The organism is Thiospirochaeta perfilievii (assembly GCF_008329945.1).
Lineage (GTDB): Bacteria > Spirochaetota > Spirochaetia > DSM-2461 > DSM-2461 > Thiospirochaeta > Thiospirochaeta perfilievii.
In genome coordinates, this window is record NZ_CP035807.1 from 2076170 (window position 1) to 2133840 (window position 57671).

The window sequence follows — 57671 nt, forward strand, 5'->3', positions numbered from 1 at the left end:
CTTTAATAGTATTTATTATTATTATTTAGGCCATGGGGATATTTAAACATGTAAAAGAGTTTCTTAGGCAAAACAGGCTTAGGTATTTAATTGGGGTTATTTTATTAGTAGGTGTAGACCTATTACAGCTTATAACACCATTAATTACAGGTAGTTTTGTAGATGCCATTGGATCTGGAAATTTAACAAAAAAATCAATAATAATATATATGGCTTCTGTTATTCTTGTAACTCTGGGTGTTGCCTTAGGGCGTTTTGGATGGAGAATGACAATTATTGGGGTAGCAAAGAAGCTGGAGTATAAACTTAGGGAGATGGTTTTTCATAAGTTAACAGATCTGGATCAAATATATTATAATTCCCATAAAACAGGGGATATTATGGCTAGATGTACCAATGATATTTCAACTGTTCGTCAGGCCTTTGGGCAAGGAACTATTTTAGTTGTAGACTCATTTTTTATGGCAATAATGGCTATAACAATAATGGTAACAAGGGTAAGTCCAACCCTTACTATAATTGCTTTAATTCCCCTACCAATTGTAGCAATAGTTATGACTATTATTACAAAAACAATCGGTAAAAAATTTAAGAGGGTTCAGGAGGCTTTTTCCAATATAAGTGATAGAGCCCAGGAGTCCTTTTCTGGTATTAGAATAATTAAGTCCTTTGTTCAAGAGAAGATTAACCTTCACTTTTTTAATGAGGCTAATAAAGAGAATTTAAACAGATCCTTGGATTTGGTTAAGGTTCAAGGTGTTTTACATCCCTTTGTTGCAACTATAGCTTCGGTATCACTTATAGTAACAATTTTTTATGGTGGGAATTTAGTAATAGATCAGGTTATCACTCTTGGTGAGTTGGTTAGCTTTATTGCTCTAATAGGTATGATGACCTGGCCTATGATGGCATTGGGCTTTATGTTTACACTAATTCAGAGAGGTAAAGTTTCTCTTAACAGAATTAATGAGATTTTAGACTCTAAAAGCAGTGTGGATATGGAAGTTGATGGTCTGGATCTGCTTAACTCCTCATTAGAGGTTAAAAATCTATCATTTAAGTATCCAGGTACAAATAACTATGTTCTTAAGAACATCTCTTTTAAGATAGATTCAGGTTCATCCCTAGCAATTGTAGGGCATACGGGAGCCGGTAAATCAACTTTAGTTGAACTCTTATTAAAAACTTATACAGTACCAAATGGAACAATTTTTATTGGAGGGGTGGATATTAATTATCTCTCTGTAGATAAATTAAGAAGTCGAATAGGTTATGTGCCCCAAAGTAGTTTTCTTTTTTCAAAATCAATTAAACAAAATATAGGCTTTAATACCCATGATATTAATGAGGAACGAGTTAAAGAGATGTCAAAGGTCTCTATGGTATATGATGAGATTGAATCCCTGGATAAAAAATTTGAGACAGAGTTAGGGGAGAGGGGGGTAAACCTCTCTGGGGGGCAAAAACAGCGAATAGCAATTGCCCGAGCTTTTTACAAGTCTCCTGGGATTATTATATTAGATGACTCTTTATCAGCAGTTGATACAAAGACTGAGGAGAGGATCTTGCATCATGTAAGGGAAGAGTTAATGGATAAGACTGCTGTTTTAATATCCCATAGGATTTCAACTGTAAAGGATGTCGATCACATTGTGGTTCTTAAGGATGGTTATATTATTGAAGAGGGAAGCCACCAAAAGCTTATTACATTAAATGGTTACTACAACGGTTTATATGAGAAACAGCAACTAGAAGAGAAGATATTGGAAGAGTAATGGGAATAAAAAAAGAAGAAAAGATAGAAAGATCTGCAGATATAAACATAATAAAAAGACTCTACCCCTATATTAAAAAACAAGCACTAGTATTTGTAACATGCCTTTTTCTTATAGGTGCTATTACTGGAATAGACCTACTTGTTCCCTATTTAACAAAAGTAGCAATAGATCAGAGTATTGGGGCATTTGACTCCCCAATTGTTAAAGTTGATGGAAGATTTGTAAAACTAGGTCTAGACGAAGAACTTGGAGATAGAGAGGTTTATAGGTTAGAAAAAGATGGTGATGGAATTTATTTAGTTTCTAATGAGTATAGGAAAATTCTAGATTTTAAAGAGTATCTTGATTTAAGGGCTAATGATAAGAGCCAATTAAAAAAGATAGCAGTTATAATGTTTACTCTTTTTATTGTTAACTTTATCTTTAACTTTGCAAATGTCTACTTGCTTAACTTTGCTAGCCAAAAAATAATATATGTATTAAGGAGTGATCTATATAGTCATATATTAAAACTCTCACTTAGCTTTTTTGATAAAAATCCTGTTGGGCGCCTGGTAACAAGGGTTACCAGTGATATGGATAACATATCCAAACTATTTACAGATGTTTTAATCTCAGTAATTAAAGATATTTTCCTAATTGTAGGAACAGTTATTGTTATGTTAACATTAAATTGGCGTTTAGGATTGGTGGCTATGATCTCCCTTCCTCTAGTTATTTTTATATCCTTCGTTTTTAGGCATTATGCAAGGATAATCCAGAGAGAGGTAAAGGTTAAACTAGCTAAAATAAACGCCTACCTTGCCGAGAGTATCAATGGTATGAAGGTTATTCAGATTTTTAATAGGGAAGATCTAACAATTAAAGAGTTTGATGAACAAAATGTTGATTATTTTAACTCTTCAATTGATGAAACCCGGGTTTATGCCCTCTTTAGGCCTGGAATACACCTAATGTCTGGAATATCCCTAGGTTTTATTCTTTTATATGGTGGATTCTCTTCTTTGGAAGGCAGTCTAGAAATTGGTGTCCTAGTTGCTTTTTTCCAATATATTAATCACCTTTTTAGGCCTATATCTAGTCTTGCCGAAAAGTTTAATATTTTCCAATCCTCCATGGCTTCATGTGAAAGAGTTTTTATATTGATGGATGAGGATATTGAGATTTTAAATAATAAAAAAACTATAAGTCCCTATGATACTAGGGGGGAAATAGTCCTTGAAAATGTCTTTTTCTCATATATTCCTGGGGAACCAGTAATAAAGGGTATAAATCTAGATATTAATCCAGGTGATACTGTCGCTTTAGTTGGTGCAACAGGGTCAGGTAAAACCACAATAACTTCTCTAATTAGTAGGCTCTATGATATAGATTCAGGATCAATAAAGTTAGATGGTGTAGATATTCGCGATATGGATAAACATGAACTTAGAAGAAGAATTGCAGTAGTTTTACAGGATGTATTTTTATTTTCTGGAGATATTAAAGGAAACATAAATTTAAATAATAATGAGATAGGTTTCGATCGGGTATTAGAGGCTTCCGAGTATGTAAATGCCCACAAGTTTGTAAAAAAACTTCCTAAAAAGTATGACCATGAGGTTAGGGAGAGGGGAGCTACATTTTCTTCTGGTGAAAAACAATTAATCTCCTTTGCTAGAGCCCTTGCTTTCAATCCAGATATTTTAATTCTAGACGAAGCTACTTCTAGCATCGACACAGAAACTGAAGCTCTAATTCAGGATGCAATAGAGAAGTTAATAAAGGATCGGACTACAATTATAGTTGCCCATAGGCTCTCTACAATTAAACATGCTGATAAGATTGTTGTTTTACATAAGGGTGAAATTAAAGAGGTTGGTAAGCATGACGAGCTTCTTAGAAAAAAGGGGATGTATTACGACCTATATAAATTACAGGTAGAAGCGCTTTAAATAGCTTCTAATTATTCTGTTTTTTACTAAGGTTTAACCCTCTCTTTTATTATTGTCTTCTATATAAATACACGATACAATCATATTATGGCTAAAATTAGGATTCGAACTCAGTTTTTATCACTTTTCATGATTATTGGTTTAATACCACTATTTATTATTTCAGCGCTCTTTTTTTGCAAACATCCGATATTCTTCTAGAAAATTCAAAAGAGCACCTATCTACAATACAGGGGATCAGGATTGATGCCTTAAAGGATGATATTGAACATCGCCTTTCAGAGTTTGATTCTCTGCTCTCAAATAATATAGTAACTGACTTTTTCTCTAATAATCTGATAGATGAAGGCGAAGATTTCTCAACTTATGATGAGTACTTTTCTAAATTTCTATTAACAAATAATTTTTACAATGTATATATTATGGGAACAGAGAAAGAGAGTATTTTATACAGTTTTAAAAATGAGAAGGGTTCTTATAAATCATCAGGGCTTAGTAGAGTTTGGAGTGATGCTATTGGTTCTACAGAGATTGTTATGGAGGATTTTGATAAATTTAATCCTTCTATGGCCATGCAATCCGCTTTTTTAGGAAAGAGTTTTAGGGATGATGATGGTACTATTCTAGGAGTTGTTGTTCTACAAATAACTGAGGACTTTATTAATACTATTTTAAAATCAAGGGAGGGTTTAGGAGATACAGGGGAGTCTTATATTATCTCTTATGATCCTTCAGAGCCTGATAGATATACCTTTAGAAGTAATATGAAAACTATGGGGAATGGAAAGTATGAGATAGGATATACATGGACTCATGCTCCATTAAACTACTGGATAGACGCATTTTCATCAGGAATTACTGGAGATTTTGGAGAGTATGTTGATAGTGAGGGTAAAAAAGTTCTTGCTATTTACAATAAAATAGATGTCCCATGGCTAGAGTGGTATTTAATAACAAAGGTTGATAAGTATGAAGTTTTATCAAGTTTAAATAGTGTTTTACTAAGAACTATCCTTGTATCGTTTTTTATTCTTATCATAATTGCAATACTATCCATATATTTTTCCGCAAAACTTACTGACCCAATAATTAAGGGGGCGGAGTTTGCAAAGGATATCTCCCATGGTAATTATAACTCTAATTTAGATGTTCATAGAAGCGATGAAATTGGGGTATTAGCCCGTGCATTAAAGGATATGGGCCGAAAACTAAAAGAACAGTCCTGGTTAAGGTTAGGGAAAGAGGGATTAGATGATGCCCTACGTGGCGAACACGATGTGCGTAGTATGGGGACAAAATTTATATCATTTATGGTTAAACACTTAGATGCCCAACTTGGAGCTCTCTATCTAGTTGATGAGAGCAATGATAAACAGCTTATCCTTAGCTCTTCATACGCCTTTAGTGATAGGAAAGGGAATTTTAATAAAATAACAATTGGAGAGGGGTTAGTTGGTCAGGCAGCCTTTGAAAAAAATGAGATAGTATATACCCATGTCCCTACAGATTCACCAGAGTTTAACTACGGTGTATCTTCTATGATTCCGACCTGTTATATTGCTACTCCTATTGTCTATGAGGATGAGTTACTTGGTGTCTCTTTAATTGGAGTAACAGTTCCAGTTACAACACTACAGAGAAAGTTTATATCTAATATTAGGGATAGTATTGGAATATTAATAAATAGTGCAAAATCAAGTACAGTAATTCAGGATCTACTGTTAGATGCTCAGATAAAACAGGAAGAGCTAAGGGTAAGTAATGAAGAGTTAGAACAACAGACTGAAGCGCTAAAAGAGTCTGAAAAGGATCTTCAAGCCCAACAAGAGGAGCTAAGGGTTACAAATGAAGAGTTAGAAGAGCGAACTGATGCTCTAGAGAAACAGCGAAAAATAATGAAGGATAAAAATAAAGAACTAGAAATAATTGGGAGAGACTTAGAGAGTAAAGCTCAGGATCTAGAGAGAGCCAGCCAATATAAATCTGAATTTTTAGCAAATATGTCCCATGAGTTAAGAACACCTCTTAATAGTATTCTTATTTTATCCCAACTTATTTCAAATAATAAACAGGGTAATTTAGATGAGAAACAGATAAAGTCTGCAAAGGCTATAAACTCCTCAGGGGAGGATCTATTAAGGCTGATAAATGAGATCTTAGATCTTAGTAAAGTTGAATCTGGGAAAGTTGATATAAATCCTGAATTAATGACATTAGAGTCTTTAAAAGAGGATATGGATAGGGTCTATAATCCTACTGCAGAGCAGAAACAGATCTCCTTTAATATTAATATTGATAAAAACCTCCCACAGACAATTATAACGGACCCTCATAGATTGCAACAAGTTCTAAAGAATCTATTAACAAATGCTTTTAAGTTTACTGAATCCAATGGAACAGTTTCTTTGAATATGAATAAAGATGGGGATAACATAGTCTTTTCTGTAACTGATAACGGAATTGGTATACCTGAGGATAAACAAGATGCAGTTTTTGAAGCATTTAAACAAGCTGATGGAAGTACTAGTCGTAAGTATGGAGGAACAGGATTAGGTCTATCTATATCCAAAGAGTTAGCTAAACTTTTAGGTGGAGATATAACATTAAAAAGCCAGGAGGGTAAGGGTAGTACTTTTAGTATCACTCTGCCTATTAAAGAGGGCTGTAGCTCTCCAGTTATTGTTGATGAGAAAAAAAACACCTTAGTTGAAATACATATAAAAGATGATAGGGAAGGGGTTAACCTAGATACAAAAACTCTTTTAATAATAGAAGATGATGTTAACTTTGCAGCTATATTAAAAGAACAGGCCCATGATAGAGGTTTTAAAGTTCTTATCGCTGAGGATGGGGAGACTGGACTACACTTTGCTGATTATTATAGACCCTGTGGAATAATTTTAGATTTAGGTCTCCCTGGGATCGATGGACTCTCTGTTATGGAGAGATTAAAAAATGATCCAGAATTACGCCACATCCCTGTACATATAATGTCTGGTAATGAAGAGAAAATTCCTGCCTTGCAAATGGGGGCTATAGGTTTTATGTTGAAACCTGTAACCATAGATGGTATTGGTGATGCTTTTAAAAAGATTGAAGATACCATTTCAGCGAAGCTTCATAAACTACTTATTATTGAAGACGATGATATTCAGAGGGATAGTATAAAAGAGTTAATTAGTGGTAGTGATGTTGAGATAACAGGGGTTGGAAGTGGAGAAGAGGCTTATACAATTTTAAAAAATCAAAAATTTGACTGTGTTGTTCTAGATCTTGGATTACAAGATATGTCAGGGTATGAACTCCTTGATAGGATAAATAGGGATAGAGAGATTTCACAAACACCTATTATCATTTATACAGGAAGAGACCTCTCCCCTGAAGAGGAGTTACGATTAAAGAGGTATGCAGAGAGTATTATTATTAAAGGTGTTAAATCCCCCGAGAGATTATTAGAAGAGTCTTCCCTCTTTTTACATAGGGTTAACTCCGACCTGCCTGAAGAACAAAAAGAGATTATGAATAAAAATAGTAGAAGAGAAGAGGTTTTAACTGGTAAAAATATCCTAATAGTGGATGATGATATGAGAAATATCTTTGCATTATCAAACATCTTAGAAGATAAGGATATTAATGTAATAGTTGCTCGAGATGGACTTGAAAGTATCGATAAAATAAATGAAAACCCTACTATTGATTTAGTTCTAATGGATATAATGATGCCAAAGATGGATGGCTATGAAGCTATTAATAGAATAAGAAAAATTAGAAATAGAGAGACTCTTCCGATAATTGCTTTAACAGCTAATGCTATGAAGGGGGATAGAAATAAGTGTATAGATGCTGGTGCTAACGATTATTTAGCAAAACCTGTTGATAACGGTAAACTCCTCTCTATGTTAAGGGTGTGGCTATATTAGTGGAAAGTGATCGAGAGTTAGTTGAAAATGAAGATATTGAAGTTGAGTTAGTTTTAGATGCGTTATTGAAAAAAAGCGATTATGATTATAGAAATTACTCAAGGTCTCATATAAAAAGAAGATTGAGCCATAGGTTAACTGTTAGTGGTTATAATCGATACTCGGATATGATCCCTGATATTATCTATAATCCCCAATTCTTAAATAAGTTACTATCCGATCTGTCAATTAATGTTACTGAGATGTTTAGAGATCCCTCCTTTTTCCTTGAGTTAAAGGATAAAATATTTCCATATATTAAGACTTATCCCTTTGTTAAAATTTGGCATGCAGGGTGTAGTTCTGGTCAAGAAGTATACTCTATGGCTATATTGTTAAGTGAGGATAATCTTTATGAAAAGTCACAAATTTATGCTACGGACTTTAATAGAGAAATTCTAGATGTTGCAAAGAGAGCCATCTATCCTATTGATACTATAAAAAAATATACAAATAACTACCAACAAGGTGGAGGACAAAACTCATTCGCCGATTATTATATAGCCGATTATGACTCTGCAGCAATAATACCCTCTCTTAAAAAAAATGTACTTTTTTCATTTCATAATCTTGTTACTGATGGAATATTTGGCGAGATGCATGTTATTGTTTGTAGAAACGTTCTTATTTATTTTGACAAAGAGCTACAAAACAGTGTTTTAAAACTTTTCTATGAGAGTCTTGTCCCTGGTGGATTTTTATGTCTTGGCTCAAAAGAGTCTATAAGGTTCTCAGAAGTAGAGAAACTATTTGAGGTTGTCTCTTCATCAGAGAAGATTTTTAGAAAAAGAGTTTGTTAAAATGGCAAAATATGACGTTATTGTAGTAGGGGCTTCTGCAGGTGGCCTAAGTGCCTTGGAAAAAATATTAAGTGGTCTAGAAAAGGATTTTTCTATTCCTATTATAATTGTTCAGCATTTAAGTCCAGATAGTGGGGATTCAATTCTTTCACTATTAAAGAAGTACTCTGTTATAGAGCTATCAGAGCCCTGTGATAAAGAGGTTATATTAAATAACCATGTTTATTTGGCTCCTGCAGATTATCACATTATGGTTGAAAAGGATAAGACCTTTAGTTTGATTCTAGGACCTAAGGAGAATTATTGTAGACCAGCAATAGATGTGTTATTTGAAACAGCAGCAGAAGTGTTTTTTGATAAAACATTAGGAATACTATTAACAGGAGCAAATACCGATGGAACAAAGGGTTGTATAGCTATTAAGAAGTTTTCTGGGACGGTTATAGTTCAGGACCCAGAGGAAGCAACTATGGCGGTTATGCCTCTTGGAGCTATTAATGCTAATGCTGCAGATTTTGTACTTTCGCTAAAAGAGATAGTGGAAAAGCTGAATTTTTATATTAAGGAGAGTTAATGAATAATCTAAATATTCTAGTTGTTGATGACAAAGAAGAGAATTTATTTACAATGAAACAACTATTGGAATCAGAAGATTTGAATGTAAGTGTTATTTTGGCTCAATCTGGTTTAGAAGCATTAGAGAAAACACTAACCATCGACTTTTCATTAATACTTTTAGATGTGCAGATGCCCGAGATGAATGGTTATGAGACCGCAGAACTATTAAGAGGAAGTAAAAGGACTAAGTTCATTCCTATCATCTTTGTTACAGCTAATAGTAGGGAAGAGAATAATATTTTTAAGGGGTATGAGAGTGGTGCGGTAGATTACCTCTTTAAACCAATAAACCCAATTGTATTGCTAAGTAAAATTCGTGTTTTTATAGATCTAGGTCTACAAAAAATTGAGTTAGAAGATAAAACTAAAATTTTAGATCAAAAAATTAAAGAGTTAGAATCCCTTAAGAGTGAGTTAGAGCATAAGAATATAGCCCTTGAACAATTAACTATGGAGGATGGGCTTACATCCCTTGGGAATAGAAGATGTTTAGACCTAACTTTAGATTCAGAGTGGCAAAGAGGATTAAGATCTAAACAACCACTATCCCTTGTAATGATAGATATAGACCATTTTAAATTATATAACGATACATATGGACACCAAGAGGGTGATATCTGCCTTAAAAGAGTGGCAAGTGCACTAAAATCTACACTTAAAAGGCAGTGTGATATTGTTGCCCGGTATGGAGGTGAAGAGTTTATCGCTGTACTACCGGATACAGACCTGGAGGGTGCTGTTTTAGTTGCAGAGAGAATGAGGCAGGCTGTAGATAGTTTGGGGATTTCCCATAGTTCTTCCCTCACCCTAGACCATGTAACTGTTAGTCTAGGTGTTTCCACTGTTATTCCTGTTGCCACCTCTATGTCAGGTTTTCTAATTAAAGCTGTAGATAAGGCACTATATAAAGCGAAAGAGAGTGGTCGAAACCAGGTCTCAATAGAGAAGGATGTAACTGTTCTAAGTTAATATCTTCTTTTTTATCATTTTAAACAGTAGAGAGAGTAAATAGGTTGTCCCTGCTATAACAATAATGACTGGTCCAGATGGTGTATCAGTTAGGTAGCTAACACCAATACCAGTTACAGAAAATATTGTAGTTAATATAATTGTTGTTAAAATAATTGGAGCTAACCTTTTATGAAATAGTCCACTAATTGCTGATGGAATTGTTAGTAGTGCAATAACCATAACAATTCCAACAATTGTAGTCATTAAAACCACTGTAATTGCTGTTAGTATTAGTATTAAGAAGTAGTAAAAGTTGGGACTTCCCCCTCTAATAGCAGTATACTCTTCATCAAAACTAGATGCCTGTAACTTATTAAAAAATAGAATTCCAACAATAATTACAATAATATCCAATATGGATACAAGGTATAGGTCCGTATAGGATACAATTAGAATATTTCCAAATAGATAACTCATAGGATCTGTATAACCTGTTGTTTTAGAGATAAAAAGCAGACCCACAGCCATTCCTACAGCCCAAATTGCACCAATAACCGAGTCTTCTCTCTCATTTGCATATATCTTTACTAGGCCAATAATTATAGCTGAGATTATTGCTGCAATAAAGGCACCAAGGGTTGGGTGTAACCAATGCCATGAGTATACCTCCTGGGCATATAAGGCGAATCCTATTCCTGCTAGAACCGAGTGACTAATTGCACCTGCTATATAACTTATTTTACGTATAACAACAAATGTTCCAATTACACCAAAGGAGATGCTTGATAGTACCCCTATTATTAATGCATTTCGCAAAAATGGTAGGGATGGGTTTAAAAGTGCATATATTAATTCAGTCATGTATTTCCTCTACTTTTGTTTGGTGTTTTACTACTTTTACAGCTCTTCCAAAAAGGCTCTCTATGGAGTTTAGTTCTAAATTACCTGTAGGGTGAATTTTAACTTCTTTGTTAACACATATTACCTTTTTAACGTTATCTGAAACAAATGTAAGGTCATGGCTGATTAGAATAATTGTCTTGGTCTTATTTAACTTAAATAGAAGTTCGTATAGCCTATTCTCTGTAGCTGTATCTATATTAGATGTTGGCTCATCTAAAATTAGTACTTTAGGATTAGAAATAATAGCCCTAGCTATTAACACCCTTTGTCTCTGTCCCCCAGATAGTTCTGAGAAGTGTCTGTTTTCGAAGCCCTCTAGCTCAACACTTTTTAGTGCTTCTAGTGCAGCTTTTCTATGTTTGGGTTTGTAAAATAACATTCCTGCTGTTAAAACACCCATTAATACTACATCCATAACGTTTATAGGAAAGTCTAGGTCAAAGTTAGAGTATTGTGGAACATAACCAACGCTTCCCCTGGCCTTTACTGGTGTTTCTCCAAATATTGTTATATATCCCTCTGTTGGTTTTAACAGACCTAAAATAAGTTTAGCCAGGGTTGATTTTCCACCACCATTTGGTCCTACAAAACATGTAAAACTGCCCTTTTCTATATGGAAATGGGCATTCTCTAATACTAGGTCGTTTTTATATTTAAAACTTACGTTTTCTACACGTATTTCATTATTTGCTTTACTGTTACTCAATTTTTATTCCTTTATTATAACTTTAATATAAGACTATTCAGCAGAAAAGGCTATAATGCAAAAGTAAATTGTAAGGAGAATGAAAGTCCACCTCTTATGTAGTTCTCTGCTGATGAACCAGTAATTTCATTTGCTATATTATTTATAGAATCTCTGGAGAAGTCAAAAAATGGAAGAATCTGGTTTAAGTTAGTTTCGATTTCAATATTGTTTTTAAGTTTAATATTATGGGATATTGAAATATTTACTATGTTTAAATGATTATAATTAAAATCATAAGTAGTTAAAGGTGATATATAGAGTGTTTTGGGAAATAGGGAAAAGGACATATTTTTATAAAAATAGTTGAAACCTTTGAAGTTTGTATACAACCTGTTATATTTAAAACTAAAATCAAAGTTACCAATTTTTGTCTGTTTTATGTATTTTGATTTAAAACCACTATTATACAGTGTTATATTAGGTAGATAGGCAAAGATACGTCTATAATATAAAAAACTAGTTTTTTTAATTAGATGTTCTGTACTCATAAATAAATTAACACTATCAAGAGTATAAAAATCCTGGGTTATTCCTAAACTAAGGTTTTTAATACTAGATTCTAACCCTATCTTTGATATGGATATTTTAGAGTCTGTTGTTGTGCCTCCAAAGATCTCTCTATCCATAAAAATATTCTGCTTTTTTATACCAAAGCTATAACTTTCTTGAGTTGCCGACAGGGATAACTTAGTTCTATTAAAATTCAATTGGGTTTTTAATTTTAAAGAATAATCTGAAGTGAGGTTAATGTTAAAACCAATCTCATTGTTACTCTTTTCTGGTTTAAGGATAAGATCCTTTTTTGAAAAGGATAGATTAAAATCAATTTTTTTACCTCTAGTTTTAAAAAAGAATGAAAAACCACTCCATTCAGGGTTAATTAATAAAGTATAACTATCAAAAAGTGAGATCGAATTATTCATTTTACTGTTAATCAAACTTGAGCCAATAGAAATGATATTATTAATTGGGATGTCGATTAAAAATGATAAATCTACTCCCTCGGAATATGACAGACTTATCCATGAATCAAGAAACCTTGCTGTCACCTTTGGTGTTAATTTATTAAATTTAGCCTCTATTGTATCACTATTAATAGTAAAATAATCGAGTTTCTCCACATCCATATTATTAATCTTTCCATTAAAATTATCTTGGAATAGTGTTAGTGACAGTTCAAAGTCTTTATCAATATAATTTGTTGTAGCACTAATAGAGTTCTTGTATATATCTGCCTCAAAATCACTATTTTTTAAAGATAGAATATAGTTGAAATCCTCTTTTAGGGATATAGAACTATCAAATGAGAACACCTTTATAATAAAAATAAAAAAAAATGGAATAATTAAAGATTTTCTGTATAACATCTGCTAATATTATACCATACCGAAATTAAAATATATTCAAAAGGAAGTGTAATGAAAAATTTATTGAAAGTGTTTTGTTTATTGGTTTTCACTGCTATTTTTGTAAGCTGTGAAGATCCTCTAGGTAGTCAAGCTACAAATGACTATTCAACAGAGATCGTTGATGAGTTTATTTCTGAAATAACCGGAAATCGGGCTTTGACAGGTCTTAATATTGCTGATATGAAAGCGGCAATAATTGCAGAGTTAGAGAGTAAGGGCTTAGATACGTCTCAGAATTTAGGTGAGTTAATTCCAGTTATTGCTTCATCAGCCCAAGTTTCCTTAAAAACTGTAGGAACTGAGGAAGATAGAATTATCTATATTAAAAATATCTCAAAATCATCAATTACTGTTATTGGGAAAAAAGCTTCATCCTCAATTTCGGTTACAGATAAAACTAAGATGGTCTCAAATGTTTCTATAGCTATGGTTGAAAAGATATCAGATTCGGGAATTAGTGCAGAAAAGATTGAAGAAACTACAAAGGCAACCATATCCAGTGTTGTAAGCTCTTTAGGTAGTGTTGAACTAGATAATGTTGGTGCATTAACAGCTATCTCTTTAATCACAAAAGGGTCTTCTGTTGCTCTATCAAAGAACTCAGGAATTACTGATGAAATACTTCAAAATACTTTATCAAATATTCCATCAACTGCTACAACTGCTTCAAAATCCATTGAAAATATTGCTCTAAACCCAAAGGATGTTTTAAAAGGATCTTTTAGTTCTGTTACGGAGTCTGTTAAAGAAATTAAAGATAGTGGAAAAACAATAGATGTAGCTGTTACCCTACAAAAGGTCTTAGAGGTTACAACAACATCTTATGCTTCAGATGACTCCATCTCGTTTGACAACATTAAAGATGATTTACTAAAAGATACAATAGCAGCAGCTAAAGAAGATGGTGCGTCTGAAGTTTTAGAAGAGCTTAAAACAGGTTTGACAGAGTCTACAGTAGTTGAAGTTTCTAAAGAGGATATCACTGGAGCTGAAGAGGCTATAGAAGATGACGAGGTAACTGAAAATCCTGATGCAACAACAGCCGAGCTAGAAGTAGCAGGATTTAACCAACTTAAAGCAGGCTCTTTAGATATGGCTTTAGTTAGTTTTGAGAAAGCCAAAAATAGTACAGGTGGTCTATCTGATAAGGGTAAAATGTGGTGGTCAATGTTAACATTAGCTAGTATGAGTATAGATTCAAATGTTACAGATGTAGTTGAAAATCTAGGTATTAATGCATATCCAACCACAATGGAAGGTGTAATAGCTGGTGATATGATAGTTAGTGGCGAATATGAGATTACCAATGACAATTATCATGGCTATGACTATTATTCGATGTTAAGAAAGGTCGATAATGAAGAATTATTTTATTCTATGTTTCAAGTAACTGATAGTGATAAGCGTTCTGTATCTGAGGCTCAGTTTGTCGCTATGTTGTATAATCTAAAAAATAGCTATCCTAATGGTTTAAACAGTATTGTTGACTCACTCATAGCCGCTACATCAAAATTTGATGATGTTGTAGCTATGATGGATACAATAGAGGATGATGCAGCTTTTACTTATACTTATGATATGTTCAATGATGAAGCTTTTGAGGAAGGAAACAGTGAGTGGCCAAGTTATACTAATGATTCAAATGCGCTAGTACCCTTCGATATAACAGCAGGTAAGGCTGAAGTTTATGCTTTAATGTCTACAATTGAACTTATTAAATCTGTAGCCCTTATGGGACAATCTATATCATTAAGTGCCGATCTTGACGGATATTGGGATGTTTTTAACCCACTAGATGGTAACTTATGGGTTATAGCAGATGGTAAAATTACAGGAATTAGTGAGGATTTCGATTTAACAACTTTAAGGAATCCTTTAAGTGACGGTTTCTTACAATCTAGAGAAAATGCTACAACTATTTTAGCAGAGGCTAAAACTCACTTTGTTAACTTTTTTACCTATGTTAAGGGTGCAAGTGACTTAGTGGCAGGTAGGGATGCTAATTCTCCATTCTTCCTATCTCCTGCTACGGCACAATTTACAGAATCATGGACTATGGTTTCTACTATCCAAAAGTTTACATCATTAGTTACTGGAAAAATAATAGACTCCTTAGAAAATAAAACCCCTATCCTGCTTCCTGGGTCAATAATGGGTATAACTTCACCTGATGACTTAAATAACTTAGTTTGGCCTACAGAAGATGCTGATGGAGTAATGTCATTAAATCTTAATGCTCTATTTGCTAAACCAATATTTGCACTAGACTCTCTATTAGATATGACAGGTACAGGTGAATTTGTAATTTATGAAGCTGGTGATACTACGTATCAAGTTGCAACAGCGTTTGATCAAGATAAACAGTACTATGTTAAATTTAATGATTTAACATTTGGTGGTTTAGCCTCTGGTGTTCAAGATATGATCTTGGATTTTGTACCAATGGAGTTAGTATTAGAGGATGATGACTCGATATTTGTACCTCTTCCTCCTATGACCTTAGAAGCTGTAGGACACTCTTTAACAGCAGCTGGTAGCACTTTTACATTAGGTGAGACTTCAATAAAATCAACAGGTTCATTTTTCTACTACCTTGCAGATATGGGTCTTGGTATTATAGGTAGTGAGATTGCAGCTTCTGTTGCTTGGGAAGAAGGATATGAACAAGGATATACTAAAGGAAGTAGTGATAACGCAAGTGACGCGAATTTCAATAATGATACTCTAAGTGATGATGACGACTACATTGAAGGTTATGAAGTAGGTTATTACGATGGTTATTGGGGGGGCCCTAAAATTATCTGAAATAGTATCTAGTTTATATAAGATGCTCTTTTAAGAGGGTCTTATAAATATAACCTGATACGGCTTTGGGGGCACTTTTACCAGGTAGCCCCCTGGCTTTTATTATGTTTAAGCCAAGGGCTTTAGATCTTTTTTTATCAATAGTATAATCACCTGGTGATACATCAACTATTAATACATCTCTATTTAGTTTCTCTAGGCTACTATTTATTGGGTTCGCATCCTTACTTGTATTTATTATAATATTTGAAGAAGTTATTTCCTTCTCTTTAACTATTTTTCCACCAAGGGATTCAATAAGTATAGTTAGTCTATTTTTTACTCTTCCTTCTCCATTTATCAGGACGTTAGAATCAAAAAGTGTAAAATCACTCCTATCTATTACTATTTTTATAATCTCTTCACATGTAGGGATAACTGTCTTATTTGTAAAATCCCTATTCTTGGTAATATCGTAGAATCTCTTATCATCTATATTAAAAGGGCCTCCAATTATTCTTGCATCCTTATCAGCTTTTAATAGTAGTTGGTCTATATGGATGTTCTCCCCAGAGTAGGGGGAGTAGAGTTGAAACCCATCTATTGTAAATGGAATAGGAGCAATAATAGTTTTAAAACCTTTCAAAACAATAGGTTTATTGTTATTTTTGTTATTAAGAAGATGGTTAAAACCCTCTAGTTTCACATCGAAATTATTTTCTAACAATCTTTTATATAGGTAATAATTAGTTAAATCACCTGCCAATACTAAAATACTCATGGCTTATATTAAGTAATTAGCTAACAGGTATCAATAGCTTATCTCATTGTTACTGGTTTATCCAAAATTTCAGACCAGATTACAGCTCTTTTTAATAGTGGTAACTTCTCTATCTTATCTATAGAAGTGGTTATAACTTCTTCCTCATCTCTGCTCTTAAGGGTTAAACCACCGCTTAAATCACTGTTTTTATTAAAAACACTATGCTCTGTCTCTTCTTCGAATACAATTGGGGACTCTTCTTTTATATGGTAAATCTTTTTCTTTTTTTCTGACTCCTTTTTTTTAACAAACCACATAAAAACAATCCCTATAAAAAAGAGGATAGATGTTAAAAACTCCACCTGACTACTCCTTCATATCCTTGCTTATACTATCCCTCATAGATGTATCGGACTGAATATTTTTAAGTCTATAATAATCCATAATTCCTATATTTCCTGATCTAAATGATTCAGCTATTGCTAAAGGTATTTCAGCCTCTGCTAAAACAACCTTTGCACGATTCTCTACTACTAAGGCACTCATCTCCTGCTCCCTAGCTCTAGCTGCAGCCCTTCTCTGCTCTGCAACAGCTTGGAACCTTCTCTTATCCGCTTCTGCCTGATCCGCCTGTAACTTAGCTCCAATATTAGATCCTACATCCACATCTGCTATATCAATGGAGAGAATTTCAAAGGCAGTTCCCGCATCTAAACCCTTTCCTAATACTGTTCTAGAGATATTATCTGGGTTTTCTAAAACATCTTTATATGTAGGGGCAGAACCAATTGTTGTAACAATACCTTCTCCAACCCTTGCAATAATAGTCTCTTCTGTGGCACCACCTACAAGTCGCTCTATATTTGCTCTTACAGTTACTCTAGCCTTTGCTTTTAGTTGGATCCCATCCTTAGCAACTGCGTCTATTGTTGTTCTGCCATGGGCAGGATTGGGGCAGTCGATAACCTTAGGATATACACTAGTTTTTACAGCATCTAAAACGTTTCTTCCTGCTAAATCTATAGCCGCAGCCTGTTTAAAAACCAGGGGAATGTTAGCCTTATTTGCCGCTATTAAAGCCTTGCTTACTTTAATAATATCCCCACCAGCTAAGTAGTGGGTTTCTAGGTCATCAGAGTCTAAAACTAACCCGGCCTTAGTAAGCATAATGTGACTATCTACTATTGTTGTTGCTTTAACTCTACGTATCCACATACCAATCAATCGACTCATTTTTATATGGGCCCCTGAGAGTAGAGCTCTAAACCAAAGGTTAAAAAACTTGAGAAAAAAAGCGACAATTATTAGGGCTAGTATCCCTAAAATAATATACGAAATAAATAAAATCATAAGATCTCCTCTAGGGCTACAACAACTGTCTTACCCTTAATACTAATTACTTTTATATAACTATTTTTATTTATATATTCACCCTGGGTTGTAACATTATATTTCTTGTTATCTAATTGTGCCTCGCCAATTGGCCTAAGATTAGTTAATGCCCTACCAGTTAATCCAAGTAAATTTGAATCCTCTTCTACTGTTGGTATATAACCTTTAGATTTTGAAAAGTTATTATGGAGAATAAGTTTTTTACCAATAGATGATTTAGGGAATAGTTTAAAGTAAAGATAAAAAAGTATAGGCCCAATAACTAGAGAGGAGAATAGAAAAATTGTCCCAGTAATAATACCATAAGTTAAAAATGACCTAACAATACCGGTAACAACTAAACCAAAACCGATAACACCAATTAAACCTGCCGAGGGTACAAAAAACTCAATAATTATTATTAAAAATCCAAGTATAACAAATATAATATTATATAGAAGTATCATTAGATATCTCCTCTACGACGACTCTGTTTCCAGTATGGGATATAACTCTTATAGCTCTGCCTTTCTCTATTAAAGAACCATCACTTTTGGCTTCTAGAATAGTATCATCTATCTTAATTTTACCTATTGGTCTTAATTGAGTTACTGTAATACCCTCTCTGTTCGTAATGTTTAATAAAGGTGTAGGTTCTCCCTTATCAATTTGGGGAGAGAGTATTAATTTCCTAAAGAGAGAGAGTTTTGGAAACAGAACCATAAGTAGTGATATTATAATAATCGATATTATAAAGCTTATAAATATTGTAAATGAATTACTGTTAAACTCTTCCCACTGCCATTCCCATTTAGGAATTATAAACTCCTGTCTACTTAACAGTATTGATACAGCAATTAATAATAATCCAGAGACCCCTGTAAGGCCAAATCCAGGAATAATAAAAACTTCAATTATTAAAAGTGTTATGCCAATTATAAATAGGAGTAACTCAATAGAACTTAGTGTTCCAAGAAGTTGCCCCCCTGCAAAAATTATGGAGAATGATATTAGCCCAATGGCTCCTAATAAACCAAACCCTGGACTTGTAATTTCCATATATAGAGTAATTAAGCCTAAAACTAATAAAAGAGCCAACACAGAGGAACTTGTAATCAGATCAATTACCAAGTCAGGAATAGTTTTTATTATTTTAGTAACGTTTTTTTTATTTTTTCCTAATCTATTAAGAAGATCATCTAAGTCTTTAACTGTTCCCTTTGATATATTATATAACTCCATCTGTTTAGCTGTTAAAGTTAAAAGTTTATCTTTTTTAAGAAACTCTTTACCTTCTTTAAGTTCATCTTCTGAAAGATCCTCTTTAAGTTTTAAGCTTGGGATCCCGTCTATATCTACTTCGTATAGCTCTATATCCTTATCCACCATTGCAAGGGCAACTTCTGCTGGGTAACCATTTTTTTCTGCAATTGAGGCCATCTGAACCCTTAGGGCACTTATAGTTTTCTCTCCTGCATCTTCACTACCCTCTGAAGTTAAATAGATAGGAGATGCAGCACCTATACTTGTCCCTTCTGACATATAAATTTGACTACAAGAGAAGGTTATTAAAGCTCCTGCAGACCAACTAACACCAAGACTCTCTGGATTTGAGGGGATGTAGGCTATTGTTCTGTTTCCTTTAATTGAACCTATTAGTGTTGTTATTTTAAGGGCTGAATCGACTCTGCCTCCAAAAGTATCTATTTCGAATATTATGGTGGACTGATCATCTTTAACTTTCTCTAGACTCTGTCGTATAAAAACAGCTAATGATGGCTCAATATCCCCTTGAATTGGTATTATATAAACTTCTTCTTGGGGATATAGATAGGATGATAATAATAGAAATATAAAAGATAAAATTCTTTTCATTCCGTGCCTCTATCTAAAGAGTAGTCTTTAGGGAGTGAAAGTCAAGAATATCTTAATTAAATGTAATCTGGGTCTATTTGTAAAACAATATCCTTCATAGGAGGTAGTTGGGTGTAGGTTACATTAGCGTTGTCTAACATCAGTTTTGATGCTTTAAAAATATCACTATCCCTATATTTATCTGATAGGTAGAAGATCTCCTTAATACCACTCTGGATAATAGCTTTTGCACACTCATTACAAGGGAAGAGTCCCACATATATTTTTGACCCTTTTAGATCACTTTTTATGGAGTTCAAAATAGCATTTAACTCTGCATGGACAATAAATGGATATTTAGTATTTAAAAAATCACCCTCTTTATCCCACGGAAACGAATCATCGGAACACCCTCTTGGAAGGCCATTATATCCCATACCGATAATCTTGTTATCCTTAACAATGCATGCACCAACTTGTGTATTAGGGTCCTTACTTCTCTTGCTAGATAGTATTGCAATCCCCATAAAATATTCATCCCAAGAAATATAGTTTTCTCTTTTTTTTGTTAAATTTTCCATTGATCCTCCAAATAATAAAAGTATAACCTAAGAGTTAAAGGTAGGGAAGTATTGAGACATTGGGAAGAGTTATCAGCTCTTAGTGATTTAACTGAAGACGAACTGAAACAGATACCTTCAGATAATGTAATATCTTTTCACTCGGCAATTAGTTTTTACAAAAAAAATGGCTGGGATGTAAACCTATTACTTAAAAATACAGACTTAACAGTTAATGATTTTGAAGAGATCTCAAAATGGATAAATCCGATAGAGGGAGAGACTATTGTCAAAAACTTTTTTGCCAATGCACCCTGCTTTTTATCCCATAAAATGACTTTTTTTTGGGGCTTTGATAGGGATAAGAAGATAAAGTTTAGAAATATTTTTAGGTATACCCCTTTTAAAGATATAATGGCCAATGCGGAAAGAACTTCTAGGAAGGTTGAAAATTCCTATAATTTTGAAATAGTTCAAACAGGTAGTTTTTCCTACGGTATGAAAATTATACCAAAAAAGTTTAAATATTCTAGATTAGTTGGGTATGAGTTCTATATCGCTAAAGGTTATTTAAAGAAAATTCATAGTATTAAAAAAGTTAAGATGATAGATGATAAAAACATCTGTTTTTCTGCAGACCTAAGGAAAATAATTAATTTTTTCTATTTTGATCACGGTTTTGTTTTTGAAGGTGATTTCATTCTACATAATAGTAAGATTTTTTCTAAAATGGTTAAAGCTAAGGTTCTACCAAGTTTAGATGGGTTACATCCCTGGTCCGATGATGACCTTGTATATATTATCCTGGAAGACTACATCTATAATGATGAAGTAATATTTAGTAAAGGAGAGGTTTATAACACTCCTTTTTGCTACTTAACATGGAGTGTCAAACCTATAAGTGCTCTTTTGGAGAGAATTAAAAATATCTTTTATATCTATATTAAAAAGAGTATTCCAGAGCTAGAGTTACAATTTGATCAGAATAACTTAAAAGCTAAGGAGATGTTACAAATCTCAGCCCTTTTAAAACAGGAAAAACAGAAAAAAGAGTTACTAATGGCGAATATTGTTCATGAAATAAAATCTCCCTTAGCTAGTATTGTTATGTTATTAGACTCAATAAAGGGTAATGTTGTTAAAGAGTCAGACTTTGTAAAAGAGAGTTTCTCCCATCTAAGTGATAAGAGTAGTAAGTTGATTAACTTTGTGGATAATGTTATGAGTTATTTTAGTTTGGATACAAATAATTTTAACCTTAACTTCGAGATTATTGATATTGCATTTTTAATGAATGATGTTTTAGATAATTTTTCTCACCTATCCCTTAAGAGTGGTAAGGTCTACATTTACAGTAACATTACCCCAGATCAATATATTGTTCGAGGGGATTATTATAGGCTGTTACAGCTTTTTTTAAATATAATAAATAATAGTGTTAAATTTACTTCTGAAGGTATAATTAAAATAGAGTCTTATATTGAAGATAAGAGCGTAGTTGTTTGTGTAAAGGATACCGGTATAGGAATTAAAAAAGAACAATTAGAGTTGATTTTTAATAAATTCAAACTGGTTCAAGATAACCCTTGTAGTAATTATAACGGTTTAGGTCTTGGGTTGTATATCGCACAAAATATTGTAAATAGTCATAATGGTAAGATATTAGTAGAATCTGTTTATGGTGAGGGTTCGGAGTTTAAGGTTGTTCTACCCCTCTATGTTTATGAGTAGATAAAGTCACAAGCTTTATGTATCCAGCTCTCTGTTATATTACTCTTTTCAGTAGACTCTTCAACTAAGGTGTTTTCTAAGGTATCATCAAAACTATAATAACTCCTATTTGGTGCTAACAATACCCTTTTTTCTAATTTATCTAATTTCAGACCCATAGCTATACTGCATCCTAGGGAGTATCCTGTAACTGAAAGTTTATTCTTTGTTAGATTCTCATTTTCTAAAATTATAGGTAGAGCACTTTGTACACTAATAATTGTATCTTCAACTAGTGTCTCTATCTCCCTACTACTTAGGTGAAGAATGTTAAAGTTACTGTCTAATTTCCACTCACCATGTCCATATAGATCAAATGCAATAAAAGCCGAATTCCTTTTTATTGACTCCTTTAGCAGATTACCAAATTTTAAGACAGAGTTAAAGCAGAGCCAGTCCTCTTTCTCTTGCCCCTCCCCATGAATTGCGATATTTACTATTTGATCAGTTCTATGGGGGGAGTAGTATAGGTATGGGATATTTCCAACCTCTGTTTCTAATACACCTTTTTTTAGTTCAAAACCGTTCCATAAAATACTTGTTTTCATTATATTTCCTACTAACTCTCTTTTGACAATTGTAGGTGTGATATATAATGCGGTCAAATGATTTTATTCGTAAGGAGTTAAAAAATGGATTTTTTTGTAATATCCGATATTCATGGTAGTAGTGCCGCTTTAGAAAAAGCGTTAAATATATATAAAAAAGGTAACTTTGAGAGTATTATAATATGTGGAGATATTCTTTATCACGGGGCTCGAAACCCACTACCTGAGGGGTATAATCCAAGGGGAGTCATAGATCTATTAAATGAAGTTAAAGGTGAGATAATAGCTATTCGAGGTAATTGTGAAAGTGAGGTGGACCAGATGGTTTTAGATTTTCCCATAACAGGGGACTACTCATACCTATATAATGGTTCTAGAAAGATATTTATAACCCATGGACATAAATACTCTAAAGAGAGTCTTCCTCCATTAAAAGATGGGTCAATCTTTTTATATGGTCATACTCATATCCCAGATGGCAGTTGTCTGGATGGGATTTATAGTTTAAATCCAGGTTCCATCACCCTTCCAAAGGGGGATTTTCCTGCAAGTTATGCTATTTTAACTTCCACAAAATGGGAAGTTCGGAATTTAATGGATTCCAGTTTAATATTATCCTGTATATTTAACTAAATAAAATAAGATTACTGGATTATTTTGACATTTACTGATAATCTGTTAATAATAAAAATATAATTATTTTCATCAATAGGAGGGGCTGTTTTGCCAAAAATAGTAGATCATGAAGAGAGGAAAAGAGACATTATGGAGATGGCTCTAGCTATCTTTATAGAGGAGGGGTACTCAAATACTAAATTGGCTAATATTGCTGATAAGTGTTGTATTGCGAGAACTACTCTGTATCAATATTTTGGCAATAAAGATGATATTTTCAAGTATGCTATAAAAACTTTTACAGACTCCCTACAGGTAGATTATAAAACCCTAGGACAGAGAGAGGATATCAATCCTGACGAAAAACTAGAGATGATAATTATGGACATTATAGATGTCTGTTTTACAAGAAGAGAACTTCTATTTTTACTTCTTGAGTTTTTAATTCAAGTAAAGAGTGAGGGGCGGCGGTTTGCCAGAAGTCTAAACAGAAGGACTATTAGAATAAGAAAGTTATTCTCTAGAATTATTAGTGATGGAATAAAAATGGATATGTTTAAGGATTTACACATACCGAGTATGACAGATATATTGGTAAGCCAGATAGAGTCTATTGTAGTTCAGTTGTCTCTTACAGAACAATCCACAAGGGAAGAGAATATAATACGTATGAAGTGTGTTATAGACTGTTTTAGAAAATAAGGAAAATTATGTTAAATTTTAACAAAGCCAAGTTTACCACTGCTTTTAGTGCAAAATCAAAACCACCAGAAGATCGGTTTATAGAGGTTGCATTTGCAGGACGATCAAACGCAGGAAAGTCTAGTTCACTAAATACATTAACTGGGCAGAAGAAGTTAGCTCGAACTAGTAGTAAACCAGGAAGAACTCAACAGATAAATTTCTTTGGTATAGACGATAAAAGGTTTCTTGTCGACCTACCAGGATATGGATATGCCGCAGTTTCAAAGAGTTTAAAACAGGAGTGGCAGGGGTTAATGGAGGGCTTTTTACGAAGTCGTCAAAGTCTAAGAGGTGTAGTTATTATTATGGATATTAGACACCCCTTAAAAGAGAATGATATTCAGATGATAGAGTGGTGTGATGAAAGAGCACTTCCAATGCATCTAGTCTTAACAAAGGCTGATAAGCTTAAAAAAAATAAGATCAATCAGACACTATTTTCGGTTCAAAAATCAGTATCAGATATTAAAACTGATATTTCCGTTCAGGTATTCTCTTCGGAGACCCGTCTTGGACTCCCAGAATTAAAGTCAAAAATAAGTAATTGGATGAAAGCATAGTTGATAAAGAGAGTTGTAATTATTCTACTTATTTTTTTTACTCTAAGTTGCCAAAAGCAGTTAATTAGAGTTTCAAATGATAAGGGAATTATTTATATCAACTCTAGTGGTAAAGTCGTAATTGATAAATCCTTTAAAAAGGGTAGTGAGTTTAGTGAGTCCCTCTGTTCTGTGTCATTAGATGGAGAGAGTTGGGGTTACATTAATAAATTGGGGGAAGAGGTTATTCCGTATAGATATCAAGGTGCTTTGGATTTCTCCCAGGGGTTAGCTGCAGTACTTTTAGATAATAAATGGGGTTTCATCAATAAAAATGGTGTATTGGTTATACCATATAAGTTCAGAAGTGCAACATCCTTTAATAATGGAGTATCTAGGGTTGAGTTATTAGATAAAACCCTTTTTATAGATAAGAGGGGGGAAGTTATATACAGTTCTCCCTACAGCTACATTGGACTCTTTAAGGAGGATTTAGCTCCCTTTATGTCAGATAATAAATTTGGTTATGTTAATATTTTAGGGGAAGTAATTATAAGTGCTGAATTTAGTTATGCTGGAGATTTCAGTCAGGGTCTTGCCCCAGTTTTTAAGGGTAAAAGAGCTGGTTATATAGATAAATCAGGAGAGTGGGTAACAGAAGATGTCTATAGCTATGTGACAGGGTTCTCCAATGGATTAGCCTATGTCGAGGGTAATAGTTTAAAGGGTTATATAAACACTAAAGGGGTTATAGTTATTAAAACCGAGTATGACTACTCCTACCCCTTTTTTAATAACCTAGCAAGGGTTGTAGATAATGGTAAGCATGGCTTTATAGATCGATCAGGAAGACTTATAATTAAACCTACCTGGGATTTTGCTAAAGATTTTTCTTTTGGATTAACAACAGTTTATATAGATAATAGACCCATGGTTATTAATACAAAGGGAGAAGTAATATATAATTTAAGTCATGAAAGAGATAACAATAATTAAACCAGATGATTTCCATATACATTTACGACAGGGTGAAGATTTAAAAGCCTATTTAAAAGATAGCGCTAAACAGTTTAAAAGAGGGATTGTTATGCCAAACACCATACCTCCTGTTGTTTCAGTTAAAGATGTTGAAGATTATAGAGAGTTTATTACAGCCCTAGAGCCAGGGTTTGAACCTCTGATGACATTTAAAATACTACCAAATACTAATCCAAATATAATAAAAGAGTTAAAGGATTGTGGGGTTTTGGCAGGAAAATACTACCCTGCTGGTGCTACTACCAACTCTGGGGATGGTTTAACAGATTGGACTGTTATGAGACCTGTTCTTAAAGAGATGGAGAGGACCGGGATGATCCTAAGTATTCATGGGGAGGTTCCAGACTCATTTATTTTAGATAGAGAGAAGGATTTTCTACCTATTATTAAGGATATAAATAGAGAGTTTCCAGATTTAAAGATAATTTTAGAGCATGTATCTTCAGAAGCTGGAATTAATTTTATTAAATCCTGCCCCAATAATATAGCTGGTACAATTTCCCTGCACCATCTACTGTTAACAATTGAAGATGTTGTAAATAATATTAACAACAAGTGTATGCCTATACCAAAACTACCTCAGGATAGGTTAGCAATTCAGAAGGCTGCATTTTCAGGGGAGAAGAAGTTCTTTTTTGGCTCTGACAGTGCCCCACATAAAAGAGTCGATAAAATTACAATCAAGCCTAAAGCTGGAGTATATACTGCCCCTGTTTTACTACCTAAGTTAGTTGAACTATTTAGTAATAATGGAGTTCTAAACCTTCTAGAAAACTTTACATCAAAATTTGGTGCAGAGTTTTATGGACTACCAATAAACAGTGAGACTATAACTTTAATTAATAAAAGTATGGAAGTTCCAGAAGACATAAATGGAGTTGTTCCCTTTTTAGCTGGAGAGAAGATATCCTGGAGTTTAAAATAGCGTGTCTAAAATTGATGAAATTTTTTCTATATTAGAGATAGAAGTAAAAAAATACCAAGTTCCAGTTGTTGACTTGATTAAAGTTCAAACAGGGTCGGCATTTAAGATTTTAGTGGCAACTATACTTTCTGCTCGTACAAATGATAGAACCACTGCAGAAGTATCAAGTAGGCTTTTTAATTTTGTAGATTGTGCCGATGACTTTGATAAATTTAGTCAAGATGAGATTGCAGATTTAATTTACCCTGTAGGATTTTATAAAAATAAAGCCCAATATCTAAAACAACTACCACGTGCTTTAAATACTAACTTTAATGGGATAATCCCTAGAACTATAGATGAACTAATAACTCTACCTGGGGTAGGGCGTAAAACTGCAAATTTAGTTTTAGCCCAAGCTTTTGAGATTCCAGCTATCTGTGTTGATGTTCATGTACATAGAATACTAAATAGAATTGATTATATAAGAACAAAAACTCCCTTTGAAACAGAGATGAGACTTAGGAAAAAACTTCCAAAGAAGTATTGGCTTAGGGTTAACACTATTTTTGTAATGTTTGGCCAATACCTCTGCAGGCCTATTAGCCCAAAATGTGAAATTTGCCCAATATCCCATCTTTGTGCTAGAAGGTCTGTTAAAAAGTAGTGCTATTTTTTTGTTTTAAAGTTTTCCACCTCTTTGTTAAGGTCTCTACTAACATAACCAACATCATTTGAAATTTTTTCTAATCCTGCTATTGAGTTTTGTATCTCTTGGAAGCCAATATTAACCTCTGCCATTGCATCTGTAACTGTATTGGATATATTTGAGACCTCAACCATACTCTCTCTTACAGCCGTTGCACTAGCCTTCACAGATACTGACTGATTATGTACTTCGCTGGAAATATCGCTTAGATTATCCATCGCTTCAAGTATCTGCTTCCCTCCAATATTTAGCTCGGAGGTACTAGAGGATATCTCTAGTAGAGAGTTACTGGCATCCTTAATGTTTCCATAAATGTTTCCAAATGCTTCCCTGGTATTTATACCTGAAATTGAAGCTCTTTCGAATTTTTTAATTATATCCTTTAGGTTTTTAGATATATCATTACTACTTAATGTAGATGCTTCAGATAGCTTTCTAATCTCGTCTGCAACTACTGCAAATCCTTTACCTGCGTCCCCGGCATGGGCGGCCTCTATAGCAGCATTCATAGCCAATAGATTGGTCTGATCTGAGATATTCTGAATTACCTCAGCCATTGCACCAATATTTTGTACAGATGAGTTTATCTCTTCAATAATATCCGTAGTCTCATTTATCTGTGAGTCTCCCTCTTTAGCTGTCTCCTGGAGTCTTTGCATAATATCCTGGTTTTTATCTGTTAAATTTGAAACACTGGAAATAGATGCAATCATCTGGGTTATAGAGGCTGTAGACTCTTCTACCATAGCCATCTGGTCTGAAATATGACTATTTAAGTTGTTTGTAAACTCAGATATCTGGTTAACCTTGTTACTAGATTGAAATATATTGTTATTTAGTGTGATAATTTGTTTCTCTACAGAGTTTATATTAGCAGAGATCTCCTCGGATGAGGATGAAGTCTCTGTAACTGTATTAATTAGCTCATCCTGTATAATCTCATTTTTATGGGAATAATCCTTTATCTTATTTATAGAGTCATTTAAACCATCTTGAAAGGTATTCATCTCTTTACTTAGTGTTGATAGTTCATCCTTGGATTTAACATATATCTCATTTTGTAGGTCACCAGAAGCCATTATAGAGAGGCTTTTATTTATACTACCAATAGATTTTGATATTTTACCCGCTATAAGGGAAGCTATAAAAAAGGAGAAGGCTAAAATAGTAACATAGAGAATAATAGATAGGGTATTCCCTAACCTTTCAAAGGATTTAATCTTACTATCGATAATTGCGTATTGATCATCTATTATATTTACAGAAGTTTGATATCCTATTTCTAAGGCGTATAACTCCCTTTTCATTTTGCTTACATAGAATTTTAATTTTGATATATCTCTTTCTGCAAACCCTCCTGTACTTGTATTGAGTGTATTTAGTACAAATTTATCACTGGATTTCATTATATCTTCTACAACTTTTAATAATTCATCTGTAGCGTTGTTAAACTTTGTAAGCCCGCCATTTTGGTAGTCCTGAAGATTTTTTATATTATCTATAGCTTGGGATACATTTTTATCAATCTTTGAGAGTAGCGTAATATTGTTTACCTGTTCGTAGATTTTTTTCTGTTCTTTAAGGGAGTTTTCAAACTCCTCCCTCTGTTCTTTTATCTCGAAAGCATCTAGTAAAAACCTAAATAACTCGGTATGGGATTTCTTAATGCTGTTTCTATAAAGCTGTAGTATATTTTTTTCTGCATCTATTTTCTTAGTATATAAGTTAAATCCTGCATAAATTCCAGTTGATATTGATGTTGAAACAATCATAATTACAATTAGTGATAGAAGTTTTGTTCTGATTTTCATATAAGTCCTTTAAACTAGCCTTGTTAATGTAGTTTGGACTATTAATTTACACCTCCTTAAAGTATAAATCAAGAATGAATTAAGAATCTTTACATCATTAATGGTAAAAAAATCATAGTTAATAGCGATGCTACTGAAAGTAAACTAATTAGAGATACTACTGTTATTGCTAGATTATTTTTCATAAATCCCTCCGTTCTTATCTTATATAAATATATTAGAATAAGTTTCTGTTACTATCTATGTGCCATTTGGTATATATTCTATTTGACAGTCTAATGTTTTCACGATAAAATTACTCAATTTAAAAGGAGTTTTTATGAAAATAAAGTTAATTGTATCCGTTTTTTTACTTTTTATACTTGCAGGCTGTGTCTCCAATGGAAAGACCATCTTTTCTGATAACCAGTCTTTAGCTGTAATAACTTGTTATTGGACATTTGATCCAAAAATAGAAGACGAACCAGTTTCTGGTCCCTACACACCAATATTAATTGGGTACAGTGATGACTCTATAAACTGGGATGATGAGAGTGTTAGCAGGGTTAAAGTTGCAAATATAAATGATAACAATGTGTGGTTTAAAGAGTCTCTCTGGTTAAGATATCAGATGGAGGGGTGTGGATTTTATGACTCCGACGGTGATGGTATAAATGACTATGTAATTCAGTTAAATGGTACAGATTTTACATATACTGGAGATGATATAAATATAGAGGGACCAGAGGGTTCTACTTATACTCTAAAAAAATCCCAAACAGGAGTAACCCTATATGTTGTTATTCCAATTTCCGAGAGTCCCTGGGGTAAGGCATGGGATGCTCAAAATGAAGTTGAGACAGACTTAGTCCCATGGAACACTATAGCAGTTACAGATAATATTAAAAGTGGTATAGATAGACAGATCTATTTAAAGTTTATGGATGGGTATAATTTTTCAGGGGATTACAAACATAATGGAATGTTCACTCCCCATGATTCATCCTGGTCCTTCTCTATGGAAGATATGCTGTATGAAAAGAATAATGGAGTTGATTATTGGATAGATATCTTTGTAGGAACATATGATAACTATATAGATCTTGAAGAAAACTATGTTATGCCCCTTGTCGAGAGTGGTTCTAAGGATATTTCTACTAAGATGGTTTATAAAAAGATAGATGGAGAATGGAAGGGATCCGAATTATGGGTTGTTCCTATCTCCGGCTCTGGAATTTGATCTGATATAACCTTGTAAAAAAAGGCTTCTGTGGTTACCATGTATATAGTTAATTAAATTCAAATTAGAGGATTCCAAGAATGATCAAAGTAAATAACCAGGAACTCAGTAAAAACGAATTTCAAGGTGCATGTTATAATTATATGTCTCACACTAGAAAAAATGAGTTAACTGCAGAAGATAAGTTAATTGTTGCTAATCAACTTGTAGATACATTTCTACTTTTAACAGAAGGTAAAAAAGGGGATTTTTTACCAACAGATGAAGAAGTTGAAGATAACTTTAAAAAGTTAATATCCCAATTCCCATCAGAAGAGCAGTTTGAAAATACACTTAAAGAGATGGGTGATACAAAGGCCACAGTTAAAGAGAGACTTAGAGATGATATTATTTTAAAATCTTACATCGAAGGTGAATTTTATAGTCAAATAAGTGTTTCAGATGAAGATGTTAAAAACTTTTATACAGAAAATGAGGATAAATTTGTTTCACAAGATCAGGTTAAAGCTTCCCATATTCTTGTAAAAGAAGAGGCTGATATTAATGATATTAGCAATAAGCTTAAATCTGGGGAGTCTTTTGAAGAGATGGCAAAAGAGCACTCAGAGTGCCCTAGTGGTCAAAATGGTGGTGACTTAGGTTTCTTTGGTAAAGGTAAGATGGTTCCTGAATTTGAAACAGCTGCTTTTAGTATGAAGTTAGATGAGGTTTCTGAACCTTTTAAAACTGACTTTGGTTTTCATATATTAAAAGTTACTGGTAAAAATGATGGGGGAAAACAGTCCTTTGAGGATGTATCTGCTGGAATAAGAAGACATTTAGAGCAAGTTCAAGCTCAGGCTAAGATCTCAAAAAAGATCACTGAGTTAAGAGCAGGTGCTAAAATCGAAATAGAGAGTGACTCTTTATAATATATTATAATTTTTTACTGGAAATATTTATAGCCCTCCTAATAATTAAGTTAGGAGGATTTTTTTTATGCATAAAATTCTTATAATTGATGATGATGATGGTGTTAGAAATAGTCTTTTTTATCATTTCGAAGATTGTGGATATAGTGTCTCCCTTGCTATAAGTGGGGAAGAGGCTGTAGAGCTTCTAGAGAATAATTCATTTGATATTATTATTGTAGACTTAAGGCTCCCAAGATTAAGAGGAGATGATTTTATAAAAAAAGTATATAATAAGACAAATAATACAAAGTTTATAATGTTTACAGGTAGCGAAGAGTATACTCTTTGTCATGAGCTTAAAGCCCTACCCCGTGTATGTAATGTTGTATATTACAAACCACTAGTTAATCTTAACCTGCTAAATCAAGAGATCGAGTCCCTTCTAAAATAATTTATTATATAAAAAATATCATACTTACAAATAGTAACCCTAATAGTAATTTAATAATATAGAGTCTAGAACTAAACCATGTGGCAATTTTCTTATTATTACTACCCTTATATATAGTTGCAAATACCAATACAAGTGGAATAATAAAACCTAAATTATATAAGGTAAGGTAGAAATAGGAAGATAAACTAGCTTCAATTTTTATTATGTAGGATATAATTGGTAGGTAGACTTGTCCTGTACAAGTTAATTCAAAAATTGTAACCATTATACCAATTATAATTGTACCTACAACTAAACCTCTATTTCTAGTATTCTTCCTGATTACATTGTGAATCCTTTTTTTTATACCCTTTGGTAGCTGTAATTTCATCTGGTTTACGCTACCTTTTTTTGCGTTATAAGCATCAAAAAAGCTTAATAAACTTAGTATTAGTAGGGCAATAATTAAGATATATTTTATCACTTTTGAAATTATTGGAAAAATAAAGGCGGTTCTTATAACATTAAGTAGACCTAGACCAACTAGGTAGTAGGATAAAAAAATTGTTATAGTGAATATAATACCAACTGTTAAAATCTCTTTACGCCCTCTTCCTACATAAAAGAGGGATGATATTAAAAAGAGAAGAGTGGTAAAAGCGCATGGATTTACTCCATCTAAAAGACCTGCAAAAAATATAGGAAGGGGCTTTAGGTACTCTAGAGTATTTCTGTATTTTTCATTAAGTGTGGTCTCTTGTTTAAAAGATAATATCTTCTTAAATTTTTCAATATTTACTTCTCCTCCCTGTAGAACTCTATCTTTATAGATTAATAGGGGAAACTCTTTAAGTCCTATATCTAATAATTTCAACTTCTTCTCTAGGGAGGTCAGCTCCTCTTTTTCTAAAATATTGTGTTTTTTTATGGTGTATTCAACTCCAGCATCCATAATAAACTCTTCGCATGTAGAGCAACCAGGGGAGTAATAGATATCAGCTATAATCCAACTATCTAATATCTTCTTAGCCCTCTCTTGATCCTCTATAGCCTTCTCCTTCTCTCTGCACTCTGGGCATCCCATAGAGAGGGTCTCTTTAGGAGGATCTGGAAGAGTTACAAATACTTTTGTTGTAGTCTTCTTCCCATTTTTATCAACAAGCATGTGTCTACTCATTACACCATAACCTTCAGGTTCTAGGGTAAGGTTAAAAAGAGATCTCTCTCCTGCACTTATTGTTCTAGACTGGGGATCTATAGACAAACAGTCACAAAGGGAGAGAAAGGTTATTTCTAGATCGGTACTACTACTATTGGTAACGCTAATTTCCTGGGTTATAACCTCCATTGAAAGGGCATTCCCTAGGTTTATTTCCCCGGTCAGCTCTAAAGAAAAGAGTAGACCGGGTATAGCGGTTAGTATTAAAGTAAGGATGTTTTTAATGATTAAGCTCCAAGGTAGGCCTTTCGAACTTCGTCGTTTTTAAGTAGGTTCTCACCTGTATCTGTCATTGTTATTACACCATTTTGCAACACATAACCTCTATCAGATATCTTAAGAGCCTGATTTGCATTTTGCTCAACTAAGAATACTGTGATGTTATAATCCCGATTTACACGTTTTATTTCCTCAAATATCTGAGCTACAATAATTGGTGCTAAACCTAGGGATGGTTCGTCTAATAAAAGTAGTTTTGGTTCCATCATAAGTGCCCTGGAGATAGTTAACATCTGTTGCTCCCCACCAGATAGAGTTCCTCCTAATTGGTTTCTTCTCTCACCTAAAATAGGAAACATTGTATACATAAATTCAATATCTTTCTTAATCTGTTTTTTATCATTTCTAAGAAAGGCTCCTAACTCTAGGTTTTCTAAAACTGTAAGTCCTGGAAAAATTCTTCTACCTTCTGGAGCTTGAGTAATACCCAGGCTTACTATTTTATCTGGAGTCATGCCATTTAGTTCTTTTCCGTCAAATGTTATAGTACCAGACCGAGGTTGCTCCAATCCTGAAATAGAGAGAAGTGTAGTTGACTTTCCTGCTCCGTTTGCTCCAATTAAAGATATTATCTCACCCTGTTGTACTTCTAGAGAGATACCCTTTAATGCATGAATGTGACCATAATATGTGTGGATGTTATCAATTTTTAACATTAAAACTCCTCTCCTAAATATGCTTTTATAACAACTGGATTATTTACTGTCTCTTCAGGTGTCCCCTTTGCTATTAGTTTTCCATAGTCCATTACATAACACATATCGGATAAATTCATAACAAGGTGCATATCATGTTCTATTAAGAGTATTGATAGGTCGTGTTCTGACTTTAGTTTTTCAATAGTTGTAATTAGAGAAATGGTCTCTTGGGGGTTCATTCCTGCGGCCGGCTCATCTAATAGTAGAACTTGAGGGTCCGTTGCCAATGCTCTAGCTATTTCAAGTAGTCTCTGGGCCCCGTAGGGTAGGTTACAGGCAAACTCATTGGCAAATTGATCCAATTCTAGCTTTTTTAATATCTCATAACTGTCATGGATAATTCTTTGCTCTTCCTCTCTTGTTTTTTTACCATTAATAATAGCATTAAAGATATTTGCCTTAGTAACTGTATGTCTCCCAATCATTACATTTTCTAATACTGTCATGTCTTGGAATAGTCTTATATTCTGAAATGTCCTAGCAAGACCAAGTTCTGTTATTTTATTAGGTTTAAGTCCATTTGCTCGCACAATTTTACCGTTAGGTTGGGTTATATTTATGTCCCCGGAGGTTGGCTCGTAAACTCCTGTAACACAGTTAAAAAATGTTGTTTTTCCAGCTCCATTGGGACCTATTAATGCAGTAATTTCTGACTTGTTAACATCCAATGAGACATTGTTTACTGCTTTAAGACCTCCAAACTGCATTAGAAGGTTTTTAATTTCTAAAACTTTATTACTCATTGGTAAGGTCTCCTTCTATTTTATAAACTTTTCGTACATTTTGGATTATTCCTCCTGGCCTGAATACCATCATTACCACTAATAAAAATCCAAAAATTAACATTCTATACTGCTGAAAAGCTCTAAGATATTCTGGTAGAAGTATAATAATTAATGCTCCTAAAATTACTCCACGAACTGAACCCTTTCCTCCTAAAACAACTATACAAAGAATCATTATTGATTCCCAAACAGTAAATGACTGAGGGTTTATAAATGTGTTTTTAGCTGCAAAAAGAACACCAGCTATACCAGCAATTGCGGCACTAATAATGAACAGGGTTAGTTTTGACTTATGTAGATCAATACCCATTGACTCACAGGCTATATCATCCTCTCTCATGGCAACCCATGATCGCCCAACCCTTGAGTTCTCCATTCGCCATACAATAAATATTACTAAAATTACTACAGCTAATGCTATTAGATAGATATATCTTGTAGATCCAAAAGAACCAAATGTATGACCAAAAAAAGAAGGTTTCGGAATTTTTGCAATTCCTGAAGAACCGTTAGTTAAACTATCGAAATTCTCGGTTACTATTCGTGTCATCTCTCCAAAACCTAGTGTTACAATGGCTAAATAGTCACCTTTTAGTCTTAATACAGGAAGACCTACTATAAAACCAAATAGGGCACTAGCTATACCTCCTAGTGGTAGAGCTACCCAAAAGTCTACACCAAAATTCATATTTAATATGGCATAGGTATAAGCTCCTACTCCAAAATATGCGGCATAACCAAGATTTAAAAGCCCTCCGAGACCTACAACAATGTTGAGTCCAAGACCTAATATAATGTAGATTAGAGCAGATGTTATAATCCCAGTAGTATAAGGTGATGTTATAAAAGGTATTGCAGTAATTAATACTAATGCAGTAATCAAAACTGACTTTAAAACTCCTGGTTTTGATATAGTAGTGTGGTATCTTTGTCCAATTTTACTCTCTTTAAACTTAAATGTTACACCTGCTTTTTGTCTCTCAAGCTGTTTTATCCACAGAAAACTTATTAAGAAAACTACAGATCCAACTAGTAGTATCATATACCAACGCCATGTTATCTCTCTGTCTATTGTATTTACTTTAATAACAGTAATAGGGAATGTTAAAAGTACACCCAATAGAGCGTTAATTGCTGATTTTTTTAAAATTTCAATATTACTCATATTACACCTTCTGCTTTTGAGACTTACCTAAAAGTCCATCTGGTTTAAAGGTTAAAATTACAATTAGTACAACAAAGGCAAAAAGATCTTCGTAGTTACTTGAAATGTATCCTGTTCCAAAACTCTCTACTAATCCCAGTACAATACTACCTAACACAGCACCTGCTAGACTTCCAATTCCACCTAAAACAGCAGCAACAAATGCTTTTATACCAACTATAAAACCAATATAAAAGTTGATCTGTCCCATTTGTGAGCTTATTAAAACTCCACCAATAGCAGCAGCGGCAGACCCAATTAAGAAAGTAAAACTAATAACCCTATTTATGTTAATACCTAGAAGTTGGGCCATTTTTGTATCTTGGGATGTTGCCCTCATTGCCTTTCCTGTTTTTGTAAATTTTACAAGTAGGGTAAAGCCTAATAGAAATAGAGCTGTACATATATATATTAATACCTGAGCAGAGCTCAAGTAGTTTTCTACTGGTTTAAGAAATTTAAAATCGGGAATTAAATTTGGGAATGATAAAAAATCTGATGTTTGAAATAATAATACAAAATTTTGTAAAAACATAGAAACACCAATCGCGCTGATTAAAGCGGATAATCTTTGGGATTTCCTTAAAGGTTTATATGCTATTTTTTCAATAGTAACACCATAAGCAGATGAATAGATAATAGCTACAATTGTGGCTACCACTAATGAAAGAACTGGGTTTATACCTGCATAACTCATTAAGCTTGCAATTATAAGTCCTGTAAAAGCCCCTAGCATATATAGTTCACCATGAGCAAAGTTTATCAGTTTTATTATACCGTAAACCATTGTATAACCTAGGGCAATTAGTGCATAAATACTACCCCTAGTCAAACCACTTAAAAGTAGCTTAAAAAAGTATCCAACGTCCATTAAGACTCCTTTAATAAAAATGGGGATAAATAAATATCCCCACTCTATTTCTTATTTTACTTCTACGTATACACCATCTTTTACTTGGAATGGCTTAAACTCTACACCAATAGGGTCTCCAGTCTCACTGAAACCAATATTACCTAAAGTTGTATCAAATCTATTTGTTTGTAGTGCTTTTCTTACAGCTTCATAATCTGTAGTACCTGCAATCTCAATAGCTTTTAATAATGACTCAATTGCTGCACATGCATTTAAGAAGAAAGCACCAGGTTTTTCTCCATACTTCTCTTCATGTAGTTTAATAGCTTCCTGTGCCATTTTATTTGAAGAAGTATCCTCAGGTCCTGTTGCATAAACACCTTCAGCATACTCTCTAGCTACTTGAATAAATGTATTATCTTTTACACCATCATCAGAGATAAATGGTATATCGTTGTTTGATTTTTTCATCTGGGTAACAAGTTTTGAAGCCTCTGGGTGATATCCACCATAAACTACAGCATCTGCATTTGAACCGCTAACTTTATTGATTATTGCAGAGTAGTCCACAGCACCTACAGTTATACCATCAAATAGTACTACCTCTGTTACACCCTCAGCTTCTACTAACTCTTTAACTGCTGTTGCAAAACTTTTTCCATAATCTCCCTTATCGTGGAGTACGGCTATTTTCTTAAGACCTAGATCTTTTACTAAATTTGCAGCTGTTACAGCTTGGAAGCTATCTTTTGCTATTGCTCTAAAGAAGTTTGGATATTCACCATCGGTTAAATCATTACTTGTTGCAGAAGGGGTAATAGCTACAATATTTGCATCTCTATAGATACTCATAGCTGCCTTAGTTGTTCCACTACAGATATGTCCAATTATACCATCAACCTTCATTCCTACTAATTTAGCTGCAACATTTGTTGCTAGCTCAGGTTTACATGACTCATCTTCAGCAAAAAATTCGATTTTACGACCTAAAACACCACCTTTAGCGTTCCACATCTCTGTATAGATCTCTACAGCTCTTACGGTTGGAATCCCGTAGGATGCTAAATCCCCTGACTGGGCACCAGGAACACCTATCTTAATAGGGGCATTAGTAGCCGCTTCCTTAGAACAACTAGCTAACATTATTAGAGTTAGTATAGCGATCATCAAGTTTTTAATTTTCATATTCTCTCCTTAAAAAACGTAAAACAGATATGCTATTAACATATTTACGATAATCGTAAATCTATGAAAATTTCATCTTTTTTACTTTAGTGAATTATCCTGTTATTATACAGAGACGGGCAAAGTTTGAAAAGGAAAAGTTGTATAATTTTCGAATAGGATTTGTTTGTAAGTGGGTTTTGAATGTATTATATTTGCAATATGGCCTATATCTTTTTGAAATATATGGTTGTTTAAGTCGGTATTACATTGAATATGTGTTATGTTTGTATATTATAAGAATTTAGTTCACTTTAATTATAATACGAAAGTGATATTGACATTAGACGTAAGATCACAATGTATTTTATTTGGATGTAGCCAGCATTTATCAAATTATATTTACAAATACTGGCTTGGGTTCTTACTCTTTTTCCGCTAACCACCGCTCTGTTTCTAGGGCTGCCATGCATCCTGTTCCAGCAGCAGTAATTGCTTGTCTATATTTACTATCCATAACATCTCCACATGCAAACACACCTTCGATGTTAGTTTTTGTAGTCCCTTTTTCTGTTAATAGGTAACCGTTCTCGTCGGTATCTAAAAACTCCTTGAAAAGTTCTGTATTTGGCTTATGTCCTACAGCTATAAATAGGCCTTTTACACCAATCTCCCTCTTCTCTCCCGTTTTATTATTTATTACCCTAACATCTTCTAGGGGACCTGTATCTCCACCTAATACCTCATCCAACTCTGTATTCCAGAGAATTTCAACCTTAGGGTTATTTTCAGCTCTTTTTTGCATAGCTTTACTTGCCCTTAGTTCATCTCTTCTGTGCATTAGGTAAACCTTTGAGCAGAAGTTAGTTAGATAGATAGCTTCTTCTACAGCAGTATCTCCACCACCAATTACAGCAACATCCTTACCTTTGAAAAAGAATCCATCACATGTTGCACATGCGGAGACTCCACGACCCTTAAATTTCTCTTCACTCTCATTACCAAGGTATTTAGCTGTAGCTCCTGTGGATATAATTAAGGAATCGCAACTGTATTTTTTCCCATAGGTCTCTAAAATAAAGGGTCTTTTTGAAAGGTCTGCCTTTGTCACTTCATCTTCAATTATTTGTGTATTAAATCTTAATGCTTGCTTTTCCATATCAAGCATAAGTTCATTTCCATCTCTACCTTCAGGAAAACCTGGAAAGTTATCAATCTCTGTAGTAGTTGTAAGTTGCCCACCTTTTTGAAATCCAGATATCATTACTGGACTAAGATTTGCTCTAGCTGCATAGATAGCAGCTGTATAACCTGCTGGACCAGATCCGACAATGATTACTTTGTGGTGTTCAATAGTTGTTTCAGACATATTATATTCTCCCTATATAGATAATATACTAAATATTTTTAATTTTGTTAATTATTCTTTTCAAGTTTTTTGATAATAATTACTAATAAGGCTGAAAAAAGTAGTGTTTGCAAAAGTGTTGGTAGTGGGGCAATCCCGTTGCTTAATAAAAATATTGGTGAAGATGGTAGAGGGGAGTCTGGATAGTTTACTATGTTTATTGCAAATAGATTGTTTGCTAAGTGTACTCCGAAGCTGTACTCTAATCCCCTATATTTAACAGTTATGTAGGAGAATGTAATTGCCATTGTTAGGTAGATTAAAAAGAATGTAAAAGTACTGTTTTTTACTTCTGGATTTTTTAAGTGGGGTAGTGCAAAAAGAAGTGATGAGGCAAGTATAATAAATAGCTTGTTTTTACTAAAACTCCTTAGGAAGTCTATTAAGTAGCCTCTGAATAAAAACTCTTCTGAAGCAACTTGGATAGGTGTAAGGGATATTGAAAGAAGTAAAAATATTAAAAACTTGCTAGGGTTAAAGTTGAAGCTAAGCTGATTTTTAAAAAATATTAGGTTATATATTAGGGTCGTGCTTTGTAGTATGAACCATATAACAAAACCTCTTAAAAACCTTTTTGTATTAATACTATTTTCTCTGTTTATAAAGTTAACTAATTTTCTTTTATGGTAAAATTTAATGATAACTAAAATTGATATTATTAGTGGAAAAAAGGAGAGATTAACACCAATAAAGGAGTTTATATCCTTTATATAGCCTAATCTGCTTATTGGTATTAAAAATATAGGGTTAAGTGATATAAATAGGAGCAGCCCTAAGACTCCTCCTATTAAGTAGTTATACCACATATTTTTAGGCATTAAACTTCTTGTTGTGCCCAATCTGGTTTTTTGATTTTAGCTGAATCTTCAATCTCTTGGAAAAATTTATCAACTTTTAATCTGTTTTTAATATAACTTTTAGTCTCTTCAAAGGGTGCAAAACTCTTATCAGTTCTGTTATCAACTAGGATTAGGTGGTAACCAAACTGGGTTAAAACTGGCTCACTTACTGTGTTTACAGGTATAGAGAAGGCTACAACTTCAAATTCTCCAACCATCTGACCTTTTTGGAAAGAACCTAGTTGTCCACCGTTTGGTCCAGAAGGGCCTTCGGAATACTCTACCGCCGCTTGGGAGAAATCCATACCGCCAGAGATCTTCTCTTTAATATCTTTAATTTTTGTTAAGGCTTCCTCTTCGCTCTTATTGTCAGTTGTTACTAAAATGTGTCTAGCTGTAACAGTTCCCGGTTGGGCAAAAACGCTCTCTTTATTGTCGTTGTAGTAGGTTTCAATCTCTTTGTCACTAACTTCAGTATCAGACTCTACAGCGTATTTACTTAACTCCTGCATTCTATACTGGTATGTAAACTCTTCCCTAAGTTCATCCATTGTAAAACCCTTAGCTTCCACATCTGAAATCATAGCCTCTTCTGAACCATATTGACTTATTAACTGGGAAAATTGCTCATCTATTGCACCCTCTTCCACTTGAATATCTAGGGCGTCTAGTTTTTGTGTATAGACAAATTTTAATATCATGTTATTAAGAATTTGGGCTTCAAACTTTGCCTTCTCTTCTTCTTGCATAACATAGTCCTCGGGAACCATTGCTTTTTTTAATCTTTCAACTTCATTTTCAAACTCTGCTTGAGTTATTTTATGCTTTGAAACTGACGCAATAACTTTGTTTTCTGGTGTTTGACACCCAAATAGAACTGCTGGAATAAGCAGTAGTAATAATTTTTTCATTCTATCCTCATATATTTATAAAAATTTAATACATCTCTTTGCCAAATGCATGGCATAACAACTCAACGGCGAGTTCAGCTGTTTGGTTTTGAATATCTAGTGCTGGATTTACCTCAACTAATTCAAAACTTGAAACTTTGTTACACTTTGATATTGACTCTAGTAGTAGAGCAACCTCTCTATAGTGAAGTCCTCCAGGGACCTGAGTTCCTGTTCCAGGAGCCTCTTTTGGGTCTAAGGAATCGACATCAAAGGAGACATGGACATGATCAACTCCGTCGGATGCAATCTTTATCGCTTCTGATGCAATCTCTACAATACCCTTCTTCATAACATCCATCATTGTAAATACAGTTACATTTGACTCTTTTAAAAGTTTAGCCTCGTTAGGGTCTATCTCCCTTGCTGCAATTATAACACAGTTTTTTTCGGATACAGTAGGTGAGGGGCCTAAGGCTAATAGACTTTTCTCTCCTCTTCCCGTTGCTATGGCCAGTGGCATTCCATGTATGTTCCCAGTTGGAGATGTTTCTGCTGTGTTAAAATCTCCATGGGCATCAATCCATATAACTCCAGTATTTCCCTGGTTCATCTTTTTTAATCCTGCTAGTGTTCCTATGGAAATACTGTGGTCTCCTCCTAATACTAGGGGCATGTAACCAGCGTTTATAATAAGTTCTACCCTATCTTTTAATAGAGAACATGTATCTAATATAATATCTAAGTAGTTTAAACCAAGGTTGTTTGGGTCTCTTGAGTCAAATTGATCAACTGTATAACAATCCACAGTTCCAAAATCTTTTACTTCATGTCCTAGTTTTCTAAGTTTAGCTATAACACCTGCTACTCTTATGGCTCCAGGACCCATGTCTACACCTTTTTTTGACGCTCCAACATCCTGAGGAACCCCAATTAAGCCTATTTTTCTGAAATTCATAAAAAAATAATATCATAAGTGTTGTAAAAGTAGAACTAATATGTGAAAAATGTTAAATTTGTAATGGAGGACAAATGAAAAGATATATTGATTACGGTTTTTTTACAGCTGCGATTTTTACTTTAATTTATATAATAGCCGCTTTAATTACTGGAATTACAATAAATATAATAGCCATCTTAATGTGTGTAGGAGGTGGAATACTTGCAGGTTTTGTTTTATCTATACTGCTAATCTACTTTTCTCCAGGAGAGCCAATCCTTGAAGGGGAAGAGGATAACTATATTAAAAGATAGTTATCTTCCATTGTTATCTTATAAAAGTAGTCAATCTCTTTAGATATATTTTTATCTGATAATAGTGCCCATGTTGCGTTACTCAAAGCCCTAGAAGCTGCTAGGGCGTTAAGCTCAATATAGTTTAGGTGGGAGTGGGTTTCTATCTCCTTATCCTGATCTAAGTTACTTAGGGAGATAGATGCTGCTGCTATAACTTGGTTTGGTGTTCCTCCCATAATCTGGGTCGCTGCTCCACTTGCCATAGCTGTGGCTATTGAGATATCACTAAATAGATTTCCATATAAAATTTCTTTATAGAGAAGTTTTCCAATCATACCCGCTGTAATTAATCCTCTAACTACCCTTACCTCTGAAATTTTATAAACATCCATTAAAGAGTATAAAACCCCAGGAATAATTCCTGAACTTTTGGCAGTAGGGGCTGCTACTATATTTTTCCCAGATGCATTTTCCTCAATTACTGCAAGGGTATATGAAATGGTCTTACTTATCTGTTGGATAAAATCCCTGTTTTTATAGGATCTGGACATAAAAAGCGATGCTCTTCTGTTCTGTTGTTCAAATCCAGGTAATCCTCCCTCAATTTCTAAACCCTTTTCAACAATCTTTTTCATCCTATTCCACTTAATAGATATAAATTCTTCAAGATTAGAGGAGTCTGTTAGTAGAGCGTACTCCCAAATTGATCGGCCGTTATTATAAGTCCATTGTAACATCTCGTCTGTTGTTACTTTCTCTATAGACTCATCATCAAGTTCTGATTCCTCCCCTAGTTTATTAAAATAGTATAACTTTTCTTTAATTAGTGTCTTTTTTTTACCAAAGGCTTCGAACTTTGCAGCTATAACAGAGTTTGGTAGTTCTGATTCTTGATCAATTTCAATACGTGCAACAAAGGGGGATATTGCAGACTTAAGAGCCTGAGCTGTAAAACAGGAGTCTGAATTTGTTATTAGTTGTCCATATAATGTAACTTTTATAGTTGTTGCATCATGACAATCATCTTTAAACTCCTTTGCTACTCTGTAGGGATGCATGGAGAATTGACTACTAGGTCCTGGACCCTCTCTGAATAGATTTTTAATTGATATCATTATTCCACCTTTTTTAATATAAATAATGATATTCTTTAAATTTTCTATTTACAAATATTTTTTTATATAATACCTATTTTTCTTCCAAAAAGTGAAAAAAAACGGTACATTTGTCTATGATGAAAAGATTTTACCTACTTATACCATATATATTTATACTAAATTTTATATTTTCAGTTGATAGTGTGAAATTAACTTTTGCCGGTGACCTAATGGCCCATGATGTAAATTTTAGAACCAAACCCTTAAGTGAAATTTATAAGGGTGTTTTAGATACTTTACAAAATGATGATTTAAGCTTTGTGAACCTAGAATTTCCAATAGATGAAACTAGGGAGCAATCATCCTATCCATCCTTTAATGTATCTCCAACCTATGTTGAGGCGGCGATAGTTGGAGGTTTTGATGTGTTTTCTCTAGGGAATAATCATACTAATGACTTTGGGTTTAATAGTTTAATTAAAACCATAGAGAATATGGAAAAATTTAAAAAGAGTCACTTTATAACCTATTCTGGAGTTTATGGGGATAGTTTAAGCCGGATGGATGTTGAGACAATACAGGTTAAGGATTTAACAATAGGTTATCTCTCCATTACCCAGTTTAGTAATAACTTTTGGAATAAAGAGGGTGCTGCTAAAATCTATACTGTTGATTATAAGAGTGTCGAAAAAGTAAACGAGTTAAAAAGTTTTATCACCAATGAATCTAAAAATTACGACTGCTTTATTCTCTCTTATCATGGGGGAATTGAGTATAGGTCAAATCCTACTAAGGAGAGGATCGATTTTTTTGATCAGCTTATTAAGGCGGGTGTTGATATTCTATGGGCACACCATCCCCACGTATTACAACCTTGGAAGTTTAATTCTACAGATAGTGGAGATAAGTTGATTATGTATTCAATGGGGAACTTTATCTCAGGGCAATTAGCTATAGTAGACCCTAAAGAGCATGATATTAACTTTGCGGCAACTGGATTTTCAGCCCTTTTTAATGCTGAACTGGTTTTAGATGATGGAAAGCTTAGAATATTGAACCCTGGGCCTAAAATGATAGCAAATGTTAGGAATAAGGATAATTATTTTGTAGCAGTTAATAAGGAAGATGCCCTATCGTGGCCTATGAGTGATAGTTGGAAGGAGTTCTATTCCAAGATGTTCCCTGTTGCTGAAAATAGGATTAGGAAGGATTAATGAAAACATTAGTATTAGCAGAGAAACCTTCTGTTGGAAGGGAGATTGCTAGGGTTTTAAAATGTAATAATAAGACTAAGACATATATTGAGGGCAGTGACTATATAGTTACTTGGGCTATGGGACACCTAGTTGAGTTAGCAGGTCCTGAAGTTTATGATGAACAACTTAAAAAATGGAGCCTTGAGACTCTCCCGATGTTACCCTTAAAAATGAAGCATCGGATTATAAAGAAGAGTAGTAATCAGTTTAGATCTATAAAGCAGTTGATGCACCGTAGTGATGTAGGCCATCTTGTTATTGCTACTGATGCGGGAAGAGAGGGAGAGTTAGTTGCTAGGTGGATTATGAGACTAGCTGGCTGGAAGAAAGATTTTTCTAGGCTCTGGATTAGCTCCCAGACTGATGGAGCTATTACTGAGGGGTTTAAAAACCTTAAGCCAGGAAGGGATTATGATAGACTTCTTCTAGCTGCAGAGTGTAGGGCTGAAGCTGATTGGATTGTAGGTTTAAATGTTACTAGGGCATTGACATGTAAATATGATATGAGGTTAAGTGCAGGTCGAGTCCAAACTCCAACCCTAAGCATTATTGTAAATAGGGAGAAGGAGATAGAGGATTTTGAACCAGCACCTTTTTGGAGCATTGAAGCTAATTTTGGTCTGTTTGATGCTAAATGGAGAAGTTGTAAGGGGAATGAGCGTATTAGTGATGAGGCCTTTGCCAACTCTATAGTCGATAAATGTATGGACTCTAAGGCAATAATTACCCAGTTAAGTGAGAAGGAGGTAGTAGAGAAACCTCCATTAGCTTACGACTTAACTACTTTACAGCAGGATGGTGATAGGTTATTAGGCTTCTCTGCAAAAGATACTCTAAGAACCCTTCAGTCCTTATATGAGAGACATAAAATTGTTAGTTACCCACGAACAGATTCTAAGCATATTACTCCAGATATTGTCCCTACTTTAAAAAATAGATTGCTGGCTATTAAGGATTCTCAGTTTTTATCAAAGGTAGAAGGCCTCTTATCTAAGGATATAAAGCCTGGAAAAAGGTTTGTAGATCCATCTAAGGTAGGAGACCATCATGCTATTATCCCAACAGAAGAGAGGGTAAATATTAGTAGTCTCTCTAGGGAAGAGAAGATGTTGTGGGAGTTAATAGTAAAAAGGTTTCTAACAGTACTCTCCCCAGACTCTATTAGTATTAATATAAGTGTAGCCCTAGAGTGTGGCGGTGAATTTTTCTACGTTAAGGGTAAAAAAAATATTAAAAAGGGTTGGAGAAGTATCGAAAATATATATGAAAACTCTTCCCAGAATTTAGCTGGTTTAAAAGTTGGGGATGGAATAGAACTTAAGGGTGTAAAAGCTATTAAGGGTTTTACATCTCCTCCATTAAGATTTACCGAGGGTACTCTTTTAGAAGCAATGAGTAATCCTGTGAAATATATGATGGATAAAACTCTAAAGGAGTCTTTAGGTGCAGGTCTTGGAACCCCTGCAACCAGGGCTGATATAATCGAAAAACTTTTTTCTTCCTATTATGTGGAGAAAAAGGGGAACACTTTACACCCAACAGCCCAAGGAACTGAGTTATTAACAGTGGTTCCTAATATGCTAAAATTCCCAGACTTAACTGCAAAATGGGAGAGTGTTTTTGAAGATATTGCACAGGGAAGGGCTAAAAGCCAACCATTTTTAAAAGAGATTAGAGAGCAGACAACACTCCTTGTAAATGAGATAAAATCTAGTTCCGGTATTTTTGAACCAAGTGGATTAAGCAAAGAGACATGTCCAATGTGTGGTAAAAACCTTTTAAGTGTTAACGATAAAAAGGGTAGACCTAAAAAAGTTTGCAGGTCTATGTCTTGTGGTTACGAAGAGAGTAATGGTCCTAAAAATAGAAAAGACTTTGCAAGAGAAAAATCAATGGGTCGTAAGCTGATAAATCAATATTCAGATAAATCTAGTGATACAATGACTCTTGGTGATATGTTAAAGGCCGCAATGGAGAATCATGGGAAGTAGGGTCGTTTATCTTTTAATTTTATTATTATTTACAACTTCAATCTTCTCTATAGATTTAGGCCTCTCTGGAGGCTTCTCAAGACTTTCCTATGTTGAGGTGGGTATAAATAATAAGGAAGATGAGTATATTTTTAATTCTCTTTTAGGAGGCTTAGAGATAAACTCAACTCTTAATAGTTTTATTGTAAATACCTCAGTTTCAGTTCAAGTACCCTATGATTTACAGTTTAATGATGCTTTAGGAAGAGATGAATTTAACTACCTAAGTGGTCTTTTCTTTTTTGGTGGCAACGTTAATTTAGGTTTGTTATATCCATTTATTATTAATAGTACAACAGACCTACAGATAGGCCCTGTTTTAAGTTATGATATTATCTTTCTTAGGGATAATGTTATAGGTTATTCAGATGAGTATCTCTTTTCTGTATTAGGCTCGGGGTTGGAGTTTAAGTTTATTAAAAATTTGTCTGATTGTTTGGACTTATCAATAAATTTAGATTGGGTTATTAACTTCCTTCCAATTAATAGCAGGAGTGGTGAGTATAAGTGGTCATATAATTTTTTAACTACTATTGGGTTTCTTTATAAAATTTAACTATTTTAAGACCTTGGTTTGTATATTGGAATTTATCCCTTTTAGGTGGAAACAATTGGCTAAATGGGTAGTGAATATTAGTAATAATATGTTAAAGTGGTGTTGTTTAAGGTTATCTAAGTTTAAAATTGGGGGATTTAGTCTATATGAATAAAATTGTTGAAAAAAAACAGTTATCGGATGATGTCTATTTAATGGAGTTAGAAGCTCCATATATAGCGGAAAGTAGAAGGGCAGGTCAGTTTATAATCCTTCAGTTAGATAATAATTTTGGAGAGAGAATCCCTTTAACAATTGCAGATGCAAATGAGTCAAAGGGTACAATAACTATAATATTTCAAGCTGTAGGGAAGACAACAATTCATCTATCAAAACTTGAGGTTGGGGATTATATAGAAAACTTATTAGGTCCTTTAGGTACTCCCACAGAGATTAAAAAAGTTGGAACAGTTGTATGTGTAGGTGGTGGAATTGGTGTAGCGCCAATGCATCCTATTGCACAAGCATATAAGGCTGCAGGAAATAGAGTAATATCCATTATTGGTGCTAGAAACAGAGATCTACTAATTATGGAAGAAGAGATAAAGAAATGTAGTGATGAAGTAATTATCTGTACTGATGATGGCTCCTACGGAAGGAAAGACCTTGTTACAGCTCCTTTAAAAGAGCTATGTGAAAAGGGTATTCCCAACGAAGTTGTTGCAATTGGACCTCCTATAATGATGAAATTTGTATCAGAAACAACTAGACCTTATAATGTTCATACTATGGTTAGTTTAAATACTATTATGGTTGATGGTACAGGTATGTGTGGTGGTTGCAGAGTAACCGTTGGGGGTGAGACAAAGTTTGTTTGTGTGGATGGGCCAGAGTTTGATGGCCATTTAGTAGATTTTGATAATATGATGTTAAGACAGAAAGCTTACAAAACCCAGGAAGATCAAGCTACTCATAAGTGTAGAATTGGTTTAACAGGAGATCATAAATAATGAGTGATATAGACTTAAAAAGCATTTATGCTAACTTAGAAGGTAAAGATAACCAGCTAAAACCTAAAGAGAGGATGACTATCCCTCAGATGGATATGCCGGCTCAAGATCCTGTTCTTAGGAGTAAAAACCAAAAAGAGGTTGCCCTTGGATATACAGAAGAGATGGCAATTATAGAGGCTTCAAGATGTCTTCAGTGTAAAAATGCACCGTGTATAAAGGGGTGTCCTGTTGGGATTAATATCCCTGGCTTTTTAGACGCTGCAGCTAAAGGTAATTTCCAGGAGTCTGTGGATATTATTAAGGAGGCTAGTCTACTTCCTGCAATTTGTGGAAGAGTTTGCCCCCAAGAGACCCAGTGTATGGAGTTTTGTACAGTAGGTAAAACTTTAAAAGATCCAATGAAGTCTGTGGCTATAGGTCGAGTTGAGCGATATGTTGCTGACTTAGAGAGGGAAACAAATAGTATAAAAATCCCTGCAATTAAAGAGTCTACAGGAAACAAGGTTGCGATTATTGGATCTGGACCTGCAGGGTTAGCAGCAGCGGCGGATTTAAGGCAGGATGGTCATGAGGTTGTTGTTTTTGAGGCCTTCCATAAGCCTGGTGGGGTTATGATATACGGTATTCCTGAATTTCGTCTTCCTAAGGCTATTGTTGAAAAAGAGATTGATACATTAAAAGAGATGGGCGTTAAGTTTGAGATGAACTTTCTAGTAGGAAGAACAAGAACTATTGCAGACTTAATAGAGAAGGATAACTTTGATGCCGTATTTATAGGCAGTGGAGCAGGTCTGCCTAAGTTTATGAATATCCCTGGTGAGAATTTAGTTGGTGTTTTTTCCGCTAATGAGTACCTAACAAGATCTAATTTAATGAAGGCATACGACAAAGAGAATGTAGATACTCCTATTTATCAATCAAAAAAAGTTGCTGTTTTAGGTGGTGGTAATGTAGCTATGGATGCTGCTCGAATGGCTTTAAGACTAGGTGCTGAAGAGGTAAATGTTATATACCGAAGAACTAGAAACGAGATGCCTGCAAGGGTTGAAGAGATAGAACATGCCATGGAAGAGGGAATAAAATTCCATTTTTTAACTAACCCTATACGAATTCTTGGGGATGATAATGCCCGAGTTAATGCTATTGAGTGTTTAAAATATGAACTAGGAGAACCTGATGACTCTGGTCGTAGAAGGCCTCTTCCTATCTCTGGTAGTGAATTTATTATGGAGATGGATACAGTTATTCCTGCTCTTGGTAACGGTTCAAACCCATTAATTAAGCAGACAACCCAGGACTTAGAGACTACTAAATGGGGAAATATAGTTGTTAATGAGAACAATAAGTCCTCTATGGATCGGGTTTATGCCGGAGGAGATATTGTTTTAGGAGCTGCAACAGTTATCCTTGCTATGGGGGAGGGTAGGACCGCAGCAAAGGCAATAACGGATGATCTTAAAAACAGATAGGCTTTTATTAAGACCATTTTCTATAGAGGACTCTGCAGATTTTTTTTCCATATCAAGTGACCCTATGGTCACTGAGTTTTTAACATGGGGTCCTCATATCCATATGGAAGAGTCTTTAGAATCTATACAAACAAGATTTATTAACAATACTAATGTTTTTTGTATTGAACATAGGGATGATAATAAGTGTATTGGCTGTATAGATTTAAGATTTGACAATACGAATAAAAAAGTTGGCTTTGGTTATATGTTATCCCAAAGTTATTGGGGGTCTGGTTATATGACAGAGACCCTTAAAGCAGTTTTAGATTATATCTTTTCCTCATTTGATATAAATAAGGTCGAAGCATCCTACTATGTTGGAAATCCAGGATCTGGAAGGGTTATGGAAAAGTGTGGGATGGTATATGAAGGGACTCAAAAAGAGTCCCTGATAATTAAAAATAAGTTTGTAGATGTAGTTAACTATGGGTTAACTAAGAAAGATTTTTTGGACTTCACCCAGCCATTAATTAATAAAAAACCTGAGCAGCTGCTGGATGAAATATTAAGGTAAGACCTTAATAAAAAGTTCATAAACATTAACTTAAAATCTCATCAAGAGTAATATAATCCCCCACATGCCCAGCCATTTTTTCGGCATCAGTATTTACTGGTAGTGTTTTTTTCCCTGGTCTCCAACCTGCGGGACAGACTTCTCCTGTTTTTGTTGCGTGCTGCCATGCTTGAACTTGCCTTAAGAACTCATTCACATTTCGTCCAACAGAATCAGCTTGCACTTCTTGGGCAACACAAATTCCCTCTGGGTTAAATAAAAATCTTCCTCTAAGAGCGACCCCTTCTTCTTCTACTAATACTCCAAAAGCTCTACTAACTTCTTGGTTTGTATCTGCGCCTATAGTTAATTTTAAGCCACTAAGAAGAGTTTCTGTTTCAACGAATCTCTTGTGCGAAAATTTTGAATCCACAGAGACTGCAAGAATTTCAGTGTTTAGCTTCTGAAATTCATCATACTTGCTATTCATAGCTGCTATTTCAGTTGGACATACAAATGTAAAGTCTGCTGGATAAAAGCATATAACTGACCATTTCCCTTTATAGTCTTTACTTGATACAGTTTTAAAATGACCTGTTTTTGAATCAAAGGCATCCATTGAAAATTCTGGCATTTCTTGTCTTACCATTGTTGAACTCATGTTTTTTTTCTCCTCTACTAATTGTTCTGTTCCTAATTGTTGTGTACTTATTATTTTTTTTCTTGGTCTTACACCTGCTTCACACCCCATAGGTCCCCCCTTATTATATAAGAATTATAATACGCATTATTTGCATATGCAAATATTAAAGCTTGTATATAGGGTATTAGAGATGTATAAAGCAGTCAAGTAGTAATGATAATTATTCTTACAAGGCATAATGTTGTAAAAAATGGGTATTTTATTGTTTAGCTTATTGATAATTGTTCTCATTAAGAGGATAATTAGTTATATAAAGGAAAATTATATGGATGATAATTTAAACAAACATCTATCTGGGGAGTATAAACTAGGTTTTGAAACAGATGTTGAATCAGAAACTTTCCCGGTAGGTCTAAATATAGAGACAATTAAAGAGATATCAAAAAAGAAGGATGATCCTGAGTGGTTATTGGATTTTAGGTTAAAAGCATTTGATAAATGGCTTAAGGCTAAAGAGCCTAACTGGGCAAACATACACCATGATCCAATAGATTATCAAAAAATTAGCTACTTCTCTAAACCTAAAAAAAGTTAAACAGTTTAGATGAAGTTGATGAATCAATTCTTAAAACCTACGAGCGGTTAGGTATTCCACTAGAAGAGCAAAAAATACTATCTGGAGTAGCAGTTGATGCAGTCTTTGACTCCGTATCTGTTGTTACAACATTCCATGAGCATTTAAAAGAGAGGGGAATAATATTCTGTTCCATTAGCGAGGCAGCAAGGGACTACCCAGAACTTGTAAAGAAGTATTTAGGTTCAGTAGTTCCAATAACAGATAACTACTTTGCAACTTTAAATAGTGCTGTTTTTACAGATGGAACCTTTGTTTATATACCTAAAAATATTAGATGTCCAATGGAGCTATCCACCTATTTTAGGATTAATGCACAAAATACAGGGCAGTTTGAAAGAACACTTATAGTTGCAGATGAGGGGAGTTATGTCTCCTACAATGAGGGGTGTTCAGCTCCCCAAAGGGATGAGAATCAACTCCATGCAGCGGTTGTAGAACTAATAGCCCATAAGGATGCTTTTATTAAATACTCCACAATTCAAAACTGGTATCCAGGGGATGAGAATGGTAAGGGGGTATATATAACTTTGTAACCAAAAGAGGTATCTGTCACGAGAATGCAAAAATATCATGGACACAGGTTGAAACAGGCTCTGCTATTACCTGGAAATACCCAAGTTGTATATTAAAAGGGGACAACTCAGTAGGGGAGTTCTACTCTGTAGCCCTAACTAGTTTAAAACAGGAAGCTGATACCGGAACAAAAATGATACACATAGGGAAAAATACCAAATCTACAATTATATCCAAGGGTATATCCGCTTTAAAAGGAAAAAACAGTTATAGAGGTTTGGTAAAATTTAATAAGAATGCTATTGGGTCTAGGAATTTCTCCCAGTGTGACTCTCTTTTAATTGGAGAGGATTGTAGTGCCCATACCTATCCATATTTAGATGCGGAGAATAGTGAGTCTATAGTTGAGCATGAAGCTACTACATCTAAAATAAGTGATGAACAACTCTTCTATATAAGGCAGAGGGGTATTAAGCCTGAAGATGCAGTAAGTCTTATTGTAAACGGGTTTTGTAAAGAAGTTTTAAATGAACTTCCCATGGAGTTCGCAGTAGAAGCAAGAGAGTTATTAGATATAAGTCTTGAAGGGAGCATAGGATAATGAATTTACTAGAAATAGATAATTTAAAGGTTAATATTAACGATAAAGAGATAATAAATGGTTTAAACCTAAAAATAGATAAGGGGCAAGTCCACGCTTTAATGGGACAAAATGGGTGTGGAAAATCCACTCTAGCTAAGGCTATTACAGGACACTTTGCAATTAATGTAACTGGAGGTTCAATAAAGTATAAAAACCTTGATCTGTTAAATATGGAGCCAGAAGAGAGGGCAAATAGGGGAATCTTTATGAGTTTTCAAAGCCCTAGGGAGATTCCAGGGGTAAATAACCTATATTTTTTAAAAACATCTCTTAATTTAAAAAGGGAGTTTAATGGTCAAGAAGAGTTGAATTCTGCCCAGATGTTAAAAAAAATTAAGACATTAACAAAAGAGTTGGGAATTGATGATAAGGTTTTAAAAAGATATGTAAATGACGGTTTTTCCGGTGGAGAGAAAAAGACAAATGAACTTCTACAGATGCTACTTTTGGAACCAGATTTGATAATTCTAGATGAAATTGATTCAGGATTGGATATTGATGCTCTAAAAAGAGTTGGTGAGGGAATAAATCGGTTATTAGATGGTAAAACTTCTGTACTAATAATAACCCACTATAAAAGAGTTTTAGACTATATAAAACCTGATGTAGTCCACGTAATGGCTGGAGGAAAAATAGTTAAAACAGGTGACATCTCTATTGTAAATATCTTAGAAGATAAGGGATATGGAGGGATAGATAATGCCTCTAGCTAATTTGAATTTACAGAGTGTTGAAGAGTTTAGAAACTTTAGTATAGATAGTCTCTTTTTAAAGGATTATAAGGTTAAAATTGGTGGAGAAAAATTTAATATCGAAAACCGTTTTAAAAATATGGAAAAGATCTATATTGTTAATGGGATTCCTGTTTCTAAGGATTTACCAATAGGTGTATCAATTGTGAACCTAGATATTACTGAGATTAATAACTATAACCCCCTCCTAAATTTCAACAATAAATATAACGGAAAAATATGGGATATTAATTTTGAGAGTCAGAGACTTTCAGATATAGTTATTATTAATGTCATCACAGATTCAAATATATTTATTCCTTCAAATATCAGATATTCCATTGAGGATGAAGGTGTTATTAATATATTAGAGGTAACATTAACTCAAGGTAGTAGCAGTGGGGTTTTAGTTAATAACCGAAGGGAGTTTAGTATAAAAAACTCAACACTAAATTACTCTAGTTTAAATGAGTCAGGGGATGAGAACTCTATACTCTTTAATTATTATGGTTTTGTAAACGGAGGCTCTCTAAATAGTGTAAACCTTAATAATCAAGGGTTTACAACCATGAATATATGGGATGTGGACCTATTAACTGATGGTTCTGAATGTTCTGTTTATGGTGTAATAAAACTTGAAAAAAATATGAAGCATGGAACCATATGTAAAATTAACCATCTTGAAAAAAACACCTTTAGTAACCAGGAATTCAGGTTTATATTAGACGGAAGTAGTTATGCTATGTATGATGGGGATAGTACTGTTGTTAATAGTGCTAAGGACTCATCTACCGCTCAAAACTCAAAGACTATAATGCTTTCAAATAGTGCAAGAATATATAACAAACCAAGACTGAATATTTATACCGGGGAGGTAAAAGCAACCCATGGAGCCTCTGTAGGAAGACTCGATGGTGAGGATATCTTCTATTTAAAACAGAGGGGTTTAAAGGAGTCTATAATTAAGAGCTTGTTAATTGATGCCTTTGTTATTGATCTATTAGATAAGGTGAAATCCAATAGTTTTAGGGAGTATCTACATGATAAAAGATGATTTCCCATATTTTAAAAATAGTAAAACCACCTATCTTGATAATGGTTCAACAACTCAGAAACCCCAATCTGTAATTGATTCAATTACTAGTTATTATACCCAGTACTGTTCTAATACCCATAGGGGAAGTTACAAGGATGGGAATAGGGCAACTAAAGAGTTTGAGGCTTCAAGAAGTTATATTAGGGATTTTATCGGCGCAAAATTTAATAAGGAGATAATCTTTACTAAGGGAGTTACCGAGGGAATCAATATGGTGGCTAGCAGTTTTGTTAATAGTAGGTTTAAAACTGTTATCATCTCCTCTCTGGAGCATCATTCTAATATTGTTCCTTGGCATATTATGGGAAGAACACTTGGAGAAGGTTTAGAGGTTGTTAGATATAGGGAGGACTTATCCTTTGATCTAGAACATTTTGAGGATCTTTTAAGAAAAAATCCCAACTCCTTTGTCTCTATAACCCATATCTCCAACGCTTTTGGAGTAGTTAATCCAGTAAAAGAGATAACTGGATTAGCCCACAAATATGGATGTAAAGTTTTGGTTGATGGGGCTCAGGCATTATCTAGGTTAAAAGTTGATGTTAAAGATTTAGGTGTTGATTTTTATATTGCTTCAAGTCACAAGAGTTATGGACCAACAGGTGTTGGTGTTTTGTATATTAACGAAGAAGTTTTACCAGAGTTTAGCCCATATCAAACAGGTGGTGCTGTAATAGAGAGGGTCTCTTTTTCAAAATCAACACTTTTAGACTCACCCCACTGTTTTGAAGCTGGTACACAAAATATTGCCGGTGTTATTGGGTTTAAAACAGCTCTAAAATACATAGATAGTATTGGTTATAAGAGTATAGCAGAGAACGAAGATAGACTTGTAAATTATATTATTGAAGGTTTAAAAAAAATAGATGGGGTTAGACTCTACACAGGTAAGAGTCGGATAGTTGGTAATGTTAGTTTCAATATCCAAGGTTTAATGCCAATAGATATAGGGCTTCTATTAGATAAACAGAATATCTCTATTAGGGCTGGTCACCACTGTGCCATGCCAATTATGGAGTCTCTTAATATTGATGGGACTGTTAGGATAAGTCTTGGTGTATATAATAATGAGTCGGATATAAAAACCTTTTTTAAGGGGTTGGACAAGGCTGTCTCAATTTTAAGGAAGTAGGTATGATCGAAGATAGAATAAATAATATATTAGAAGACCTAAACATGTTTGATGATGATATAGATAAGTATGAATATATTGTAGATGTTGGTAAAAATCTCCCTAATCTGGATGAGTCACTACAAAGGGATGAGTTTCTAGTTAAGGGCTGTACATCTAAAGTCTGGTTAATTGCAGAGTACAGTAATGGAGTTATTAATCTAAAAGCTGATAGTAACTCTGTAATTGTTAAAGGTTTAGCATCTATATTAATAACGGTTTTTCAGGATTTAGAACCAGAAGAGATTGTAAATTATAATATTGATGGTTTAGAAAAGTTAGGTTTAACAGAGATAATAAGTCCAACACGGCAAAATGGTGTTTATCATATGGTTAATAAGATAAAGCACTATGCAGAACTTTATAAGGAATAGATATGGAACTAATGGAAGAGGTTATTACTAAGTTAAAAAGAATATACGACCCAGAGATTCCTGTAGATATATATAACTTAGGGTTAATATATAATATAGATTTTGAGGCTTGCAGAAACGGATTATACTGCAATATTTTAATGACATTTACATCACCAAACTGTCCTGTTGCAGACTTTATACTTGATAGTATAAGAAGATCCCTAATTACAATAGAAGAGATCTATAGGGTAGAAATAGAAGTAACATTTGACCCCCCTTGGGACAGAAGTAAAATTAGCCAAGAGGGGCAGGAGATATTTGAGATGGAAAATGTTGATATGAACTAGAAGTTCTTTATGCTGCTATTTTCTCTTTTTTCAAAAGATCCTTAGGTTGTATTAGATTCATTAAATATAAAAATGGAGTATCAATTATTGCAGCCATATATTTAACTACAAGAGTTGTTATAATAATTGATCCAATTATATCAAAGGGGAATATTCCAGCTAATGCAAAACCAATTGTAACTAATACTGAATCTACTAGTTGGGAAATAAATGTAGAACCATTATTTCTAATCCACAAGGTCTTGGTTGAGCTATTCCATGACTTTATTTTAGCATAGACAAATACGTCTATACTCTGACTTATAAAGTATACAATATTTCCAACTAATACAGCTTTGAATGTTCCCCCGTTTATAGAGAAAAATAGCTCTAGAGCACTATTGTAATCAGAACTGTAGTCTAAACCTTTAAATAGTGTAGAAACAAACATAATTAGTATAAATGAAATATTTGCAAATATTGATATATGTACTGCATTTCTAGCATTTTTATATCCGTATTTTTCATTTAGAAGGTCTGTAGCAAGAAAAATACCTGCAAACATTACATTCCCTAATGTTGCTTCTAATTCAAACAGGCCAAAGTTGAAAATAACACCTTTGTTAACCTGTAGATTTGCTGCTATAACACTTAGGATTATGTATCCAAGTATACCCTTCTTCCCAAAAAAACGGAAAGCTAAAGCTATTAATGCAAAGTTAAACAGTGCAAATAATAGAAAAATTAATAAATTATTCATCATAGACTCCTAGTTTTGTTTCGCAGGATGGTTACGAACTGCGACTGATTTATCAGTGATTTGTAATGTATACATAAATACAGTAAAATGCAAGATATGATAAGGTACAGCAGAATAACTAATAAAATAAAAAGAGAGATTGTTTTGTTAAAGGGGAAACCATGTAAGTGGGGTAAGTGTAGTTTTTGTGACTATATTGAGGATAACTCAACAGATGAAGACCTAAATGATAAAATAAACTTTGATATTTTATCAAATATTACTGGAGAGTATGGGGTTTTAGAAGTTATAAACTCTGGTAATGTTTTTGAACTATCTCAAAAGACCCTTAATTATATAAAAGAAATAATAGTAGATAAAAAAATTGATACACTTTTCTTTGAAGCCCACTGGATATATAGGAAAAGAGTAAAGTATATGAGGGACTTTTTTGGAGTAAAATGTATTGTCAAAACTGGACTCGAGAGTTTTAATCAAGATTTTAGGGAGAGGATACTCTTAAAGGGTTTTGATTATAAAAATATAGATGAGATAAAAGAGTATTTTGATTCTGTATGCCTAATGGTTGGAATTCAGGGGCAAAGCAAAGAGATGATAATAAATGATATAGAGTTAGCCCGAAATAATTTT

The 57671-nt window shown here is 33.8% G+C and carries 57 protein-coding genes, 1 pseudogene and 1 riboswitch (1 of these 59 cut by a window edge); of the genes and pseudogenes, 34 read left to right on the forward strand and 24 right to left on the reverse strand.

All coding sequences use genetic code 11. From position 1 onward, the window contains the following. The first annotated feature begins 32 nt into the window (after positions 1 to 32). The 6 genes from EW093_RS09465 to EW093_RS09490 all read left to right on the forward strand — a co-directional run bounded on the left by EW093_RS09465 (position 33) and on the right by EW093_RS09490 (position 10058). Positions 33 to 1775, forward strand: a complete 1743-nt coding sequence (locus EW093_RS09465) for an ABC transporter ATP-binding protein (RefSeq protein WP_149568166.1) — start codon at positions 33 to 35, stop codon at positions 1773 to 1775. Further along, a complete protein-coding gene (locus EW093_RS09470; RefSeq protein ID WP_149568167.1) occupies positions 1775 to 3712 on the forward strand; it encodes an ABC transporter ATP-binding protein in 1938 nt (645 codons plus the stop codon). The genes EW093_RS09465 and EW093_RS09470 overlap by 1 nt, the downstream gene beginning before the upstream one ends. A gap of 176 nt (positions 3713 to 3888) precedes the next feature. Next, positions 3889 to 7632 (forward strand): response regulator, encoded by a 3744-nt coding sequence (locus tag EW093_RS09475; protein WP_149568168.1) that lies wholly within the window; start codon positions 3889 to 3891, stop codon positions 7630 to 7632. Next, the gene (locus EW093_RS09480) at positions 7632 to 8471 is read left to right on the forward strand and encodes a CheR family methyltransferase (RefSeq protein WP_149568169.1); all 840 of its coding nucleotides are present in this window, start codon (positions 7632 to 7634) and stop codon (positions 8469 to 8471) included. The genes EW093_RS09475 and EW093_RS09480 overlap by 1 nt, the downstream gene beginning before the upstream one ends. A gap of 1 nt (position 8472) precedes the next feature. Beyond that, positions 8473 to 9045, forward strand: coding sequence for a chemotaxis protein CheB (locus EW093_RS09485; protein ID WP_149568170.1), 573 nt, complete (start codon positions 8473 to 8475; stop codon positions 9043 to 9045). Beyond that, on the forward strand, positions 9045 to 10058 hold the full coding sequence (locus tag EW093_RS09490) for a GGDEF domain-containing response regulator (protein WP_149568171.1): 1014 nt from the start codon (positions 9045 to 9047) through the stop codon (positions 10056 to 10058). Before EW093_RS09485 ends, EW093_RS09490 begins: the two co-directional genes overlap by 1 nt. Here the strand turns inward: EW093_RS09490 and EW093_RS09495 are convergent. Genes EW093_RS09495 through EW093_RS09505 form a run of 3 tightly spaced genes read right to left on the reverse strand, consistent with a single transcriptional unit; the run spans position 10050 to position 13058 of the window. After that, complete coding sequence (locus tag EW093_RS09495) at positions 10050 to 10901, reverse strand: metal ABC transporter permease (protein ID WP_149568172.1); 852 nt, start codon at positions 10899 to 10901, stop codon at positions 10050 to 10052. The genes EW093_RS09490 and EW093_RS09495 overlap by 9 nt on opposite strands. After that, complete coding sequence (locus EW093_RS09500) at positions 10894 to 11649, reverse strand: metal ABC transporter ATP-binding protein (protein WP_149568173.1); 756 nt, start codon at positions 11647 to 11649, stop codon at positions 10894 to 10896. The genes EW093_RS09495 and EW093_RS09500 overlap by 8 nt, the downstream gene beginning before the upstream one ends. Positions 11650 to 11699: 50 nt before the next feature. Continuing rightward, on the reverse strand, positions 11700 to 13058 hold the full coding sequence (locus EW093_RS09505) for a hypothetical protein (RefSeq protein WP_149568174.1): 1359 nt from the start codon (positions 13056 to 13058) through the stop codon (positions 11700 to 11702). A 51-nt stretch (positions 13059 to 13109) separates the two neighbouring features. Between EW093_RS09505 and EW093_RS09510 the strand changes: the two genes are divergently transcribed. Beyond that, a complete protein-coding gene (locus EW093_RS09510; RefSeq protein WP_149568175.1) occupies positions 13110 to 15905 on the forward strand; it encodes a hypothetical protein in 2796 nt (931 codons plus the stop codon). A 13-nt stretch (positions 15906 to 15918) separates the two neighbouring features. On the opposite strand, the gene EW093_RS09515 is transcribed toward EW093_RS09510, so the two are convergent. Genes EW093_RS09515 through EW093_RS09540 form a run of 6 tightly spaced genes read right to left on the reverse strand, consistent with a single transcriptional unit; the run spans position 15919 to position 20453 of the window. Then, positions 15919 to 16665: a dipicolinate synthase subunit DpsA gene (locus EW093_RS09515; RefSeq protein WP_149568176.1), complete on the reverse strand. Its 747-nt coding sequence runs from the start codon at positions 16663 to 16665 to the stop codon at positions 15919 to 15921. Positions 16666 to 16703: 38 nt separating this feature from the next. After that, positions 16704 to 17009, reverse strand: coding sequence for a hypothetical protein (locus EW093_RS09520; RefSeq protein WP_149568177.1), 306 nt, complete (start codon positions 17007 to 17009; stop codon positions 16704 to 16706). A 4-nt stretch (positions 17010 to 17013) separates the two neighbouring features. Next, positions 17014 to 17997: a flotillin-like protein FloA gene (gene floA, locus EW093_RS09525; RefSeq protein ID WP_149568178.1), complete on the reverse strand. Its 984-nt coding sequence runs from the start codon at positions 17995 to 17997 to the stop codon at positions 17014 to 17016. Further along, positions 17994 to 18485 carry an NfeD family protein gene (locus EW093_RS09530; protein WP_149568179.1) on the reverse strand — a complete coding sequence of 164 codons (492 nt, stop codon included), beginning with the start codon at positions 18483 to 18485 and terminating at the stop codon, positions 17994 to 17996. Before EW093_RS09530 ends, floA begins: the two co-directional genes overlap by 4 nt. Continuing rightward, positions 18469 to 19893, reverse strand: coding sequence for an NfeD family protein (locus EW093_RS09535; protein ID WP_149568180.1), 1425 nt, complete (start codon positions 19891 to 19893; stop codon positions 18469 to 18471). The genes EW093_RS09530 and EW093_RS09535 overlap by 17 nt, the downstream gene beginning before the upstream one ends. A gap of 56 nt (positions 19894 to 19949) precedes the next feature. Beyond that, positions 19950 to 20453 carry a deoxycytidylate deaminase gene (locus EW093_RS09540; protein ID WP_149568181.1) on the reverse strand — a complete coding sequence of 168 codons (504 nt, stop codon included), beginning with the start codon at positions 20451 to 20453 and terminating at the stop codon, positions 19950 to 19952. Positions 20454 to 20504: 51 nt separating this feature from the next. Between EW093_RS09540 and EW093_RS09545 the strand changes: the two genes are divergently transcribed. After that, positions 20505 to 22163 carry a sensor histidine kinase gene (locus EW093_RS09545; protein WP_149568182.1) on the forward strand — a complete coding sequence of 553 codons (1659 nt, stop codon included), beginning with the start codon at positions 20505 to 20507 and terminating at the stop codon, positions 22161 to 22163. On the opposite strand, the gene EW093_RS09550 is transcribed toward EW093_RS09545, so the two are convergent. Beyond that, positions 22154 to 22750 carry an alpha/beta fold hydrolase gene (locus tag EW093_RS09550; protein WP_149568183.1) on the reverse strand — a complete coding sequence of 199 codons (597 nt, stop codon included), beginning with the start codon at positions 22748 to 22750 and terminating at the stop codon, positions 22154 to 22156. The two genes, EW093_RS09545 and EW093_RS09550, sit on opposite strands and share 10 nt — an antisense overlap. An 84-nt stretch (positions 22751 to 22834) precedes the next feature. On the opposite strand from EW093_RS09550, the gene yfcE reads away from it, so the two are divergent. The 6 genes from yfcE (at position 22835) to EW093_RS09580 (ending at position 27257) form a co-directional block, all read left to right on the forward strand. Beyond that, positions 22835 to 23383 (forward strand): phosphodiesterase, encoded by a 549-nt coding sequence (gene yfcE, locus EW093_RS09555; protein WP_149568184.1) that lies wholly within the window; start codon positions 22835 to 22837, stop codon positions 23381 to 23383. A 90-nt stretch (positions 23384 to 23473) separates the two neighbouring features. Beyond that, positions 23474 to 24067 (forward strand): TetR/AcrR family transcriptional regulator, encoded by a 594-nt coding sequence (locus EW093_RS09560; RefSeq protein ID WP_149568185.1) that lies wholly within the window; start codon positions 23474 to 23476, stop codon positions 24065 to 24067. Between the two features lie 8 nt (positions 24068 to 24075). Continuing rightward, positions 24076 to 24669 carry a ribosome biogenesis GTP-binding protein YihA/YsxC gene (gene yihA / locus EW093_RS09565; protein ID WP_149568186.1) on the forward strand — a complete coding sequence of 198 codons (594 nt, stop codon included), beginning with the start codon at positions 24076 to 24078 and terminating at the stop codon, positions 24667 to 24669. After that, a complete protein-coding gene (locus tag EW093_RS09570; RefSeq protein WP_149568187.1) occupies positions 24670 to 25644 on the forward strand; it encodes a WG repeat-containing protein in 975 nt (324 codons plus the stop codon). Then, positions 25622 to 26611: a dihydroorotase gene (gene pyrC / locus EW093_RS09575; protein ID WP_149568188.1), complete on the forward strand. Its 990-nt coding sequence runs from the start codon at positions 25622 to 25624 to the stop codon at positions 26609 to 26611. Before EW093_RS09570 ends, pyrC begins: the two co-directional genes overlap by 23 nt. Before the next feature lies 1 nt (position 26612). Next, the gene (locus EW093_RS09580) at positions 26613 to 27257 is read left to right on the forward strand and encodes an endonuclease III domain-containing protein (RefSeq protein ID WP_223111681.1); all 645 of its coding nucleotides are present in this window, start codon (positions 26613 to 26615) and stop codon (positions 27255 to 27257) included. Between the two features lie 2 nt (positions 27258 to 27259). On the opposite strand, the gene EW093_RS09585 is transcribed toward EW093_RS09580, so the two are convergent. Continuing rightward, on the reverse strand, positions 27260 to 29110 hold the full coding sequence (locus EW093_RS09585) for a methyl-accepting chemotaxis protein (RefSeq protein WP_149568189.1): 1851 nt from the start codon (positions 29108 to 29110) through the stop codon (positions 27260 to 27262). A gap of 319 nt (positions 29111 to 29429) precedes the next feature. Between EW093_RS09585 and EW093_RS09590 the strand changes: the two genes are divergently transcribed. From EW093_RS09590 to EW093_RS09600, 3 genes are all read left to right on the forward strand, one after another. Beyond that, positions 29430 to 30329, forward strand: coding sequence for a hypothetical protein (locus tag EW093_RS09590; RefSeq protein ID WP_149568190.1), 900 nt, complete (start codon positions 29430 to 29432; stop codon positions 30327 to 30329). 80 nt (positions 30330 to 30409) lie between these two features. Continuing rightward, positions 30410 to 31240 carry a peptidylprolyl isomerase gene (locus tag EW093_RS09595; RefSeq protein ID WP_149568191.1) on the forward strand — a complete coding sequence of 277 codons (831 nt, stop codon included), beginning with the start codon at positions 30410 to 30412 and terminating at the stop codon, positions 31238 to 31240. 67 nt (positions 31241 to 31307) lie between these two features. After that, complete coding sequence (locus tag EW093_RS09600; RefSeq protein WP_149568192.1) at positions 31308 to 31673, forward strand: response regulator; 366 nt, start codon at positions 31308 to 31310, stop codon at positions 31671 to 31673. A gap of 4 nt (positions 31674 to 31677) precedes the next feature. Here EW093_RS09600 and EW093_RS09605 read toward each other — a convergent pair whose 3' ends face one another. From EW093_RS09605 to rocF, 10 genes are all read right to left on the reverse strand, one after another. Beyond that, the gene (locus EW093_RS09605; protein WP_342781935.1) at positions 31678 to 33102 is read right to left on the reverse strand and encodes an Ig-like domain-containing protein; all 1425 of its coding nucleotides are present in this window, start codon (positions 33100 to 33102) and stop codon (positions 31678 to 31680) included. Continuing rightward, the gene (locus EW093_RS09610) at positions 33102 to 33809 is read right to left on the reverse strand and encodes an ABC transporter ATP-binding protein (protein WP_149568194.1); all 708 of its coding nucleotides are present in this window, start codon (positions 33807 to 33809) and stop codon (positions 33102 to 33104) included. Before EW093_RS09610 ends, EW093_RS09605 begins: the two co-directional genes overlap by 1 nt. Continuing rightward, the gene (locus tag EW093_RS09615; RefSeq protein WP_149568195.1) at positions 33809 to 34594 is read right to left on the reverse strand and encodes an ABC transporter ATP-binding protein; all 786 of its coding nucleotides are present in this window, start codon (positions 34592 to 34594) and stop codon (positions 33809 to 33811) included. The genes EW093_RS09610 and EW093_RS09615 overlap by 1 nt, the downstream gene beginning before the upstream one ends. Further along, on the reverse strand, positions 34587 to 35801 hold the full coding sequence (locus EW093_RS09620) for an ABC transporter permease subunit (RefSeq protein ID WP_149568196.1): 1215 nt from the start codon (positions 35799 to 35801) through the stop codon (positions 34587 to 34589). Before EW093_RS09620 ends, EW093_RS09615 begins: the two co-directional genes overlap by 8 nt. Before the next feature lies 1 nt (position 35802). Further along, positions 35803 to 36711: a branched-chain amino acid ABC transporter permease gene (locus tag EW093_RS09625; protein WP_149568197.1), complete on the reverse strand. Its 909-nt coding sequence runs from the start codon at positions 36709 to 36711 to the stop codon at positions 35803 to 35805. Between the two features lie 51 nt (positions 36712 to 36762). Beyond that, complete coding sequence (locus EW093_RS09630) at positions 36763 to 37878, reverse strand: branched-chain amino acid ABC transporter substrate-binding protein (RefSeq protein WP_149568198.1); 1116 nt, start codon at positions 37876 to 37878, stop codon at positions 36763 to 36765. A gap of 403 nt (positions 37879 to 38281) precedes the next feature. Then, complete coding sequence (trxB, locus tag EW093_RS09635) at positions 38282 to 39226, reverse strand: thioredoxin-disulfide reductase (RefSeq protein ID WP_149568199.1); 945 nt, start codon at positions 39224 to 39226, stop codon at positions 38282 to 38284. 47 nt (positions 39227 to 39273) lie between these two features. After that, positions 39274 to 40083, reverse strand: a complete 810-nt coding sequence (locus EW093_RS09640; protein WP_149568200.1) for a CPBP family intramembrane glutamic endopeptidase — start codon at positions 40081 to 40083, stop codon at positions 39274 to 39276. Continuing rightward, positions 40083 to 41015 carry a peptidylprolyl isomerase gene (locus EW093_RS18095; protein ID WP_187759663.1) on the reverse strand — a complete coding sequence of 311 codons (933 nt, stop codon included), beginning with the start codon at positions 41013 to 41015 and terminating at the stop codon, positions 40083 to 40085. Before EW093_RS18095 ends, EW093_RS09640 begins: the two co-directional genes overlap by 1 nt. Positions 41016 to 41040: 25 nt before the next feature. Further along, positions 41041 to 41952, reverse strand: coding sequence for an arginase (gene rocF / locus EW093_RS09650; RefSeq protein ID WP_149568201.1), 912 nt, complete (start codon positions 41950 to 41952; stop codon positions 41041 to 41043). Between the two features lie 74 nt (positions 41953 to 42026). Here rocF and EW093_RS09655 point away from each other — a divergent pair, with 74 nt between their 5' ends. Next, complete coding sequence (locus EW093_RS09655; protein ID WP_149568202.1) at positions 42027 to 42248, forward strand: hypothetical protein; 222 nt, start codon at positions 42027 to 42029, stop codon at positions 42246 to 42248. On the opposite strand, the gene EW093_RS09660 is transcribed toward EW093_RS09655, so the two are convergent. Then, entirely contained in the window at positions 42233 to 43345 is a 1113-nt protein-coding gene (locus EW093_RS09660; RefSeq protein ID WP_149568203.1) for an L-serine ammonia-lyase, iron-sulfur-dependent, subunit alpha, read from the reverse strand. The two genes, EW093_RS09655 and EW093_RS09660, sit on opposite strands and share 16 nt — an antisense overlap. A 116-nt stretch (positions 43346 to 43461) precedes the next feature. On the opposite strand from EW093_RS09660, the gene EW093_RS09665 reads away from it, so the two are divergent. From EW093_RS09665 to EW093_RS09690, 6 genes are all read left to right on the forward strand, one after another. Next, on the forward strand, positions 43462 to 44541 hold the full coding sequence (locus EW093_RS09665) for a CapA family protein (protein ID WP_149568204.1): 1080 nt from the start codon (positions 43462 to 43464) through the stop codon (positions 44539 to 44541). Next, positions 44541 to 46574, forward strand: coding sequence for a DNA topoisomerase III (locus tag EW093_RS09670; protein ID WP_149568205.1), 2034 nt, complete (start codon positions 44541 to 44543; stop codon positions 46572 to 46574). The genes EW093_RS09665 and EW093_RS09670 overlap by 1 nt, the downstream gene beginning before the upstream one ends. Beyond that, positions 46564 to 47169: a hypothetical protein gene (locus EW093_RS09675; RefSeq protein ID WP_149568206.1), complete on the forward strand. Its 606-nt coding sequence runs from the start codon at positions 46564 to 46566 to the stop codon at positions 47167 to 47169. Before EW093_RS09670 ends, EW093_RS09675 begins: the two co-directional genes overlap by 11 nt. Before the next feature lie 146 nt (positions 47170 to 47315). Then, positions 47316 to 48158 carry a sulfide/dihydroorotate dehydrogenase-like FAD/NAD-binding protein gene (locus EW093_RS09680; protein WP_149568207.1) on the forward strand — a complete coding sequence of 281 codons (843 nt, stop codon included), beginning with the start codon at positions 47316 to 47318 and terminating at the stop codon, positions 48156 to 48158. Further along, positions 48158 to 49630, forward strand: coding sequence for an NADPH-dependent glutamate synthase (gene gltA, locus EW093_RS09685; RefSeq protein ID WP_149568208.1), 1473 nt, complete (start codon positions 48158 to 48160; stop codon positions 49628 to 49630). Before EW093_RS09680 ends, gltA begins: the two co-directional genes overlap by 1 nt. Then, positions 49611 to 50186, forward strand: coding sequence for a GNAT family N-acetyltransferase (locus EW093_RS09690; protein ID WP_149568209.1), 576 nt, complete (start codon positions 49611 to 49613; stop codon positions 50184 to 50186). The genes gltA and EW093_RS09690 overlap by 20 nt, the downstream gene beginning before the upstream one ends. Positions 50187 to 50211: 25 nt before the next feature. Here the strand turns inward: EW093_RS09690 and EW093_RS09695 are convergent, their stop codons facing one another. Then, positions 50212 to 50916: a peroxiredoxin gene (locus EW093_RS09695; protein WP_149568210.1), complete on the reverse strand. Its 705-nt coding sequence runs from the start codon at positions 50914 to 50916 to the stop codon at positions 50212 to 50214. A 217-nt stretch (positions 50917 to 51133) separates the two neighbouring features. Here EW093_RS09695 and EW093_RS17505 point away from each other — a divergent pair, with 217 nt between their 5' ends. The 9 genes and pseudogenes from EW093_RS17505 to EW093_RS09725 all read left to right on the forward strand — a co-directional run bounded on the left by EW093_RS17505 (position 51134) and on the right by EW093_RS09725 (position 56302). Next, a complete protein-coding gene (locus EW093_RS17505; protein ID WP_223111592.1) occupies positions 51134 to 51403 on the forward strand; it encodes a hypothetical protein in 270 nt (89 codons plus the stop codon). 158 nt (positions 51404 to 51561) lie between these two features. Further along, positions 51562 to 51708 (forward strand): annotated as a pseudogene (locus EW093_RS18100) (Fe-S cluster assembly protein SufB); the annotation flags it as partial. Positions 51709 to 51726: 18 nt separating this feature from the next. After that, entirely contained in the window at positions 51727 to 51978 is a 252-nt protein-coding gene (locus EW093_RS17840; RefSeq protein ID WP_223111593.1) for a SufD family Fe-S cluster assembly protein, read from the forward strand. A 32-nt stretch (positions 51979 to 52010) separates the two neighbouring features. Beyond that, positions 52011 to 52559, forward strand: a complete 549-nt coding sequence (locus EW093_RS17520) for a SufD family Fe-S cluster assembly protein (protein WP_281283514.1) — start codon at positions 52011 to 52013, stop codon at positions 52557 to 52559. Further along, positions 52559 to 53314, forward strand: coding sequence for a Fe-S cluster assembly ATPase SufC (sufC, locus tag EW093_RS09705; protein WP_149568211.1), 756 nt, complete (start codon positions 52559 to 52561; stop codon positions 53312 to 53314). Before EW093_RS17520 ends, sufC begins: the two co-directional genes overlap by 1 nt. Continuing rightward, a complete protein-coding gene (locus EW093_RS09710) occupies positions 53301 to 54386 on the forward strand; it encodes a SufD family Fe-S cluster assembly protein (protein WP_149568212.1) in 1086 nt (361 codons plus the stop codon). The genes sufC and EW093_RS09710 overlap by 14 nt, the downstream gene beginning before the upstream one ends. Further along, complete coding sequence (locus tag EW093_RS09715; protein ID WP_149568213.1) at positions 54373 to 55560, forward strand: aminotransferase class V-fold PLP-dependent enzyme; 1188 nt, start codon at positions 54373 to 54375, stop codon at positions 55558 to 55560. Before EW093_RS09710 ends, EW093_RS09715 begins: the two co-directional genes overlap by 14 nt. Before the next feature lie 2 nt (positions 55561 to 55562). Further along, positions 55563 to 55973 (forward strand): SufE family protein, encoded by a 411-nt coding sequence (locus EW093_RS09720; protein WP_149568214.1) that lies wholly within the window; start codon positions 55563 to 55565, stop codon positions 55971 to 55973. A 2-nt stretch (positions 55974 to 55975) separates the two neighbouring features. Then, complete coding sequence (locus tag EW093_RS09725) at positions 55976 to 56302, forward strand: metal-sulfur cluster assembly factor (RefSeq protein WP_149568215.1); 327 nt, start codon at positions 55976 to 55978, stop codon at positions 56300 to 56302. Between the two features lie 7 nt (positions 56303 to 56309). Here the strand turns inward: EW093_RS09725 and EW093_RS09730 are convergent, their stop codons facing one another. Continuing rightward, complete coding sequence (locus tag EW093_RS09730; protein WP_149568216.1) at positions 56310 to 57041, reverse strand: queuosine precursor transporter; 732 nt, start codon at positions 57039 to 57041, stop codon at positions 56310 to 56312. Between the two features lie 3 nt (positions 57042 to 57044). Beyond that, positions 57045 to 57089, reverse strand: a riboswitch (PreQ1 riboswitch). 48 nt (positions 57090 to 57137) lie between these two features. Between EW093_RS09730 and EW093_RS09735 the strand changes: the two genes are divergently transcribed. Then, positions 57138 to 57671: the 5' portion of a radical SAM protein gene (locus tag EW093_RS09735; protein ID WP_149568217.1), read on the forward strand. Its footprint extends 156 nt past the window's final position; 534 of the gene's 690 nt are visible here — the first part of the coding sequence; the start codon lies at positions 57138 to 57140; the stop codon falls past the right edge of the window.

Coding starts and splice junctions, on each gene's coding strand:
- EW093_RS09715 (WP_149568213.1), top strand. CDS start 54,373: ATGATAAAAGATGATTTCCCATATTTTAAAAATAGTAAAACCACCTAT.
- EW093_RS09620 (WP_149568196.1), bottom strand. CDS start 35,801: ATGAGTAATATTGAAATTTTAAAAAAATCAGCAATTAACGCTCTATTG.
- EW093_RS09725 (WP_149568215.1), top strand. CDS start 55,976: ATGGAACTAATGGAAGAGGTTATTACTAAGTTAAAAAGAATATACGAC.
- EW093_RS09665 (WP_149568204.1), top strand. CDS start 43,462: ATGATGAAAAGATTTTACCTACTTATACCATATATATTTATACTAAAT.
- EW093_RS09640 (WP_149568200.1), bottom strand. CDS start 40,083: ATGCCTAAAAATATGTGGTATAACTACTTAATAGGAGGAGTCTTAGGG.
- EW093_RS09695 (WP_149568210.1), bottom strand. CDS start 50,916: ATGGGGTGTGAAGCAGGTGTAAGACCAAGAAAAAAAATAATAAGTACA.
- EW093_RS09710 (WP_149568212.1), top strand. CDS start 53,301: ATGCCTCTAGCTAATTTGAATTTACAGAGTGTTGAAGAGTTTAGAAAC.
- EW093_RS09630 (WP_149568198.1), bottom strand. CDS start 37,878: ATGAAAATTAAAAACTTGATGATCGCTATACTAACTCTAATAATGTTA.
- EW093_RS09615 (WP_149568195.1), bottom strand. CDS start 34,594: ATGAGTAATAAAGTTTTAGAAATTAAAAACCTTCTAATGCAGTTTGGA.
- EW093_RS09590 (WP_149568190.1), top strand. CDS start 29,430: ATGAAAATAAAGTTAATTGTATCCGTTTTTTTACTTTTTATACTTGCA.
- EW093_RS09495 (WP_149568172.1), bottom strand. CDS start 10,901: ATGACTGAATTAATATATGCACTTTTAAACCCATCCCTACCATTTTTG.
- rocF (WP_149568201.1), bottom strand. CDS start 41,952: ATGAATTTCAGAAAAATAGGCTTAATTGGGGTTCCTCAGGATGTTGGA.
- EW093_RS09515 (WP_149568176.1), bottom strand. CDS start 16,665: ATGAGTATTTTAGTATTGGCAGGTGATTTAACTAATTATTACCTATAT.
- trxB (WP_149568199.1), bottom strand. CDS start 39,226: ATGTCTGAAACAACTATTGAACACCACAAAGTAATCATTGTCGGATCT.
- EW093_RS09600 (WP_149568192.1), top strand. CDS start 31,308: ATGCATAAAATTCTTATAATTGATGATGATGATGGTGTTAGAAATAGT.
- EW093_RS09535 (WP_149568180.1), bottom strand. CDS start 19,893: ATGAAAAGAATTTTATCTTTTATATTTCTATTATTATCATCCTATCTA.
- EW093_RS09610 (WP_149568194.1), bottom strand. CDS start 33,809: ATGTTAAAAATTGATAACATCCACACATATTATGGTCACATTCATGCA.
- pyrC (WP_149568188.1), top strand. CDS start 25,622: ATGAAAGAGATAACAATAATTAAACCAGATGATTTCCATATACATTTA.
- EW093_RS09540 (WP_149568181.1), bottom strand. CDS start 20,453: ATGGAAAATTTAACAAAAAAAAGAGAAAACTATATTTCTTGGGATGAA.
- EW093_RS09595 (WP_149568191.1), top strand. CDS start 30,410: ATGATCAAAGTAAATAACCAGGAACTCAGTAAAAACGAATTTCAAGGT.
- gltA (WP_149568208.1), top strand. CDS start 48,158: ATGAGTGATATAGACTTAAAAAGCATTTATGCTAACTTAGAAGGTAAA.
- EW093_RS09670 (WP_149568205.1), top strand. CDS start 44,541: ATGAAAACATTAGTATTAGCAGAGAAACCTTCTGTTGGAAGGGAGATT.
- EW093_RS09655 (WP_149568202.1), top strand. CDS start 42,027: ATGAAAAGATATATTGATTACGGTTTTTTTACAGCTGCGATTTTTACT.
- EW093_RS09660 (WP_149568203.1), bottom strand. CDS start 43,345: ATGATATCAATTAAAAATCTATTCAGAGAGGGTCCAGGACCTAGTAGT.
- EW093_RS09690 (WP_149568209.1), top strand. CDS start 49,611: ATGATCTTAAAAACAGATAGGCTTTTATTAAGACCATTTTCTATAGAG.
- EW093_RS09680 (WP_149568207.1), top strand. CDS start 47,316: ATGAATAAAATTGTTGAAAAAAAACAGTTATCGGATGATGTCTATTTA.
- yihA (WP_149568186.1), top strand. CDS start 24,076: ATGTTAAATTTTAACAAAGCCAAGTTTACCACTGCTTTTAGTGCAAAA.
- EW093_RS09625 (WP_149568197.1), bottom strand. CDS start 36,711: ATGGACGTTGGATACTTTTTTAAGCTACTTTTAAGTGGTTTGACTAGG.
- EW093_RS09470 (WP_149568167.1), top strand. CDS start 1,775: ATGGGAATAAAAAAAGAAGAAAAGATAGAAAGATCTGCAGATATAAAC.
- EW093_RS09485 (WP_149568170.1), top strand. CDS start 8,473: ATGGCAAAATATGACGTTATTGTAGTAGGGGCTTCTGCAGGTGGCCTA.
- floA (WP_149568178.1), bottom strand. CDS start 17,997: ATGATTTTATTTATTTCGTATATTATTTTAGGGATACTAGCCCTAATA.
- EW093_RS09490 (WP_149568171.1), top strand. CDS start 9,045: ATGAATAATCTAAATATTCTAGTTGTTGATGACAAAGAAGAGAATTTA.
- EW093_RS17840 (WP_223111593.1), top strand. CDS start 51,727: ATGGAGCTATCCACCTATTTTAGGATTAATGCACAAAATACAGGGCAG.
- EW093_RS09550 (WP_149568183.1), bottom strand. CDS start 22,750: ATGAAAACAAGTATTTTATGGAACGGTTTTGAACTAAAAAAAGGTGTA.
- EW093_RS09465 (WP_149568166.1), top strand. CDS start 33: ATGGGGATATTTAAACATGTAAAAGAGTTTCTTAGGCAAAACAGGCTT.
- EW093_RS17505 (WP_223111592.1), top strand. CDS start 51,134: ATGGATGATAATTTAAACAAACATCTATCTGGGGAGTATAAACTAGGT.
- EW093_RS18095 (WP_187759663.1), bottom strand. CDS start 41,015: ATGAAAAAATTATTACTACTGCTTATTCCAGCAGTTCTATTTGGGTGT.
- EW093_RS09585 (WP_149568189.1), bottom strand. CDS start 29,110: ATGAAAATCAGAACAAAACTTCTATCACTAATTGTAATTATGATTGTT.
- EW093_RS09730 (WP_149568216.1), bottom strand. CDS start 57,041: ATGAATAATTTATTAATTTTTCTATTATTTGCACTGTTTAACTTTGCA.
- EW093_RS09530 (WP_149568179.1), bottom strand. CDS start 18,485: ATGATACTTCTATATAATATTATATTTGTTATACTTGGATTTTTAATA.
- EW093_RS09505 (WP_149568174.1), bottom strand. CDS start 13,058: ATGTTATACAGAAAATCTTTAATTATTCCATTTTTTTTTATTTTTATT.
- sufC (WP_149568211.1), top strand. CDS start 52,559: ATGAATTTACTAGAAATAGATAATTTAAAGGTTAATATTAACGATAAA.
- EW093_RS09720 (WP_149568214.1), top strand. CDS start 55,563: ATGATCGAAGATAGAATAAATAATATATTAGAAGACCTAAACATGTTT.
- EW093_RS09675 (WP_149568206.1), top strand. CDS start 46,564: ATGGGAAGTAGGGTCGTTTATCTTTTAATTTTATTATTATTTACAACT.
- yfcE (WP_149568184.1), top strand. CDS start 22,835: ATGGATTTTTTTGTAATATCCGATATTCATGGTAGTAGTGCCGCTTTA.
- EW093_RS09510 (WP_149568175.1), top strand. CDS start 13,110: ATGAAAAATTTATTGAAAGTGTTTTGTTTATTGGTTTTCACTGCTATT.